Source organism: Paraburkholderia piptadeniae (assembly GCF_900007165.1).
Classification (GTDB): Bacteria; Pseudomonadota; Gammaproteobacteria; order Burkholderiales; family Burkholderiaceae; genus Paraburkholderia; species Paraburkholderia piptadeniae.
Genome location: NZ_CYGY02000067.1, coordinates 3,137 through 60,807, shown reverse-complemented (window position 1 = coordinate 60,807; position 57,671 = coordinate 3,137). Strand labels below are relative to the sequence as shown.

At 63.7% G+C, this 57,671-nt stretch carries 49 protein-coding genes (1 of these 49 cut by a window edge); 25 read left to right on the top strand and 24 right to left on the bottom strand.

All coding sequences use genetic code 11. The features are described 5' to 3' along the window. The 5 genes from BN2476_RS32090 to BN2476_RS32060 all read right to left on the bottom strand — a co-directional run. Positions 1 to 48, bottom strand: the 5' portion of a protein-coding gene (locus BN2476_RS32090) for a hypothetical protein (protein WP_087738220.1). 1,746 nt of this gene lie to the left of the window's left edge; the window shows 48 of its 1,794 coding nt (coding positions 1-48); the start codon lies at positions 46 to 48; its stop codon lies beyond the left edge, outside the window. Between the two features lie 873 nt (positions 49 to 921). After that, positions 922 to 1,635 (bottom strand): aquaporin, encoded by a 714-nt coding sequence (locus BN2476_RS32075; protein ID WP_087738217.1) that lies wholly within the window; start codon positions 1,633 to 1,635, stop codon positions 922 to 924. Continuing rightward, on the bottom strand, positions 1,632 to 2,126 hold the full coding sequence (locus tag BN2476_RS32070; RefSeq protein WP_087738216.1) for an arsenate reductase ArsC: 495 nt from the start codon (positions 2,124 to 2,126) through the stop codon (positions 1,632 to 1,634). The genes BN2476_RS32075 and BN2476_RS32070 overlap by 4 nt, the downstream gene beginning before the upstream one ends. 28 nt (positions 2,127 to 2,154) lie before the next feature. Then, entirely contained in the window at positions 2,155 to 2,646 is a 492-nt protein-coding gene (locus tag BN2476_RS32065; RefSeq protein ID WP_087738215.1) for an ArsI/CadI family heavy metal resistance metalloenzyme, read from the bottom strand. Beyond that, positions 2,643 to 2,978 (bottom strand): ArsR/SmtB family transcription factor, encoded by a 336-nt coding sequence (locus tag BN2476_RS32060; RefSeq protein ID WP_087738214.1) that lies wholly within the window; start codon positions 2,976 to 2,978, stop codon positions 2,643 to 2,645. Before BN2476_RS32060 ends, BN2476_RS32065 begins: the two co-directional genes overlap by 4 nt. A gap of 240 nt (positions 2,979 to 3,218) precedes the next feature. Here BN2476_RS32060 and BN2476_RS32055 point away from each other — a divergent pair, with 240 nt between their 5' ends. Next, positions 3,219 to 4,766, top strand: coding sequence for a methyl-accepting chemotaxis protein (locus BN2476_RS32055; RefSeq protein ID WP_087738213.1), 1,548 nt, complete (start codon positions 3,219 to 3,221; stop codon positions 4,764 to 4,766). Between the two features lie 18 nt (positions 4,767 to 4,784). On the opposite strand, the gene BN2476_RS46715 is transcribed toward BN2476_RS32055, so the two are convergent. Beyond that, positions 4,785 to 4,955, bottom strand: a complete 171-nt coding sequence (locus BN2476_RS46715; RefSeq protein ID WP_160111797.1) for a hypothetical protein — start codon at positions 4,953 to 4,955, stop codon at positions 4,785 to 4,787. Between the two features lie 201 nt (positions 4,956 to 5,156). Here BN2476_RS46715 and BN2476_RS46710 point away from each other — a divergent pair, with 201 nt between their 5' ends. Next, entirely contained in the window at positions 5,157 to 5,294 is a 138-nt protein-coding gene (locus BN2476_RS46710) for a hypothetical protein (RefSeq protein WP_160111796.1), read from the top strand. 75 nt (positions 5,295 to 5,369) lie between these two features. Then, the gene (locus BN2476_RS32045) at positions 5,370 to 6,899 is read left to right on the top strand and encodes a CYTH and CHAD domain-containing protein (protein WP_087738310.1); all 1,530 of its coding nucleotides are present in this window, start codon (positions 5,370 to 5,372) and stop codon (positions 6,897 to 6,899) included. A 75-nt stretch (positions 6,900 to 6,974) separates the two neighbouring features. Here the strand turns inward: BN2476_RS32045 and BN2476_RS46705 are convergent, their stop codons facing one another. Next, positions 6,975 to 7,643 (bottom strand): hypothetical protein, encoded by a 669-nt coding sequence (locus BN2476_RS46705; RefSeq protein ID WP_160111795.1) that lies wholly within the window; start codon positions 7,641 to 7,643, stop codon positions 6,975 to 6,977. A gap of 115 nt (positions 7,644 to 7,758) precedes the next feature. Between BN2476_RS46705 and BN2476_RS32030 the strand changes: the two genes are divergently transcribed. After that, positions 7,759 to 8,790 carry an XdhC family protein gene (locus BN2476_RS32030; protein ID WP_087738209.1) on the top strand — a complete coding sequence of 344 codons (1,032 nt, stop codon included), beginning with the start codon at positions 7,759 to 7,761 and terminating at the stop codon, positions 8,788 to 8,790. A gap of 27 nt (positions 8,791 to 8,817) precedes the next feature. Here the strand turns inward: BN2476_RS32030 and BN2476_RS32025 are convergent, their stop codons facing one another. From BN2476_RS32025 to BN2476_RS31970, 12 genes are all read right to left on the bottom strand, one after another. Further along, positions 8,818 to 9,750, bottom strand: a complete 933-nt coding sequence (locus BN2476_RS32025; protein WP_087738208.1) for a LysR family transcriptional regulator — start codon at positions 9,748 to 9,750, stop codon at positions 8,818 to 8,820. 172 nt (positions 9,751 to 9,922) lie between these two features. Then, the gene (locus BN2476_RS32020; RefSeq protein WP_087738207.1) at positions 9,923 to 11,488 is read right to left on the bottom strand and encodes a UbiD family decarboxylase; all 1,566 of its coding nucleotides are present in this window, start codon (positions 11,486 to 11,488) and stop codon (positions 9,923 to 9,925) included. Between the two features lie 43 nt (positions 11,489 to 11,531). After that, positions 11,532 to 12,257, bottom strand: a complete 726-nt coding sequence (locus BN2476_RS32015) for an enoyl-CoA hydratase/isomerase family protein (RefSeq protein WP_087738206.1) — start codon at positions 12,255 to 12,257, stop codon at positions 11,532 to 11,534. Continuing rightward, positions 12,247 to 14,598 (bottom strand): xanthine dehydrogenase family protein molybdopterin-binding subunit, encoded by a 2,352-nt coding sequence (locus tag BN2476_RS32010; protein ID WP_087738205.1) that lies wholly within the window; start codon positions 14,596 to 14,598, stop codon positions 12,247 to 12,249. Before BN2476_RS32010 ends, BN2476_RS32015 begins: the two co-directional genes overlap by 11 nt. Next, complete coding sequence (locus BN2476_RS32005) at positions 14,595 to 15,116, bottom strand: (2Fe-2S)-binding protein (protein WP_087738204.1); 522 nt, start codon at positions 15,114 to 15,116, stop codon at positions 14,595 to 14,597. The genes BN2476_RS32010 and BN2476_RS32005 overlap by 4 nt, the downstream gene beginning before the upstream one ends. 73 nt (positions 15,117 to 15,189) lie before the next feature. Beyond that, complete coding sequence (locus tag BN2476_RS32000; RefSeq protein WP_087738203.1) at positions 15,190 to 15,651, bottom strand: SRPBCC family protein; 462 nt, start codon at positions 15,649 to 15,651, stop codon at positions 15,190 to 15,192. A 26-nt stretch (positions 15,652 to 15,677) separates the two neighbouring features. Beyond that, a complete protein-coding gene (locus tag BN2476_RS31995) occupies positions 15,678 to 16,490 on the bottom strand; it encodes an FAD binding domain-containing protein (RefSeq protein ID WP_087738202.1) in 813 nt (270 codons plus the stop codon). A gap of 75 nt (positions 16,491 to 16,565) precedes the next feature. Beyond that, entirely contained in the window at positions 16,566 to 17,333 is a 768-nt protein-coding gene (locus tag BN2476_RS31990) for an alpha/beta fold hydrolase (protein ID WP_087738201.1), read from the bottom strand. Positions 17,334 to 17,336: 3 nt separating this feature from the next. Further along, on the bottom strand, positions 17,337 to 18,683 hold the full coding sequence (gene fahA, locus BN2476_RS31985) for a fumarylacetoacetase (protein ID WP_087738200.1): 1,347 nt from the start codon (positions 18,681 to 18,683) through the stop codon (positions 17,337 to 17,339). Next, the gene (locus BN2476_RS31980) at positions 18,680 to 19,222 is read right to left on the bottom strand and encodes a VOC family protein (RefSeq protein WP_438942918.1); all 543 of its coding nucleotides are present in this window, start codon (positions 19,220 to 19,222) and stop codon (positions 18,680 to 18,682) included. Before BN2476_RS31980 ends, fahA begins: the two co-directional genes overlap by 4 nt. Before the next feature lie 58 nt (positions 19,223 to 19,280). Further along, complete coding sequence (locus tag BN2476_RS31975; RefSeq protein ID WP_087738199.1) at positions 19,281 to 20,468, bottom strand: FAD-dependent monooxygenase; 1,188 nt, start codon at positions 20,466 to 20,468, stop codon at positions 19,281 to 19,283. Positions 20,469 to 20,693: 225 nt separating this feature from the next. Continuing rightward, the gene (locus BN2476_RS31970; RefSeq protein ID WP_087738198.1) at positions 20,694 to 21,272 is read right to left on the bottom strand and encodes a UbiX family flavin prenyltransferase; all 579 of its coding nucleotides are present in this window, start codon (positions 21,270 to 21,272) and stop codon (positions 20,694 to 20,696) included. A gap of 315 nt (positions 21,273 to 21,587) precedes the next feature. Here BN2476_RS31970 and BN2476_RS31965 point away from each other — a divergent pair, with 315 nt between their 5' ends. The 12 genes from BN2476_RS31965 (at position 21,588) to BN2476_RS31910 (ending at position 35,263) form a co-directional block, all read left to right on the top strand. Beyond that, positions 21,588 to 22,679 (top strand): porin, encoded by a 1,092-nt coding sequence (locus BN2476_RS31965; protein ID WP_087738197.1) that lies wholly within the window; start codon positions 21,588 to 21,590, stop codon positions 22,677 to 22,679. A 262-nt stretch (positions 22,680 to 22,941) separates the two neighbouring features. After that, entirely contained in the window at positions 22,942 to 24,336 is a 1,395-nt protein-coding gene (locus BN2476_RS31960) for an MFS transporter (RefSeq protein WP_087738196.1), read from the top strand. Between the two features lie 374 nt (positions 24,337 to 24,710). Beyond that, the gene (locus tag BN2476_RS31955; protein ID WP_087738195.1) at positions 24,711 to 25,415 is read left to right on the top strand and encodes a GntR family transcriptional regulator; all 705 of its coding nucleotides are present in this window, start codon (positions 24,711 to 24,713) and stop codon (positions 25,413 to 25,415) included. 34 nt (positions 25,416 to 25,449) lie between these two features. Then, on the top strand, positions 25,450 to 26,268 hold the full coding sequence (locus BN2476_RS31950) for an SDR family oxidoreductase (protein ID WP_087738194.1): 819 nt from the start codon (positions 25,450 to 25,452) through the stop codon (positions 26,266 to 26,268). Positions 26,269 to 26,291: 23 nt separating this feature from the next. After that, the gene (kce, locus tag BN2476_RS31945) at positions 26,292 to 27,224 is read left to right on the top strand and encodes a 3,5-dioxohexanoate:acetyl-CoA acetone transferase (RefSeq protein WP_087738193.1); all 933 of its coding nucleotides are present in this window, start codon (positions 26,292 to 26,294) and stop codon (positions 27,222 to 27,224) included. A 15-nt stretch (positions 27,225 to 27,239) separates the two neighbouring features. Beyond that, on the top strand, positions 27,240 to 28,025 hold the full coding sequence (locus BN2476_RS31940; protein WP_162849277.1) for an N-acyl homoserine lactonase family protein: 786 nt from the start codon (positions 27,240 to 27,242) through the stop codon (positions 28,023 to 28,025). Between the two features lie 27 nt (positions 28,026 to 28,052). Beyond that, positions 28,053 to 29,180 carry a sugar ABC transporter substrate-binding protein gene (locus BN2476_RS31935; RefSeq protein ID WP_087738192.1) on the top strand — a complete coding sequence of 376 codons (1,128 nt, stop codon included), beginning with the start codon at positions 28,053 to 28,055 and terminating at the stop codon, positions 29,178 to 29,180. 25 nt (positions 29,181 to 29,205) lie between these two features. Beyond that, a complete protein-coding gene (locus tag BN2476_RS31930) occupies positions 29,206 to 30,744 on the top strand; it encodes a sugar ABC transporter ATP-binding protein (RefSeq protein WP_235851050.1) in 1,539 nt (512 codons plus the stop codon). A 37-nt stretch (positions 30,745 to 30,781) separates the two neighbouring features. Continuing rightward, positions 30,782 to 32,881 carry an ABC transporter permease subunit gene (locus BN2476_RS31925; RefSeq protein WP_087738191.1) on the top strand — a complete coding sequence of 700 codons (2,100 nt, stop codon included), beginning with the start codon at positions 30,782 to 30,784 and terminating at the stop codon, positions 32,879 to 32,881. A gap of 18 nt (positions 32,882 to 32,899) precedes the next feature. Beyond that, positions 32,900 to 33,850, top strand: a complete 951-nt coding sequence (locus tag BN2476_RS31920) for a 3-hydroxyacyl-CoA dehydrogenase (protein WP_087738190.1) — start codon at positions 32,900 to 32,902, stop codon at positions 33,848 to 33,850. Between the two features lie 70 nt (positions 33,851 to 33,920). Then, the gene (locus BN2476_RS31915; RefSeq protein ID WP_087738189.1) at positions 33,921 to 34,823 is read left to right on the top strand and encodes an SMP-30/gluconolactonase/LRE family protein; all 903 of its coding nucleotides are present in this window, start codon (positions 33,921 to 33,923) and stop codon (positions 34,821 to 34,823) included. A gap of 221 nt (positions 34,824 to 35,044) precedes the next feature. Next, a complete protein-coding gene (locus tag BN2476_RS31910) occupies positions 35,045 to 35,263 on the top strand; it encodes a hypothetical protein (RefSeq protein WP_087738188.1) in 219 nt (72 codons plus the stop codon). A gap of 123 nt (positions 35,264 to 35,386) precedes the next feature. Here the strand turns inward: BN2476_RS31910 and acpA are convergent, their stop codons facing one another. Continuing rightward, positions 35,387 to 37,132, bottom strand: a complete 1,746-nt coding sequence (gene acpA / locus BN2476_RS31905; RefSeq protein ID WP_087738306.1) for an acid phosphatase — start codon at positions 37,130 to 37,132, stop codon at positions 35,387 to 35,389. 458 nt (positions 37,133 to 37,590) lie between these two features. After that, positions 37,591 to 37,794, bottom strand: a complete 204-nt coding sequence (locus BN2476_RS31900) for a DUF2970 domain-containing protein (protein ID WP_087738305.1) — start codon at positions 37,792 to 37,794, stop codon at positions 37,591 to 37,593. A gap of 335 nt (positions 37,795 to 38,129) precedes the next feature. Between BN2476_RS31900 and hcp the strand changes: the two genes are divergently transcribed. Next, on the top strand, positions 38,130 to 39,797 hold the full coding sequence (hcp, locus tag BN2476_RS31895; protein WP_087738187.1) for a hydroxylamine reductase: 1,668 nt from the start codon (positions 38,130 to 38,132) through the stop codon (positions 39,795 to 39,797). Between the two features lie 53 nt (positions 39,798 to 39,850). Beyond that, complete coding sequence (locus BN2476_RS31890) at positions 39,851 to 40,888, top strand: 2Fe-2S iron-sulfur cluster-binding protein (protein WP_087738186.1); 1,038 nt, start codon at positions 39,851 to 39,853, stop codon at positions 40,886 to 40,888. Positions 40,889 to 41,105: 217 nt separating this feature from the next. On the opposite strand, the gene BN2476_RS31885 is transcribed toward BN2476_RS31890, so the two are convergent. Both BN2476_RS31885 and BN2476_RS45845 read right to left on the bottom strand, forming a co-directional pair. Further along, positions 41,106 to 43,454 carry a PAS domain S-box protein gene (locus BN2476_RS31885; protein ID WP_087738304.1) on the bottom strand — a complete coding sequence of 783 codons (2,349 nt, stop codon included), beginning with the start codon at positions 43,452 to 43,454 and terminating at the stop codon, positions 41,106 to 41,108. Between the two features lie 71 nt (positions 43,455 to 43,525). Continuing rightward, positions 43,526 to 44,518, bottom strand: coding sequence for a hypothetical protein (locus BN2476_RS45845; RefSeq protein WP_143811092.1), 993 nt, complete (start codon positions 44,516 to 44,518; stop codon positions 43,526 to 43,528). A 307-nt stretch (positions 44,519 to 44,825) separates the two neighbouring features. On the opposite strand from BN2476_RS45845, the gene BN2476_RS31875 reads away from it, so the two are divergent. The 3 genes from BN2476_RS31875 to BN2476_RS31865 all read left to right on the top strand — a co-directional run bounded on the left by BN2476_RS31875 (position 44,826) and on the right by BN2476_RS31865 (position 51,365). Further along, positions 44,826 to 45,380 carry a hemerythrin domain-containing protein gene (locus BN2476_RS31875; RefSeq protein WP_087738184.1) on the top strand — a complete coding sequence of 185 codons (555 nt, stop codon included), beginning with the start codon at positions 44,826 to 44,828 and terminating at the stop codon, positions 45,378 to 45,380. A 566-nt stretch (positions 45,381 to 45,946) separates the two neighbouring features. Next, on the top strand, positions 45,947 to 50,119 hold the full coding sequence (locus BN2476_RS31870) for a CheR family methyltransferase (protein ID WP_087738183.1): 4,173 nt from the start codon (positions 45,947 to 45,949) through the stop codon (positions 50,117 to 50,119). A gap of 241 nt (positions 50,120 to 50,360) precedes the next feature. Beyond that, entirely contained in the window at positions 50,361 to 51,365 is a 1,005-nt protein-coding gene (locus tag BN2476_RS31865; protein ID WP_087738182.1) for a chemotaxis protein CheB, read from the top strand. 89 nt (positions 51,366 to 51,454) lie between these two features. Here BN2476_RS31865 and BN2476_RS31860 read toward each other — a convergent pair whose 3' ends face one another. Next, entirely contained in the window at positions 51,455 to 51,697 is a 243-nt protein-coding gene (locus BN2476_RS31860) for a hypothetical protein (RefSeq protein ID WP_087738181.1), read from the bottom strand. A 246-nt stretch (positions 51,698 to 51,943) separates the two neighbouring features. On the opposite strand from BN2476_RS31860, the gene BN2476_RS31855 reads away from it, so the two are divergent. From BN2476_RS31855 to BN2476_RS31835, 4 genes are all read left to right on the top strand, one after another. Further along, positions 51,944 to 52,252, top strand: a complete 309-nt coding sequence (locus BN2476_RS31855) for a DUF4148 domain-containing protein (protein ID WP_087738180.1) — start codon at positions 51,944 to 51,946, stop codon at positions 52,250 to 52,252. 665 nt (positions 52,253 to 52,917) lie between these two features. Then, a complete protein-coding gene (gene hflC / locus BN2476_RS31845; protein ID WP_235851049.1) occupies positions 52,918 to 53,949 on the top strand; it encodes a protease modulator HflC in 1,032 nt (343 codons plus the stop codon). After that, complete coding sequence (locus BN2476_RS31840) at positions 53,946 to 55,049, top strand: SPFH domain-containing protein (RefSeq protein WP_087738177.1); 1,104 nt, start codon at positions 53,946 to 53,948, stop codon at positions 55,047 to 55,049. The genes hflC and BN2476_RS31840 overlap by 4 nt, the downstream gene beginning before the upstream one ends. Further along, positions 55,046 to 57,088 carry a heavy metal translocating P-type ATPase gene (locus BN2476_RS31835; RefSeq protein ID WP_235851048.1) on the top strand — a complete coding sequence of 681 codons (2,043 nt, stop codon included), beginning with the start codon at positions 55,046 to 55,048 and terminating at the stop codon, positions 57,086 to 57,088. The genes BN2476_RS31840 and BN2476_RS31835 overlap by 4 nt, the downstream gene beginning before the upstream one ends. The last annotated feature ends 583 nt before the right edge of the window (positions 57,089 to 57,671 follow it).

Sequence of the window (57,671 nt, the reverse complement as noted above, 5' to 3'; positions counted from 1 at the left end):
GCCACCAAAGGAAGTTAGGAGTCCGAGAAATTGACGTCGTTTCATCATGGCTAACAAAGTCCTCGCCGTGAAGCTCACCGGCAGAAGTTGCGTAATTCGTCTGGGAGATGCGAGGAAAAGCGCAGATCGTCCGCTTCAGGGTTTGGAATTCCTGAAGCGCAAACGTTTGACCGACGCGGTGCGTTCCCGTGACAAGTTAAAAGAGCGCGGCAGGGGCATCCCTGTCCGCATTACCGCCTTGCAGGCAATAAGTACCTCAGTGTCCGTAAAGCAGTAAATGTCACAGACTCGATCAGCACTAAAAACAACTAATCGGTATTTAATGCCGTTCGATCAGTCCGAACAGCGCAAAGTCTACCGGGTTCTAGTGATTGTGCGTAATATCATAAGAAAAAACAAAGCAACCGCATGGATTTGTCGCATTGGAGAAGCGTTTTGCGCGATGTGCTTTCTGGTAAGAGGGTCTTTGCCGAATGATTTGGAATGCGACCCCGTAGATAAGAATCGGGCAATTTAATCGGCAGGAAGAGGGCGAATTATTACCGATTTCGGCATTGGAGGAGTAAGTATTTTTTTCAAGCCATGAGTCGCATTTGATCGCATCAGAGCAGCTTTTACCGAGGCACGATTACACGCGACACGGAATGTCCGTCGACGCTCTTCAGCGGGAAGTACATACGATGCGTTGACTGATCGACAGCCGCCACATGTGCGTTGAGTCCGATGCTGCCTTCGCCGATCTTCGACACGGTTGACGAACTTGCGGCAAACATCGACACGCAGAAGTGGCGGTGTGGCGCACGATCCATGCCACCGCCGTGATCATTGAATCAACGACGATCAATAGGGCAATGCGAAGACGACTCGTGCCGATCGGACGGATCATGAGTAACGCCCCATCGGGCCCGACAGCTATGCGCGTTAACGCATTCCGTTACGTGTGCCTGAGGACTCGATGACGTTGGGGCGCGCTGGGCGTCGGCGCAACTCGAACGTGGTGTGAAGCGCGAGACCGATCGCCGCGCCGATCAGTTCGGCGACCGCAAAGCCAGGCACGCTGGACGGTGCGATGCCCGCAAAGCTATCCGTGAACATGCGGCCGAACGCTGCGGCCGGGTTTGCAAATGACGTCGATGCTGTGAACCAGTACGCCGCGCCGATGTATGCAGCGACCATGATCGACGCGCGTCCGGCGGGTGCGCGCAGGATAACGAGCAGCAGGCCGGCCGTGGCCACGGCCTCTGCAATCCATTGGCCGGTTCCCGCGCGGATCTTGCCTGAAAACTCGACGATGGGCAGATCGAACATCGCGTGCGCAAGCCATGCGCCGAGCAATGCGCCGATCATCTGCGCAGCGATGTACGGCAGCAGTTCATGTGCAGGCAGATCACCACGCAATGCCATGACGGCGCTGACGGCGGGATTGAAATGCGCGCCGCTCAAAGGCCCGAATACTTCGATCAGCACATACAGGCCGCCCACGGTCGCCAGTGTGTTGGCGAGCAACGCGATCGCGACGTTGCCGCCCGCAAGCCGTTCGGCCATGATGCCGGAGCCGATCACCACGGCGAGCAGCAGCGCCGTGCCGATCAGCTCGGCGAGAACCTTGCGCTTGAGATCGATTACTGCCGTCATGATTCGGAAATCGCTGTGAGCGCTCTTTGTAGTTCGTCGTTGCTCATCGCTTCCAGTGGCAGTGCGAGCAATTGCAACATCCGGTATCCGATCGCCTGACGGGTGAGCTCGAACGCAATGCGCTTGCCTTCATCGCCGCCAGCCGCAACGGACGGGTCCGCATAGCCCCAGTGAACCTTGACGGGACTGCCTGGCCAGTAGGGGCACGCTTCCGCAGCCGCACTGTCGCAAACGGTAATGACGATGCGCATCGCAGGCGCATCGTCGCGCGCAAACTCGTCCCAGCTCTTGCTGCGATAGCCGCTCACGTCGATGCCCGCTTGCTTGAGCACCTCGACGGCGAACGGATTCAGCCGGCCGCCCGGTGCGCTGCCGGCGCTGAATGCGCGCACGTCCTTGCCGAGCTTCGCAGCGAGATGATTCAGCATGGCCTCGCCCAGCACGCTGCGGGCCGAGTTGTGCGTGCACAGAATCAATACGTTGGTCGTCATAGGTTGCCCATCGAATCGCGTGCAGGACTCAGCAGCACGAGGAAGACGAGGAAGACTTCACGGGAATGCCGATGGGTTTGCCCGACGACGGAGCGCAGCACGCGGTGGCCTCCGGGGCTTGCGTAGAGGACTGCGCCTTGCGCGATTCGCCGAACACGGGAATCTCGTTCAGCGTGTGATACGACTCCCATGCGATGCCCTGCGGATCGACGGTCCAATACTTGTTCGAGTTCGCGTAGCAGCAGGCCGTGCCGATCTGCTCGTCGACGGGCAATGCTGCGCCTTTCAGCCGGTCGTGCATCTCGTCCAGTTCGGCTTCGCTCTCGACCTGCACGCCCAGATGATCCAGGCCCGGCGTCGCGCCGCGCTGCGAGATGGCGAAATTCACGCGCGGATCGTCGAGCATCCACTTCGCGTAGTCGCTCTTCACGACGGTGGGCTCGGATGCGAACAACGCGGAGTAAAAGCGAACGCTTGCTGCGAGATCTTCGACGGCGACGTGAATATGAAAGCGCTTCATGATTGCTTCTTCCTGGAAGGCGAACATGCTGTCGTTGGCGTGCAGGGATTGCCGCCACAGCAGTTCTCGGTGAGATAGGCCAGCAGGCCGTTCATCGTTGCAAAGTTCGCGCAGTAATAGACAAAGCGCCCTTCTTGCCGGCTCGTGACGAGCTGCGCGTGAGCCAGCTCCTTCAGGTGAAAGGAGAGGGATGACGGTGCGACGTCGAGCAGCGCGGCGATCTGGCCCGCCGGCATGCCTTCGGGGCCCGCCTGCACGAGGGCGCGAAACACGGCAAGCCGGGACTCGTGCGCGAGTGCAGCCAAAGCGGCGACGGTCTGGTTCGTTTCCATATTTCAATGATAGTCGAAATATCGGACAAAGACCAAGGAGCGCGTGCTAAGCGCAATGGACGCTTGCGTGCGGTAATCCGCCTTATGCACCGCATCGGTGCGTGTAGTCATAAAAACTTCATTCAAGTATTCGCTTTTGGGGTCGTAAAAAAGACGCGTTCCTTCAGAAGGACTGTCTTCTCTCCGTGCCCCGCGGTCGCGCATGCATGCCTCCGCGACGCATTGCAATTCAGGTCTCCAATGCGCAAGTTAAGTATCAGAACCCGCCTGCTTCTTTTGACGGGCGCCGTTACCGTCATTGCCCTTTGCATCGGCGCGGCCGGGTGGATGGGTGTGTCGAGATCGATCGACACGCTGCGGCAGATGTATGAGGGGCGTGCCCAGGCGTTGCAGACGATATCGACCATCAACGAACTCGTCACCGAAACGGTCTTCGCAGTAAGCGACGCGATTCTTGATCCATCGGCGCAGAAAACCCGGGCGGTTGCTGCAAGCGGTGTCGCTCGCATCGAGCAGGTCGACACGCTGATGAAGCAGTATCTCGCCAACAGCGGATCGGGGGACTCGCGTGAACTCGCGACGAAATACGCTTCGAACTGGGCGAACCTGCGCGACAAGGGTCTGCGGCCAGCCGTTCAGCAACTGAGCGCAAACAGCCTGGCCGAGGCGCAGTGGGTGCAGACGCAAACCGTCGACCCGTTGTCGCGCACATTGAAGCAACAGGGCGCGGAATTGCGCAAGATCGAATTGACGGCCGCGCAATCCGAATACGAGCAGGCGACCACGGCAGGACATGTCGTCGAACTGTTCGTCATCGGTTTTATCGTCGTTGGCTTGGGCGTCGTGGCTGCGCTGTGTGCGTCGATGTCGAGAAGCCTGTTCCGCGAGTTGGGCGGCGAGCCGCAGACGGCGGCCGAAATCGCCAATCGCGTAGCGTCGGGCGATCTCTCCGTCGAGGTGCCCGTGAAACCTGGCGACACGCACAGCGTATTGTTCGCGATGAAGACGATGCGCGAACGTCTGGCGTCGATGATCGGCGAGATCCGCCACTCGACGGATACGATCGCGGAAGCGAGCGCATCCATCGCGGGCGGCACGGGTACGCTTGCGACCAGCGCGGAGGAACACGCGGCGAGCATCCAGCAGACTTCGGCGAGCATGCAGCAACTTGCGTCGATGGTCAGAGCCAACGCGGAACATGCCGCCGAGGCACGCACGCTGGCGGGCATCGCGTCGGGAAAGGCCGGCGACGGGGACCGCGCCGCGAAGGACGCCGGCGCGCGGATGCGCGCACTCGCGGAACAGTCGGGCCGCGTGCGCGACATCACGTCGGTGATCGAAGGCATTGCATTCCAGACGAACCTGCTGGCCCTCAACGCCGCCGTCGAAGCCGCGCGCGCGGGCAATCAGGGGCGTGGCTTCGCCGTCGTCGCACAGGAGGTCCGCGCGCTGGCCGAACGAAGCTCGAAAGCGGCAAAGGAAATCGGTGCGCTGATCAAGGAGATGACGGCCGAAGTGGATCACAGCGGCGTTGCAGTCGAAGCAGCCGGGGCCACGATCGTCGATTTGCTGGCCGCCGTTCGCGGCGTGGCGGATCTGGTCGACTCGATCGCAGAAGCGTCGCGCGAGCAGAGCAACGGCATCGAACAGGTCAACGCAGCCGTTCTCGTGATGGACCGCGTGACGCAGCAGAACACCGCTTTCGTGCAGGACGGCGCGCAGGCGTCGGGCGATTTGCGCGTGCAGGCGGAATCCTTGCGGTCGGCTGTGCGGGCCTTTCAGCTTTAACCCGAAATCTTCTCTTTGCTACGCGAGCCCCGGCCGCTGAATGCTGCCGGCGGCTTTGCGCTTTTGGGCTTCGGCTTTCCTGCAAACGTCGAGCAACAACCATCGGGCGACCGTCTCGGGACGGTCCATGCCGTAGCGCGCCGAACGGATTTCCCGGCCGAAATAGACGATAACGCTGCCGTCCAGCACGCGATATGAGCCGGTATAAGTATTGCTGTCGATGGCGACTGTAAACGGTCGCCTTTCTTCGTATAGAGATACAACCACGCTTATAAAAGTGGTCCGCAAAACAAAAATCTAAATGGACGAATATCGTGAGTCAATCCAATGTACTTTTTGATGCAGTTTTATTTGGCGATTGGATGGTTCTCATATCAGCGGAGGCTAAAGATGGCTATCGACATTCGCGCGTATCTGTCACCGACATTTGTTCTATTGGCTCTTGACCGGGACGAAGAAAAAGCTTCAACGTGGAGTTGCAACTCTTTCCAGGCGCGCATCGCGCTGGCCGGCGAGCCGCATGCATGAAGTGCACTTGCGCATGACCCGCAATCCGGCGGATTCGGTGTAGCCTGATAGTCCCGGGCGCAAATGGGAGCCGGTATGGAACAGGAGCTAAAGCTGCGGGTCCGCATCGAAGATCTCGACACATTGCGTCACGCGCCTTTGTTGGCGCGATCGAAAAGCGCGGCCGAGACTTCCCGGCTGCTGACGAGCACCTATTTCGACACGCCCGGGCTTGCCTTCCACGGATGCGGGGCTTCGCTGCGCGTGCGTGCCGTCGGCGACGAGAGACTCCAGACATTGAAGCTCGAAGGATCGGTGCAGGCGGGCCTCTTCGAAAGAGACGAGTTCGAGATGCCCGTCGATGGCGATACGCCCGACCTGAAGCTGCTGCATGACCCGATACCCGAAGAAAGCGACTGCGGAAAGCTGATCCGCGACGCGTCCACCGCGGCTCAGTTAAAGCCCGTATTTGTCACGCGTATCGATCGATCGGTTTTCTCGCTGCGCTTGCCGTCCGGGGACGAAATCGAGGTTGCACTCGACGAAGGCACGGTCGAAGCCGATTCGGGCTCGGTGCCGCTCGTGGCGCTGGAGCTTGAGTTGAAACAGGGGCAGCCGGAGAGCCTGTACGGCGTCGCGCTGGAATTGCTCGACACCGTGCCGTTGCGCATCGACCGCTTCAGCAAGGCCGACCTCGGCTACGCGCTGCTCATTGCGGAGCACCGCGCGGCCGTCAAGGCGCAACCCGTGCATCTGCACAAAAGCGGTTCGGTCGAAGAAGCGTTCTGCAACATCGTGCGCAACTGTCTCGCTCAGGTTCATGCGAACGAGCGCGGCGTCGTGTCCGGCCACGATCCGTCGAGCGTTCACCAGATGCGCGTGGGGCTTCGTCGTTTGCGCTCGGCGTTCGATCTGTTTGCGGCAGCCATTCCCGCCTATGCCGGTCTCGACGACGAGTTGCGCTGGATCGCATCGGAGCTGGGCGCCGCGCGCGACTGGGAAGTGCTCGCGGGATCGACGCTCGAACATTCAGGCGCGAGCGGCAATCCCGAAGAGCTGCTGCCCGTGCGCGACGCATGCATGAAGATCGCCACCAACAACCGGCAGCGCGCGGCCGAGGCCGTCGAGTCGGTTCGCTACACGCGGCTCGCTCTGCAACTCGCGCTATGGTTGGGCCGGAAGGGATGGCGAGGCGAAATGTCCGACGAGCAGCGTGAAGCGATCAGCCAGCCCGCGAGGCTATTCGCCGTCGATGTGCTGCGTCGCCGGCACAGGAAGCTGATCAGGCGCGGCAAGGGGCTCGCCGATATCGACGATCGCCTTCGTCACCGCGCACGCATCGCAGCGAAGAAAGTCCGATATGCGACCGAGTTCTTCGCGTCGCTTTGTCCCAGGCGCGTCGTGCAACACTACGTCGGCGCACTGGCGGAGCTACAGGACGATCTCGGCTGGCGCAACGATGCCGTCGTCGCCGATCAGCTTCTGAAGTCGCTGCCGCGAACGTCGCCCGAGACGGCTGCGGGCGCGGCCTTTGCACGGGGCTTTCTCGCGTCACGCGTCGCCGCCGATCATCGGACATTGAAGAAGCTCTGGAAACGCTTCAGACGTCTCTCGCCGCCGCACTAACCCGAGCACATCGTTATTACATGTGCGGCGGTCAGGTGCGCGAAACGCGGCGCGCCTGACGGGATGCTTTCCACCTCAGGTGGCGGCTTCCGGCCGAAACGCGTGATGCGGGATGTCGTGCGCAACGATCGGCTCGCGTGTGACAGTGCTTTCGCTTTGGCGATCCGTCGATGGGGAAGATGCTTCTGGCTCCGACGCGGCGAGCGGGTCCAGAATGCTCGATGCGTGATGCAGGCAGACCCACTCCAAATGGTCAGGCGTTTGCGGATCGAATTCGCACATCCAGTTTGTCCCGCAGACGCAGCACCGGTAGTGCTGCACGAGCACGGGCTTGCGACCGAGCGGACGCAGCTTTTTCGGCTTGTGCAATGCCCGCAACCCGTCGTGTGGCACGGTTGCATCGCTGCAGTGCATCCGGTCGCAGGCTTCGCAGGACATTTCAGTCGGGCTCAGCGAAAGAGAACTAACTATAGCAGCGTAAACAGCCGTGTGCGCAACCAGTACGAGCCGATAAATACTGTATAAGCAGTGCATAAATACCGGATCGACGGCACGGTACTCCGCGACATGCAACCCGCGCATTGGAGCTACCCCTCCTTTCCCACGGCGAACCTTCAGGCCCTCGACGCGGAGAGCGAATTGCAGAAGCAGCGGATCGAATCGCTGGCGTTCACGAGAGACAGCGTCGAAGTCCACTATCAAGCCGAAAAGATAAGACACGGGACAACGAATACCCGTCGCCATCACTCGACTCACTCTTCAGCAATTTCGATCGCTTGATCGATATTCACCGATTCACGCTGCCGATTCCGGCAATTAGACTGTCTGCGGGATGAGTTGCAGTAATCGGATATCGAAAGTGGACAGTGTCAATCTCGAAGTGTTGAAGTCCAGTGCGCGCTGGCTCGACCGGGGACATCGCGCGCTTCTCGTGACGGTGGTGAAGACGTGGGGCTCGTCGCCGCGACCCGAGGGCGCGATGCTCGTGGTGCGCGACGATGGCGCGGCGGTCGGCTCGGTATCGGGCGGCTGTATCGAAGACGATCTGATCGATCGCGTGCGTCAGCGCGGCATCGAGCAGACAAAACCCGAGGCGGTGAAATACGGCATCACTGCTGAAGAAGCGCATCGTTTCGGTTTGCCGTGCGGCGGCACGATTCAACTCGTGCTGGAACCGCTGACGAAAGCGAGCGGTATCGCCGAACTATGCGAAGCCGTCGAAGCGGGCCGCCTCGTTGCGCGCACGCTCGATATGGAAACGGGCGTCGCGAGCCTCACGCCCGCGCAGGCCACCGATGGCGTCGACTTCGACGAAAAGCGTCTGCTGACGATACACGGCCCGCGTTACCGGATGCTCGTGATCGGCGCGGGGCAACTGTCGCGCTATCTGTGCAATATCGCGGTGGGGCTCGACTATCAGGTGACGGTGTGCGATCCGCGCGAAGAATATACGGATGAATGGGACGTGCCGGGCACGAAGGTGGTCCGCGCGATGCCCGACGACACGGTGCTCGACATGAAGCTCGACGAGCGCTGCGCGGTGATTGCACTCACGCACGATCCGAAGCTCGACGATCTCGCGTTGATGGAGGCACTGAAAACACCCGCGTTTTACATCGGCGCTTTGGGCTCGCGGCGCAATAACGCGGCGCGGCGTGAACGGCTGAAAGAGTTCGATCTCACTGAAACCGAACTCGCGCGGCTGCATGGGCCTGTCGGGATTTATATCGGCAGCAGGACGCCGCCTGAAATCGCCGTGTCGATTCTTGCCGAAGTGACGGCCGTGAAGAACAGAGTCGTCATGCCGCCGTCGTTGCAGGTCGGCGCTGCAAAGACAGCGCACGGCATGGTGTCGTCTTTCGTCGATTCCGAACTCGCATGCTTCGCGTAGCACAGGCACCTGCAACGCCCACGACGATTACTTCACATTGGCCGCCGTATCGAAGGGACTCAACTGCGCGGCCTCGGCGAACATTTGCGTGAACTGGTCGAGTGCGGCGAGCGTATCGCGGCCGCTGCGCGTGATCCTGTAAAACGAAAACTCCACCTCGGGGCGAATCACGTCGATCCGCACCTGATAGTGGCGGCAGATGTGCTCGCAGAACGACGGCATGATCGCGACGCCGAGCCCTTCATGCGCCATCGCAATCGCCGTCTGCAAATGCCCGACGACTGTGCGCCTTCCCGTCGTCACTTCTTCCTTCGACAGCGACGCCTCGATCAATCGCTGCAACGGGTTGTCCTTTGGCAGCGTGATCATCGGCAGCCCTTCGAGCGCGCGCCACTGCACGCCGTCGCGCAGCACCTTGCCGATGCCGTGCGTGCCATCCATCGTCGACGACACGACGACGAGCCGCGTCGGAAAGATCGGCACGCGATCGATACCGGAAAGCTGCGAGAAGAAAACGCCGAACGCCGCATCCAGATCGCCTTCTTCGACCATCTTCAGCAACTCGCTCGGCGGACGATCGACCAGTTCGATCTGCGCTTGCGGACTGGTCTCGGCAAAGCGCGCGAGCACTTGCGGCATCAGGCTCGCGGCGATCATCGGGGTGCAGCCCAGCAGCAGCGAGGCCTTCTTTTGCCGGCCCAGCTCGTTCAGCTCGATCACGGATTTCTCGAGCGTCTCGACGATCTTCATCGCCGTCGGATAGAACAGGCGGCCCGCTTCTGTCAGCGCGACGGTGCGTGTCGTGCGCTCGAACAGACGGCAATTGAGCTGTGTCTCGAGCTCGCGAATGATCGCGCTCAGCGCCGCCTGACTCAGATGCATGCTCTGCGCCGTCTTCGTAAAGCTCGATGCGTTCGCGACGCCAAGAAAGACTTTGAGTTGTTTGAGGGACAGGTTCATCGACGGCGATCCTCGAAGGCGGGGCAGGGTAGGGCTGCCCGGATTCTATCGCCGTGCAGGCGTGTCCGCGACCGGGACAAGCCCGATCGCGGATACCATGCCGCCATACGCGGCGGCCGCGCATGCCGCGCAAACGTTGCGCCAGCGCGTGAGGTGATGCCGAAAGTGCGCTTTAAGCGAATGCGTAGCGGCCTTCGCTGTCGCGGACGATCGCGCGCCTCGCGCCCGTATCTTCGAGCCAGCGCACGATCTCTCGGCCGTCGCGCGTGCCTGTCGCCGACATCAGGTCGGTGAAGCGCTTCGGACCGTGCTCCAATGCGGCTTCGAGCGAGTCGAAACGCGCGCCCGTGAGCGCGGGCGGCGTCGGCACGCGATGTTCGAGATCGCGCTCTTCGCCCGGACGCAGCAGCGGCAGCGTCAGATCGAAGCCGACCTTTGCCGTCACCGTTGCGCCGCCCAGCGACGGATCGAGCGGCATCGCGCGCATGCCGGTGTGCATCACGAGATCGCGGTCGGCCTGGAAGCGCGTGGCGAGTGCCCAGTCCATCTGCTCGTCGGAGAAGATGTCGATATCGGGGTCGACGACGAATACATGCTTGACGTTCGCGAGCGACGCGAACACGGCCGCGATCGCATTGCGCGCCTCGCCCGGCACGCGTTGTTGCATCGCGACGCGCACGTTGAACATGCCGCCCGTCGCGGGGCTCGCATAGACACCCCTGATTTCGCGCACGGCGGTTTCGAGCGCGCGCCAGACGGTTACTTCCGTGCGCAACGCGGCCAGTTGCGCGGTATCGGTGCGCGCCATCGTGCGGCCGCCGATCGTGCACGTCTGAAACACCGCGTCCTTGCGATGCGTGATGGCCGTCAGATGAAACACCGGGTTCGTCTTGATGCCGCCGTAATAGCCGAGGAATTCGCCGTAAGGCCCTTCCGGTTCTGCGTGGCCGCGTTCGTCGAGATAGCCTTCGAGGATGAATTCGGCGTCGGCGGGCACGAGCAGATCGTTGGTCACGCATTTGACGACGCCCATCGAAGCACCGCGCAGCGCCGCGACGAGTTCGAGCTCGTCGGCGGGAATGCGCATCGTCGCGCCGACGTGATCGATGGGATGCGTGCCGACGGCGAACGCGATCGGCAGCCGCTCGCCGCGCTTCGCATGCGCAATCGCGATCGCGCGCAGATCGGAGGGCGCGACGAGATCGATGCCCGCCGTGCGACGGCCACGCAACATCAGACGGCGAATGCCCACATTGGTCCAGCCGGTGTCGGGATCGACGGCGAAGTCGATCGACGCGGAGATGTATGGCGCGCCGTCCAGATCGTGCTGCAGATGCACGGGCAGCGCGGTGAAATCGCAGTCGTCGCCCGTCAGCACGACCTGTTGCACAGGCGCTTCTTCGCGGCGCACTTCGACGAGCTTGCCCTTCGTGCGCAGACGTTCGCGCACGACTTCGAGCAGTTGTCCCGGCGTCGTGTCGAACGCTTTGGCAAGGCGCGAACGGCTAGCCGCGACGCTGCCCGCGAGCGATATCGTGCCGCCCGACGGCTGCCGGAACCACACCGCGCGCGGATTGCCTTCCATGATGCCGGCGACGTTGGCGAGATCGACGGGCTCATCGCGCCGTTCGAGTTCCGTTTCGTCGAGCGAAGCGAGGAAGCGGCGCAGCCGGAAGCGTTCGAGGTCAGGCAGTTCCGCGCCTTGCGCGGTCGAAGGGATGGCGGTCTTGGGTCTCAATGTAGTGGTCCTTATGCTGAGGGCGGCACGCTGTGCGCAGTCGTTAGAAACGTGCCGACAGCGCGGTGGCGGCAAGATGCGCGGCTAAGCCGCTCGCGCCAGTTGCGGGCATCTCGGGCGCGAGATGCAGGAACTGCTTGACCGCGCGCAGCGTGACGGCGCTGCAACCGAGCAGCGTTTCGGTGAGCGCATCGGCTTCGTCGTCGAGCGACGCGGCGGGCACGACGCGGCTCACGAGCCCCGCGACGTGCGCTTCTTGCGCGGACAGCCGCACGCGGCTCAGCACCATGTGCGCAACCGTCTTTACGGGAACGCGTCCGATCAGCGCGGACATCACGAGCGTCGGCGGAATGTCGCGTTCCATTTCGGGGATCTGGAAGATCGCGTCGTCGGCGGCGAGCGCGACATCGCACACGCCCGCGAGCGCGCAGCCCACACCGATCGCTTCGCCGCGCACCACGGAAAGCACAGGCACGCGCACGGCCTTCAATGCGTCGTAGAGCGCGAGCGGCGGCGCGGCGACCACGCGCCGCAGCGTTTCCGCCGACGGCTTCGCGCCCGCGGGCGGCATCGGCGACTGGCGTCCCTTGCAGAAGTCCTTGCCGCTGCTGAGGATGCGCACGAGCTTCGTGTCGTCGTCGAGCGTGCTGACGGCGGCGATGATCGCATCGCTCATCGGCTGGTCGATCAGGTTGCCGTTCTCGGGCCGGTCGAGCACGACTTCGAGCAGCGCGCCCTTGCGGCGGATAGCGACGGATTCAGTTGACATGTGCGCCTCCTTGCGCGCGATGAATGTATTCCCAGACGACCTTCGGCGTGGCAGGCATTGCGAGTTCATCGTTGCCGTAGGCCTTGAGCGCGTCGGCCAGCGCGTTGAAGATCGTGGCCGTCGCGGGCGTGATGCCGCTCTCGCCGCCGCCTTTCACGCGCAGCGGATTGCCGTGCGTCGGGTCTTCTGTCAGCTCGACATTGAGCGGCGGGATCACGCCGGCGCGCGGCATGCCGTAGTCCATGTACGAGCCCGTCAGCACCTGCCCCGTGTCGCGGTCCATATAGAAGCCTTCGGACAGCGCCTGGCCGATGCCCTGCGCGAGACCGCCATGCACCTGGCCTTCGACGATCAGCGGATTGATCGGCTGTCCGACATCGTCGACGGATGTGTAGTTCACGAGCTGCACGACGCCCGTATCGGGGTCCACTTCGAGTTCGCAAATCGCGGCGCCCGTCGGATGCGCGGGCACGCGCGTGTTGACTTCGGCGTGCGCGTAGAGCTTCTTCGTCGACGGGTCGCCGGGCAAGCCGTCCTTCGACACATAGTGCGCGACTTCCGCGAGGCCGATGCGCTGGCCGGAGGAAGGCGTGGTGAACCATGCATCCGCGAACTCGACCTGGGCCGGCTCCACGCCGAAGAGGCCGGCCGCCACCTGCTTGCCGATCGCGATGATCTGCTGCGCGGTATCGACGAGCAGCATGCCGCCCAGACGCATCGTGCGGTCCGAGTGGCTGCCGCCGCCGACGCTCACAAACGCGGTGTCGCCCGTGCGCAGCTTCACGGCTTCCATCGGCACGCCGAGGTGATGCGCGATGACCTGCGCGAACGTGGTCTCGTGGCCCTGGCCCGTCGACTGCGTGCCGGACACGATATCGACGCTGCCATCCGCGCGCACCGTCAGTTCGATCCGCTCGCGCGGCGCGCCGACGGGCGACTCGATATAGTTCGCAAGCCCGATGCCGCGCAGCCGTCCGTTCGCGAGCGATTGCGCGCGGCGTTGCTCGAAGCTGTCCCACTGCGCGAGCGTCAGCGCGCGCGCCATGTTGCGCGCGAAGTCGCCGCTGTCGTACGTGAGACCCATCGGGCTGCGGTACGGCAGCTTGTCGTGCGGCACGAGATTGCGGCGGCGGATTTCCGCGCGGTCGATGCCCAGTTCGCCTGCGGCGAGATCGAGCATCCGTTCGATCACATGCGTCGCTTCGGGCCGGCCCGCGCCGCGATAAGGCGCCGTCGGCACCGTGTTGGTCAGGACCGCGCTCACGTGCACGGCGGCCGCGGGCACGTCGTAGACGGACGTCATGATGCGCGTGCCGTTCGACATCGGCACATACGAGACCGTGTGCGCGCCGACATTGCCGATCCACTCGTTGTCGATCGCGAGAATGCGGCCGTCGTTCGAAAAGCCGATTGCAGAGCGGATGATCGCGTCGCGCCCCTGATAGTCGGAGAGGAACGCTTCGCTGCGATCGCTCGTCCACTTCACGGGACGCCCCACGCGGCGCGCGGCCCATACGACGGCCAACTGCTCGACGTAGATGAAAGAACGCGGCCCGAAGCCGCCGCCCGTGTCGGGACACACGGCGCGCATCCGCGCAGGCGGCACCTTCAGCGCGGAGGCGAGGCACAGTTGCTGGCGCACCGCGCCCTGGCTGCCGGAGATGAGCGTATAGACATCGGTGGCCGCGTCATGCATGCCGATCGCGCCGCGCGGCTCCATCTGGCAGTTGACGAGCCGGCTGTGATGAAACTCGCGGCGCACGACATGATCCGCTTGCGCGAGTATCTTGCGCGCCGCTTCGCGGTCGCCGATTTGCGTCTGGAAGCACAGGTTGCCGTGCGCGCTCTCCCACAGTTGCGGCGCATCCGCTTGCATCGCATCGGCGGCATTGACGACGGCGTCGAGCACGTCGTAATCGACTTCGATCAGCTCCGTGGCATTGCGGGCCTGCAACGGCGTTTCGGCGATCACCATCGCAATCGCTTCGCCGACGTAGCGCACGCGGTCGATGGGCAGCGGCACGTGAAGCTGGTTGAAGATCGAACCCGTCAGCGACGTGAGGAAAGCCTTCTTCGTCGCGTCGACGGCATCGACGGGATTCGGCACATGGTCGACGCCCTGAAAGCCGTCGTCGAGATAGTCCTGGCCGACCAGCACGGCGATCACGCCCGGCGCTTCCTTCGCCGCGCCGATGTCGATCGAGCGCAGCGCGGCGTGCGCATGGGGCGAGCGCAGAAACGCCGCGTGCAATTGGCCGTCGACGTGAATGTCGTCGGTGTACTGGCCGTTGCCGGTGACGAAGCGCTCGTCTTCGACGCGAGGTATCGGTTTGCCGATCATGACGCGTGTTCCTCCGTCTTCGCGAACGGCGCATCGGGGTACATCTCGCGCGCGGCGTGGCGAACGGCTTCGATGATGTTCACATAGCCCGTGCAGCGGCAGATGTTGCCCTCCAGCGCGTGACTGATGCTCGCCGTATCGAGCGCAGGCTCCTCGCGCAGATAGAACGCGCTCGCCATGATCATGCCCGGCGTGCAGAAGCCGCACTGCAAGCCGTGGCATTGGACGAACGCGTTCTGCACGGGATGCAGCTTGCCGCTGCATGTCGCGCTGCATTGTTCGCTGAGGCCTTCGATCGTGACCACCTGTCCGCCGCTCGCCTGGGCGGCGAGCACGGTGCAGGACTTGACGGCGTTGCCGTCGAGATGGACCGTGCATGCGCCGCACTGGCTCGTATCGCAACCGACGTGCGTGCCCGTGAGCCGCAAGTGCTCGCGCAGAAATTCGACGAGCAGTGTGTTGTCGGGCACGTCGCGCGTGACGTCCGTGCCGTTCACCTGCAATTGGACTTCAACCATGATTCACCTGTATGTCCCGTTCGTGCGTTCGTGCGTTCGTGCGTTCGTGCGTTCGCGCGTTCGCGCGGCACGTTCATTCCGCGGCGGCTTCGCTGGCGGCGCTCAGCGTTGCGTTGAAGCGCTTGAAGAACTCGGCGGCGAGCTTGTTCGCCACCGACGTCACGAGCCGCGAGCCGATCTGCGCGAGCTTGCCGCCGACCTGTGCTTCGGCGACGTAGGTGAGCAGCGTGCCGTCCTCGGCATCGGCGAGCGTGACGGTGGCCGTCATCTTGCCGAAGCCCGCAATGCCGCCTTCGCCCTGGCCGACGAGCCGGTAGCCGTTCGGCGCGTCGCGGTCGGACAGTTCGAGCGTGCCTTTGAAGCGCGCCTTCACGGGGCCGACGGATGCGACCACGACGGCCTTGTACTGGTCTTCGTTTTCAGCCGTAAAAGCTTCGCAGCCGGGAATGCATTCCTGCAGTACCGCCGCGTCGTTGAGTCCTTGCCATACCTGTTCGCGCGATGCCGCGATGGTTTGCGATCCGGTGAATTCCATCCTGTTCTCCTGATTGAGCGGCGTCGTTACGACGCGAGCAGCGCCTGCAGTGCGCGGCGGGTATAGGTTTCGATCAGATGCGCGCGGTACGATGCCGACGCGTTGTCGTCGTCGGGCAGCGTTGCGCGGTCGATCGAGATCGACGCGAGCGCGGCCTCCGACAGATCCTCCCGCAACGCGGCCTCCGCATCGAGCCAGCGGAACACCGATGCGCCCGCGCCCGTCACTGCGACGCGGATCGCGTCGTCGTACTGCGCGATGAACACGCCCGCGACCGCATAGCCCGTTGCGGGATGCCGGTACTTCGCATAGGCGGCGCGGCGAGGAATGGCGAATTCGATCGCGGTGACGAGCTCGGCCGGTTCAAGCGCGGTCTCGAATGTGTCGATGAAAAACTCGTCGGCGGGAATGCGGCGCTGCGACGACGTGATGACATGCGCGTTCAGCGCAAGCACGGCGCAAGGGTAGTCCGCGGCGGGGTCGTTGTTGGCGACCGAGCCGCCCATCGTGCCGCGATTGCGCACCTGCGGATCGGCGATCAGGCTCGCCAGATGAGCGAGCGCGGGAATCGCTTCGCGCACGACTGGGGATGCGGCCACTTCCGCGTGTTTCATCAGCGCGCCGATGTGCAGCGTTTGCAGCGTGTCGCCCTGCACGTCGATGCCGCGCAGTTCGTCTAGCCGCGTCAGATCGATCAGATGCGACGGCGCCGCGAGGCGCTGCTTGAGCGTCGGAATCAGCGTCATGCCGCCCGACAGCGGCCGCGCTTCGTCATGCTCGCGCAGCCAGTCGACCGCTTCGGCAAGCGACGCTGCGCGCAGATAGGTAGTCTCGTACATGTTGTCTCCTGCAGCATGCGCGTCGTCGTCGCGCGCATGCCTGACATCCGTATTGACGGCTTCGCCGTGTGCCTCTTACGGCTCCGAGAGCCAGTTTTCCAGTGCCGTGGCGAACGCCACGGGCACCTCGAACATCGCGTAGTGTCCCGCGTTGCGCAACGTTTCCAGTGTGGCGTTCGGATACCACGTGAACCACGTGCGCGTCATCAGGTCGGCGGTGATGGTCGGATCGTGTTCGCCGACGAACAGCTTCACGGGCGTCGCATTCCCTTCGACCTGTGCGGCGAAATCGCCCGTCGCCCATTGCGGCAGATACGCGGCAAACGCTTCGCGCCGCGATTCGCGCAGCGAAAGTTGCGCGAGCTGCGTACTCCATCGCGCGGCGAGCCGGCTACCCGTCGAAAAGTGAATGATGCCAGCGCGTTTCGCGACATCGTCGATTGCAGCGGAGAACATCGCGACGCGCGTCTCGTCCATTCGCGAGCCGCACGCGGGCACGGCGGATATGCCCACCATCTTCACGATGCGCGCGGGCGCGGCGACGAGCACGCGCTGCATCGCCATGCCGCCCATCGAATGGCCAACGAGGCTGAAGCGCGGCCAGTCGAGATGATCCGCGAGCGCCAGCACATCGCTCGCCACTTCGTCGAATGTGAACTCGCCGTCGAGATCGCGCGAAAGCCCATAGCCGCGATAGTCGAAGAACACATAGCTGAAGCGTTCGGGATCGAGTGCGGACGTGAGCGCGTCCCAGTCGGCCGAGCTGCCGAACCAGCCGTTCAGCGCAATCACCTTGTGCGGGCCGTCGCCGAACTGCCGGAAGCCGTTGAACGTCGTCGTCATGATTCAATGCTCCTCACGCGATGCGTCGAACGGATACGGCAGCGCGGGGGCGATGCGTCCGCGGCATTCGCCGAAGCCGATCGACACCGCGCCCGGCGCGCTGGCGCGCGCGCTCAACACGATCTCGTCGCCGTCGTGCAGTTCGATGCGCGTCTCGCCGTTCGCAAGCAGCAGCGGCTTCTTGCCCGCCTCGCTGAGTTCCGTCAGGCACGCGCGCGATTCGTCGCTTGGGCCCGAAATCGTGCCGCTGCCAAGCAGATCGCCTGTGCGCAGGTTGCAGCCGTTGCTCGTGTGATGCGCGACCATCTGCGCAAACGTCCAGTACAGATTGTCGAGATGCGTGTGCGTGATCTGCGCGGGCGGCAGCCGGTCGCTGCGCATCGCGGCCGTCGACAGATGCGCGAACAGTTCCAGATGCAGGCCGCCGTTGCGCTGATCGCTTGCGCCATACAGATGCGGCAGGATCGCGGGATCGCTGGCCGCGCGTTGTGGCGCGGCCTTGCGGAACGGCGCGAGCGCCTCTTCGGTGACGATCCACGGCGATACGCTCGAGTGGAAGCTTTTACCGAGGAACGGCCCGAGCACCTGTTCGAACCATTGAATGCTTTTCGCCGACCAGTCGTTGAGCAGGCAATAGCCGAACACGTGCTCGCGCGCGCTGTCGATCGAAATGGCGCGCGTCAGTTCATTGCCTTGGCCGATGACGGCCGCGAGTTCGAGTTCGAAGTCGAGCATCGGCGCGGGACCGAAGCGCACGTTGCCGTTCGCATCGCGATACTGGCCATAGGGACGCCGCACGTCGCCACCGCTCACGCGCAGCGACGACGCGCGGCCATGATAGGCAATAGGCAGCGACTTGAATGCGGCGGGCAGCGGATCGGCGAGACCTTTGTAGCGGCCGTGACGCTCGGTGTGATGCAGAGACGTCAGAAAGTCCGTGTAGTCGCCGATCGTCCAGGGCAGCGTCAACTCGACATTCGTCATGAGCGGCAGCACGGCATCGATCGACGATGCGAGCCGCGAGCGCGCGGGCACATCGTGTTTCAGCAGATTCGACAGCGCGGCGCGCAATGCGCTCACGTGGCGAGCGTCGTGCGCCATCAGCGCATTCAGCGTGCTATCGCAAGCCGATGAGCACGCAAGCGCCGCGTCGCCATCGAGCAATGCGATGTCGTGCAGCGCGCGCAGATCGACGATCCGATCGCCGATTGCCACACCGATGCGGGTTTCGCCATCGCGCACGAATGCGCCGAACGGCAGGTTCTGTATGGGGAAATCCGTGTCGCCGGTATTCGCCGACTCAATCCAGCTTCGCCGCGCCGGATCGTGCGTGACATTCAGTGCACTCATGCGGGGCGTGTCTCCGATACTGCTTTGCTTTTCTGCGCGGTCCATGCATCGAGCGCGGGCCGAGCACGCATTTTATAGCCTTCGAGTTCTTCGACGGGCGCAACGGGCACCGTCAGTTCGACGCGTAATCCGTTGGGATCGAAGAAATAGATCGAGCGCACGAAGTGGTGGTCGGTCACGCCGAGCACCTCGATGCCGTTCTCGATCAGCCGCGCTTTCATCGATTCGAGCTGCCCGAGCGTATCGAGCCGCAGCGCGATGTGATTGACCCACGGCGGCGTATTCGGCGAAGGCAATGCGGCCTCGTCGTCGCCGAGATCGAAGAACGCGATGTTCGATCCGTCGGCCATTTCGAAGAACACGTGCACGTAGGGGCAGTATTCGCCCGTGCTCGGCACGCGGTCGAGACGGATCACATGGACGAGCGGCAGGCCGAGAATGTCTTCGTAGAAGTGGCGCGTTTCTTCGGCATCGCGGCAGCGCCACGCGAAGTGATGCAAGCCGAGCACGGGAGCCGGACGGTTAGGGTCGATGGACACGGAGTCTCCTTGTGATGCTGGTTCTTACGGGCAGTCGTGGAATGCGGCGCTCGCCGCATCAGACTTCGACCGCATCGACGTTGTATTCGAAGAGCCAGTTGTAGCGCTCCTTCACGCGCTCTTCGCTCCATTCGCGATCGACGTAGGCGGCCGCGCCTTCCGCATGCGCCAGCTGCGGATTGTGAAAGCGCGTCGCGTTCGCTGCCGAGCCGCGCACCACGCGCGCGGTGCGATCGAGCCGCAGCGCTTCGTAGCGTTGCAGTGCCTGAGGGATGTCGTCCGCGTATCGTTCGAGGCAGCGCGCGAGCAGATAGCCGTCTTCGATCGCCATGCCCGCGCCTTGCGCGAGGAACGGCAGCGTCGGATGGCAGGCGTCGCCGAGCAGCGTCGCGTGGCCCTGGCTCCAGCGTGCCATCGGTTCGCGCACCATCAGCGCCCACTTGTACGGAATGTCGATGGCCGAGATCAGCGTGCGCACGTCTTCGTGCCAGCCTTCGAAATCGGCGAGGCATTCTTCGAGTGTGCCGCGCTCGGACCACGATTCGACTTGCCAGCCGGACTTCTCGATTGCGCCGACGAAGTTGATCAGACGCGCATCGCGCAGCGGATAGTGAATCACATGCGCGCCCGGACCGACCCAGTTCGCGCCATACGGCGAGCGCAGATGCTCGGGCAGCTTCGCCGCGTCGATCACGCCGCGCCACGCCATTACGCCGGAAAATATGGGCTCGTCGGGACCGAAAAGCGCACGGCGCACGCGCGAATGCACGCCGTCCGCGCCGATCAGCAGATCGCCTTCGCAGGTCTCGCCGCTCACCGCCTGCACGACGACCTTGCCGTTCTCCTGCGAGAAGCTTTCCACCTTGTGATTGAGCCGGATGGCGTCGGGCTTCATCGCGCGCACGACATCGGCGAGCGCCTGGTGCAGATCGGCGCGATGCAGTGTGAAGTACGGATAGCCGTAGGCTTCGCGCGATTGCACGCCGAGGTCGAACAGACGCCAGCTCTGGCCGCTGTTCCAGAGCCGCACGCATTTGCCGAGCGGCTCGCATGCGAGACCTTCGAGCGCATCGCCGACGCCGAGCTGGTACAGCACGCGCGTCGCGTTCGGACTCAGCTGCACGCCCGCGCCGATTTCCTTCAGCGCCTGCGCCTGCTCGAAAACCGTGACATTGAAACCTTTCTTCAACAACGCGGCGGCGGCCGTCAATCCGCCGATACCGGCGCCTGCAATAACTATCTTCATTCGACGATTCGACCTCTTTCGTGATGAGCGCTTTTATCGATATTGGCTATCAATCAATCGATAATTCTTGTCAGTGATAAACCCGGTGAAATCGGGATTCACTTTAAATCAGCGGATCACGCGAAAGAAGCAAATTAATCCGAATGAGTTATCAATGAAATTTGATAATTCGCGGACGCCTGGGATAAACCCTTTATCGGCAGAACAATAAAGACAATTGCACGCTTACATACCCCAGCGCTGCACCGTCGCGGCATCGAGTCCGTACAGATCGAGCACGCGGCCGAGCGTGTGATCGACCATGTCGGTCAGCGATTCGGGGTTCGCGTAGAAGGCGGGCACGGGCGGATAGACGATTGCGCCCGCTTCCGTCACGGCCGTCATGCTGCGCAAGTGGCCGAGGTGCAAAGGGGTTTCGCGCACCATCAGCACGAGGCGGCGGCGCTCCTTCAGCGTGACGTCGGCGGCGCGCGACAGCAGGCCGCCCGTCATGCCCGTCGCGATCTCCGACAAGGTCTTGATCGAGCACGGCGCGACGATCATGCCCATCACAGGGAACGAGCCGCTCGAAATGGACGCGCCGATGTCGGTGTTCGAGTGGCAGACGCTCGCCATCGCGCGCACGTCGGCGACGTTGTAGTCCGACTCGTGCGCAAGCGTGACCTGCGCGGAGCGGCTCATCACGAGGTGTGTCTCGATCTCCAGCTTGCGCAGCAATTGCAGCAGCCGCACGCCGTAGATGACGCCGGATGCGCCGCTGATGCCCACTACCATGCGCCGCGGCGGCATGCCTCTCATATCCATAAGACTCTCCCGAATGCCAATCCCTGTTCGCGTGACGCGGCGGATGTTAGCACCCGGTTTCTGCTAAAAGAAGCTTGAAACGCGATTAAATGCCCGGCCCTGGTGTTTTTCCCGATCATTTAAAGGCTTTGTTCGTTTTGTTCGATTGGTTGATAAATAATTCGCGATTCAAAGCTGTAAATCGGTTAGCTACACTCTCGCCAACATATGACAGGCCACCGGCATCCGCACGACGGGTTCGCACAGGCAAGATGCCATATGGGGATCAGCCGGCATGCGGCCGGCTGGCGAAAAAAAAGACATTGGAGACACTGGTTGAAAACGACGAGTCTGCTGTTAGGCGGCTGTGCGTTCGCGTTGTGTTGTCCCGCGTTCGCGCAGTCATCGGTGACGCTCTACGGGAGCATCGACGTGGGTGTCGATTTCGTTTCGAACTCGCGTGGGGCGCATCTGTATCAGGAGTCGGCGGGCAAGCGCACGCCGGACCGTTTCGGCTTTCTGATCAAGGAGGATATCGGCGGCGGCAATACGGTCTTCGCGCGGCTCGAATCGGGCTTCCTGACCAACACGGGCGCGCAGATCAATCCGGCGAGCTTCTTCAATCGCGATGCGTATGTGGGCATCACTAACGACCGGTTCGGCTCGCTGAGCCTTGGCCATATTCCCGACTACGTGTACGAGTACGTGGGCGGGCTGAACAACTCGGTGCCCGGCATCTCGTCGTTCTATACGGTCGGCAATCTGGACGGACTGGCCAACACGCGCGCGCTCGACAATTCGGTGAAGTACGAGACGATCGATTACCGCGGCTTCCAGGCGGGCGTGATGAACAGCTTCGGCAACCAGACGAACTTCAGCGAGGGGCGTCAGTACAGCATCGGCGCGCGCTACCAGAACGGCATCGTGAAACTGGGCGCGGCGTACACGATGTCCCACGACCGCACGGCGGATCTCTTCGGCATCTTCGGCGTGACATCGGTGCTCGGCCAGACGTTGAAGCAGGGCACGCAGTTCAACGCAGAGCGGTACAGCACGATTGCCGTCGGCGGTTCCGTGGCTGTCGGCGATTTCATCCCGCACGCAACTTTTACCGATGTGAAGCTCGAAGATCCGCAGGGCTCGGTGACGGAACGTAACTACCAGGTCGGCGTGAACATCGATCTGAGCGGTGGCAAGCGCTTCTATGTGCTCGGTATCTCGTACAACCGTTCGATGTTCGAAGGGCTGACCTACAACCAGTACAACCTGTTTCTGACGCACTACCTGTCCAAGCGCACGCAGATCTACGCGGGCGTCGGCTTGCAGCGCGCGTCGGGCACGGGCGCGAAGGCCGAGCAGTTCGGCTATCAGCCGTCGAGTTCGAGTGCGCAGACGGTCGGACGCATCGGTATCAATCAGATGTTTTGACGCGGCACGCTCGGGGGCGATATGGCGTGAGCGCGGCGATGTAGATGTCGATGAAGGAACGGCATCGGGCGGGAAAAGGCAATGGGGCAACGAGGTACGGCTTTTTTCACGTTTTTCGATCTGATCATCGAGAATTTTTGATTCTGTCGTCTGCTGGCGGGCCTGTATATTGAGGCTCCCGGCGGCGGCGCCAAAGGGAAGCAGCAGGGGCGGCGACGCGACGCAAACGCGCCGCTGCCCGATCAGGCACATTGGGACGCACATGCAAGCAGACCGCACTTTCAACATATCGACACTGATAGAAGAGCAAAAAACAGGACGTTTCGCGATCGGCCTGCTGTTCTGGTGTTTCCTGATCATGCTGATGGACGGCTACGACCAGACGGCCGTCTCGTTTGCCGCGCCCGCCATCATCAAGGAATGGCACGTCGCGCGCGGCGGCTTCGGCCCCGTCTTCGGCGCGGGGCTGTTCGGCACGCTGATCGGCTCTTTCATCTTCGGCTATCTCGGCGACCGCTTCGGCCGCAAGCGGGCCATCGTGTCGGGCAGCCTGTTTTTCGCCCTGCTGACGCTGGCATCCGTATGGGCCACGTCTCTTCACGAACTGATGCTGCTGCGTTTCATCGCCGGTCTCGGGATGGGCGGCGTCGTGCCCAACTCGGTTGCGCTCGTTGCCGAATACGCGCCGAAGCGTTTGCGCGCGACGTGGGTCACGTTGATGTTCTCCGGCTTCTCGATCGGCGCGGGCTCGGGTGGTCTCGTGTCTTCCGCGCTGATTCATCGCTACGGCTGGCCCGTGATGTTCGTCGTCGGCGGCGTCGGCTCGCTTGCCGTCGCGCTGCTCCTGATCGTGACGCTGCCCGAATCGGCGAAGCTGCTGGTCGTGCGTCAGCGCAGCGTCGAAACGGTGCGCAAGCTGATTGCGCGTCTGCGTCCCGAGATCGCGCTGCCTGCCGACGCGCAGTTCGTGCCCGGCGAAGTGCAGGAAAAGAAGCGCTTCGTGCTCAAGCTGATTTTCTCCGACGGCCTGCGCGCGATCACGCCGCTGCTGTGGATCGTCTTCATCGTCAATTCGATGGCGCTGTACTTTCTGCAGAACTGGCTGCCGATCCTGATGGAAGGCGTCGGCATTAATCCGCAAAGCGCGGGCATCATCACGACGATGTTCTCGGTGGGCGGCGTGCTCGGCGGACTGATCCTGTGCCGCTTCGTCGATCGTCATGGCGTGCTGGCCATCATCTCGCTGCCTGCAATCGGTTGTCCCGTCGTCGCTTTCCTCGGACACGGCATGTCCGAGGCGTGGCTGATGTTCGCCGTGTTCGCGACCGGCTTCTGCGTGGTCGGCGCGCAGTACGGGCTGTATGCGGTCGCGGGCATGATCTATCCGACCGCGTTCCGCTCGGCGGGCGTGGGCAGCGCGATTTCGGTCGGCAAGATCGGCTCGGTGTCGGGCCCCGTGATCGGCGGCATTCTGCTGTCGATGCATCTGCCGTTCGCGCAGATGTTCTATGCGGCGTCAGCGCTGTTCCTCATCGCGACGATCTTTTCGACGGTACTTGCCGTGCTGTACAAGGCGCGCTTCGGCGAGAAGCACGAGAAGCACGACAAGGAAGACGCGCCCATCAAGGAAATGCGTTCGGCACTGGGCGATTCGTGATCGCTGGCTCTGCGCATCGCTTGCGCGGTTTCAAACAACGTACTCGTTAACAAACCATCGACGGGCAGGTGAAGCGGGTGCTTCTTCTGATTTCTCGCGGATCGACAATTCAACGTCGCCGGCCCGCGCGTGTTTATAGATAGCCTTATCGCAACAGCCGCGTGCGCACCTTTCCCTCAACGCCAGCTTCATCAAGCGCGGTCATCCCATCGCGAACTCATGCCGCCGAAAGCGAACGGGCCGCACATCCCTCCGCGATCGTTTGAGTATTAACCCTGGTCAAGCATGGCTTGACTCATCCATCCTCGCGACGCACACTGTTTTCAACGCAACTGTGATCACAGGTCACAGATCGCAAAACAGGAGACACCTGAATGGCGACACGCTCACCCCGTGGCGAGCTGCCCGAGCTCGAACTCGTCGCTCGCGAGACGATGGCAGGCCGCGTCTACGCGCAGTTGCGCGAGGCGATCATGATCGGCCGGTTCGCACCCGGACAGCTGCTGAGTCTGCGCAGCGTCGCGGAGGCGGTCGGCTCGTCGACGATGCCCGTGCGCGCCGCGCTCACGCGCCTGCAAGCCGAAGGCGCGTTGATCGATGGTCCGGCCCGCGCGTTGATGGTCCCGCCGATGACGCTCGAGCTGCTCGACGAACTGCGCGACGTGCGCATCGCGCTCGAGGGCTGTGTCGCGAAGCGCGCGGCATCCCGGATGACGCAGGCGCATCTGTCCGAGTTGCAAGCGATCTACGACGCGATGGACGCGAACGTCGAAGCAGGCGATGTCGCCGCCTACCTGCGCAGCAACTTCCAGTTTCACATCGCCATTTACACGCACGGCGCGAGCGATCTCACGCTCGCCACGATCCAGAACCTCTGGTTGCGCATCGGGCCGTTCCTCAATCTCGTCGCCCCTGACATTCCACACATGCGCCGTTCGATGGACGCGCACCGCAAGATCGTCGAAGCGCTGTGGCGCGGCGACGGCGAAGGCGCGCGCGCTGGCATCGCGCAAGACATCGGCGAGGCGGCGGCAGACCTCGCCGAGCGATTGCAGGGCAGGGAAGCGGCCAGCGCCTGACACGCCTCACCGCATCACAACAACGGAGACAAGCATGACGGTTACACAGATGTTGCAACCGCGCGCGGGCTTGCGCGTGCTCGTCACAGGCGGCGCATCGGGGATAGGGCTCGTGATCGCCCGCGCGTTCGCAGATGCCGACGCGCGCGTGCACGTATGCGACGCGAGCCGCGACACCATCGATGCGCTCGCGACGGCCGAAGCCAATCGTGGCACAAGCGGCGGCGCAGGCGCGATCACGGCGACGCTCGCCGACGTGTCCGATCGCGATGCCGTCGAGCGTGTGTTCGCCGACGTCAAGGCGCAACTCGGCGGCCTCGACGTTCTGGTGAACAACGCGGGCATCGCCGGACCGACGGGCGGCGTCGATCAGATCGATCCCGACGAGTGGGACAACACGATCGACGTGAACCTCAACGCGCAGTTCTACTTCGCGCGCCGCGCAGTGCCGCTGCTGCGCGATGCGCCGGATGGCGGCGCGATCATCGCGCTGTCGTCGGTGGCGGGGCGCCTCGGTTACGCGTACCGCACGCCCTATTCGGCGACCAAATGGGCCATCGTCGGCCTGACGAAAAGTCTCGCGATCGAACTCGGGCCAGCGGGCATACGCGTCAATACGATTCAGCCCGGCATCGTCAAGGGACCGCGCATCGAGCGCGTGATCGCCGCGCGCGCGCAGCAACTCGGCCTCTCGTACGAAGAGATGGAAAAGCAGTACCTCGAAAAGGTTTCATTGCGGCGCATGACGACGCCCGAAGAAGTGGCGGCCACTGCGCTCTTTCTATGCTCACCTGGCGGCAGCGGCATCTCGGGACAGGCGATCTCCGTGTGCGGCAACGTCGAAGTGCTCTGACGTCAACCAGCAACGAGGAAAACATGGCAAGCAAACGCAAGGTCATCATCACCTGCGCGCCGACGGGCGCGATTCACACACCGTCGATGTCTCCGTATCTGCCCGTGACGCCGCAACAGATCGGCGACGCCGCGCTCGCGGCCGCGAAAGAGGGCGCGGCGATCCTGCATCTGCATGCGCGCGACCCGAACGACGGGCGGCCGACGCAGGACCCGGCCGTGTTCCAGCAGTTCCTGCCGCGCATCAAGGCCGAAACCGATGCGGTGATCAACATCACGAGCGGCGGCAGTCCGCACATGACGGTCGCCGAACGGCTCAAGCCCGCGCATCACTTCAAGCCGGAAGTGGCATCGCTGAACATGGGCTCGATGAACTTCGGCCTCTATCCGATGCTCGAGCGCTTCAAGGAATTCAAGCACGACTGGGAGCGCCAGCATCTGGAGAACAGCCGCGACCTGATCTTCAAGAACACGTTCGCCGACATCGAATACATCCTCACGTCGTGCGGCGCGAACGGCACGCGTTTCGAGTACGAGTGCTACGACATCTCGCATCTGTACAACCTCGCGCATTTCGTCGATCGCGGACTCGCGAAGCCGCCCTTCTTCGTGCAGAGCGTGTTCGGTCTGCTGGGCGGCATCGGCGCGCATCCGGAAGACCTGATGCACATGCGCCGCACGGCCGACCGCCTGTTCGGCGGCGACTACGTGTGGTCGATTCTCGGCGCGGGCCGCAATCAGATTCCGCTTGGCTCGATGGGCGTCGCGCAGGGTTCGAACGTGCGCGTCGGACTCGAAGACTCGCTGTGGATCGAGCCGGGCAAGCTCGCCGAATCGAGCGCGGACCAGGTGCGCAAGATCAGGCTGGTGATCGAAGGGCTCTCGCTCGACATCGCGACGCCCGCCGAAGCACGCGCGATGCTGGGCCTCAAAGGCGCGAACGAAACCAACTTCTGACGCGCGGAGGCCATCATGAGCAGCGCATCTGCGCCACGTCTGAAGGTCGTGGCAATGCCGACGGGCTGGCTGACAGTCGACCGCTCGTCACAAGTTCACGGGCGCTATTTCGGGCAGTCGATCCGCGTGCCCGTGTGGTCGACGGCGATCGTCGGCGCGCAAAAGAAGATTGTCGTGGATACAGGCATTCATGATCCGGCGTGGGTCTCGAACTTCGTGTGCCCGTGCGAACAGGCGCCCGAAGAGCGGCTCGAGCGCGCGCTGAAGGAGTATGTCGGCTGGAGCGCGGACGACGTCGACATCGTGATCAACACGCATCTGCACTATGACCACTCGGGCGGCAACACGCTCTTTCGCAACGCGAAGTTCGTGATCCAGGCAGCCGAATGGGAATACGCGGGCCATCCGCTGCCGACGCAGGCGACGTACTACCAGGAGTTCCTGATCGGCCGCGAGCCGCTTGCATGGTTTCGCTGGCAGTTTGTCCACGGCATCACGGATATCGTGCCCGGCGTGCGCGTCGTGCCGACACCGGGGCATACGCCTGGTCATCAGTCGGTTGCCGTCGATACGGAAGACGGCGTCGTGCTGATCGCGGGCGATTGCGCGAACTGCATGGAGAACATCGTCGATCTGGTGCCTGTCGGCATCGTCCACGAAACGCAGGCGGAATTCGCGTCGCTCAGGCGCATTCGCCAGATCGCGGACTTCGTCATCCCCGGACACGATCCCAACATCGTGCCCGGTTCGGCAGGCATCGTCCTGCCGCGTGAATCACGTTTGCCGCACGTCCAACCCTGAAAAACAAAGACGGTACTGGAGGAAGACATGACAGCAGTGACTCGCATCATCCGCCGCGCGGGGCAGGCGGCGCTCGCAGCGGTGCTCGCCGGCGGACTCGCTTTTTCCGGCAATGCCGTTGCCGCCGGCAAGTACAAGATCTTTCTGTCGATGAGCTATGTCGGCAACGACTGGCAGACGGAAGCCGCGAACATGGTCAAGGCGATGGCCGAAACGCCGGCGCTGAAGGACAAGGTCGATCTCGAAGTACAGGTAGCGGGCACCGACGCGCAGAAGCAGATCCAGCAGATCAACTCGATGGTGCAGGCGGGTGCGAAGGCCATCGTCATCTATCCGATCTCGCCGACGGCGCTCAACCGCGCGATCCGCAACGCGTGCTCGAAGGGCGTGGTCGTCGCGGCGTACGACGGCGAAGTCACCGAGCCGTGCGCGCACAACGTGACGATCGACCAGAAGCAGGCGGGCACCGTCACGGCCGAATGGCTCGCGAAGACCATCAACGGCAAGGGCAATATCGTGCTGATCAACGGCGTGCCGGGCACGTCGGTCGACCGCGCGCGCACCGAAGCCGCGAAAGCCGTGTTCGCGAAGTATCCCGGCATTCACATCGTCGCGGAAGGCACGGGCATGTGGAGCCAGGCGACGGCGCGCACCGAGCTGTCGAAGATTCTCGCGACCAACAGCTGGGACAAGATCGACGGCCTGTGGATGCAGGTCGGCTGCTTCACGGCCGCGTCGATGCAGCTCGAAGCGGGCATCGCCGACGACAAGATCAAGCCATGCGCGGGCGAATCGTCGAACGGACACCGCGTGCAGATGCTGCCGCCCGGCACCGTGAAAGGCGAGGGCACGTATCGCTCGATCGGCTACCGCTCGATTTCGTATGGCGCGCCGCCTTACTCCGGTGCGATGGCGCTGAAGCTCGCGGTGGCGAAGCTCGACGGCAAGGACTTTCCGCAACGCGTGACGCTCAAGCTGCCGCTCGCCGAGAGCTCGCAGTCGAAGCTGTGCAAGACCGGTTCGATCGACGAGCTGAAGGCGGGCTGCACCGGGTTCCCGCAAGACAAGGTGCCGCCGGGCTGGTTCGCGGACATCTATTCGGACGAGACGCGCGAGGTCGGTTTCAATGCGGCGCTGAGCGGCAAGCAGGACTGAAGCTCGCCGCAACGGAGGTGTTCCGATGGTAAGCATGAGCATGCAGACGGGTGCGGCGGAAGGTGATCTCGCGATCGATCTCGCCGGCATCGTCAAGCGCTTCGGCGCAACCGTCGCGCTCGACGGCGCATCGTTTCGCGTCAGGCGCGGCGCGGTTCAGGCGCTGCTCGGCGAGAACGGCGCGGGCAAGTCGACCACCGTCAAGCTGCTGTCCGGCCTGATGCGGCCGGACGCGGGCAGCATGCGCGTGATGGGGCAAGAGGTATCGATGCACGGTCCGAAAGACGCGCATCGCGCCGGCGTGCAGACCGCGTTCCAGGAGATGACGCTGGTGCGCGATCTGACCGTCGCGCAGAACCTGTTGATGGCCTACGAGCCGACGGGCTGGTTCGGCCGGATCAAACGGCACGACGCGCTGCGCAAGGCGGCCGATTGGCTGGAGCGGCTCGAGCTCGGCGACATTCGCCCGGGCGCGTACATCCGCGATCTGTCGCTGCCCGTGCGGCAGAAGATCGAGATCGCGAAGGCGATCGCGCGCGAGCCGCAAGTGCTGCTGCTCGACGAGCCGACCTCGGCGCTGTCGGGCCGCGACGTCGCGTGGCTCGCACGGCGCATCGACGAACTGAAGGCACGCGGCGTGACCTTCGTGTTCATCTCGCACCGGATGCAGGAAGTGCGCGAGTTCTGCGACAGCCTGACCGTGTATCGCAACGGCAAGGACGTCGGGGCATTCGATGCCGCCGACATCACCGACGACGAAGTGATCCGGCTCGTGATCGGCCGCTCGATGGACGCGAAGTATCCGCCGAAGGTGACGGCACCCGCGAAGATCGCGACACCCGCGATCGAGGCGCGCGGCATTAGCGTCGACGGCATGGTGAACGACTTCGACCTGACGTTGCGCGCGGGCGAGGTGCATGGCATCGCGGCGCTGCAAGGCATGGGGCAGCGCGAACTGTTCGAGGCGCTCTTTGGCGCGACGTATATCGACGCGGGCGAAATCCTCATCGACGGCAAGCCCGTCACGCTGACCTCGACGGCCGATTCGCTGAAGGCGGGCGTATCGACCGCGCTGCTGCCCGAGGATCGCAAGACGGAAGGGCTGTTCCTGCGTCTGCCGGGCGGCGAGAACATTTCGCTGCCGATGATCCGGCGCTATACGCGCTTCGGACTGATCGACCGCAAGCGCGAGCAGGCCGCGATCCGCCGCTCGCTCGAACAGATGGAAGTCAACCCGCGCGCGCTGTACAAGCCCTGTCTGTCGTTCTCGGGCGGCAACCAGCAGAAGATCGCGATGGCGAAATGGCTGCTCACGCAAAGCCGCGTCTGGCTGATGTTCGACCCGACGCGCGGCATCGACGTCGGCACCAAGCATCAGATCTTCGTGTTGATGCGCGCGTTCGCGGCGGCGGGCGGCTCGGTGCTGTTCTATTCGACGGACGTGCCCGAGCTCGTCAACGTGTGCGACCGCGTGACGGTGGTCTATCGCGGCCGGCACGCCGGCGAACTCGAAGGCGACGCGCTCACCGAAGAGAACGTGATGCGCAGGATGCTGTCGAGCTGAGACCGGCCCCGATCCATCGTTCTACGAGAGGGATTTCATGAACAATGCAATTGCGTCTCACGAAAGCGAGATCGCGCGGCCGGGCGCGCACGTCGGCTTCGGCGCGCGCATCGATCACCATCGCGGCCTGATCATCGCGATCGGCGCGCTCGCGGCGATGATGATCGCGTGGGTCGCGCTGTCGGCGACCCCCGTCGGCCTCTACGACATCGGCTCCGTGATTTCGAGCAGCACGACGCTCGCGCTCGCCGCGATCGGCCAGACGATCGTCGTGCTGAGTGGCGGCTTCGACCTGTCGGCATCGGCGGTCGTATCGCTTGCGAACGTGCTTGCCGTGCGCTTCGTGCAGGGCACGCCGATCGAGCAGTGGGCGGGCGTCGCGTTGATACTCGCGATAGGCGGCGGCATCGGCCTTGTGAATGGCGCGCTGATCGCGTGGTTCCGGCTGCAATCGATCGTCGTCACGCTGGCGACGATGTTCATGGTGCAAGGCATGACGCTGCTGATCCAGAACAAGCCGGGCGGCAGCATCGGCGACCAGTTCGCGGGCGCGCTCACGGCCGATCTGATTCCCGACAAGCTGCCGATGTCGGCGGGCGTGCTGATCGCGGCACTCGTCGTTTGGGCTTTCTTGCGGCGCACGCGGCTCGGTGTGGGCATCTACGCGCTCGGCAGCGAGCCGGACAGCGCGTACGCGAACGGCCTGCCCGTCACGCGCTATCGGATTGCCACGTACGCGATCGCGGGCATGTTCTACGCGGCGGCGGGCCTATACGTGTCGGCGCAGACGGGCTCCGCCGATCCTCTCGTCGGCAGGCCGCTGCTGCTGTCGATGTTCACGGCCGTCGTGCTCGGCGGCACGCGGCTCGGCGGCGGACGCGGCGGTTGCGTGGGCACCGTGTTTGCCGCGATGACGCTGATGATCACCGTCAACATTTTGCTCGTGCTCAACGTGTCCGCGTTCTTCACGACGATCGCCGAGGCCGTGATCCTGATCCTCGCCGTGCTCGGCTCGTCGATCGGCAAGCAGTCCGCAGCGCACGAAAGCGCGCGTTACCTGATGCAATGCCTGAAGGCGTTGCGAACGCATAGCCGCGCGCAGGACGAGCGGCACGCGCGGCGCGTCGATTTCGCCGTCGCGGACTTTCGCGCGGTCGAGAACACGGAACTCACAGGCCGCTTTTTCGCCGACTGGATCGAACGCAATCGCGAGTGGGCGCGCTACGTCGTGCCTGCGTATCTGCTATTCGTCGCGGTGATCGTGTTGACGGGCTTCGTCTACGGTCCGGGCGTGCTGGCGAGCGCGAACTTCTATAGCAGTCTGCTCACGCTGACGCTCTTTCTCGCGATCCTCGGCCTGGGTCAGGGCGCGGTGATCCTGACGGGCGGTCTCGATCTGTCGATGCCGTGGCTCATCACGCTGTCGGGCGTGCTGCTCACGGGTCTTACGCACGGCGTCAACGACGCGGCCTGGTGGGCCGTGCCCGTCGTGCTGGGCGCGGGGCTAGTCGTCGGCATCTTCAACGGCGCGGGCGTGGTCGTGCTCGGGCTGCCGCCGATCGTCGTCACGCTCGCGGCGAACGGACTGCTGCAAGGGCTGACGCTGATCTATTGCAACGGCTCGCCGCAGGGCTGGGCGCCTTCCGCGCTCAGCGCGTTCACGAATGGCCGCGTGGGCTGGCTGTCGCTCGCGGCGTGGTGCGTGCCCGTGTTTCTCGCGTTCGCACTGCTGCTGTTGCATCGCACGGCATTTGGGCGGCGCGTGTATGCCGTCGGCAATTCGCCCGTCGCGGCGAAGCTGTCGGGCGTGCGCGTCGGTCCGACGCTGATTGCCGTCTACTGTCTGTCGGGCGTGTGCTCGGCGCTCGTCGGCCTGCTGCTCGCGGGCTTCAGCAGCCAGGCGTTTCTCGGCATGGGCGACCCGTATCTGCTGCCGTCGATTGCCGTGGTCGTCGTGGGCGGCGCGCTGATCACGGGCGGACGCGGCCACTATCTCGGCGTGTTCGGCGGCGCGCTGCTGCTGACCGCGCTAGGCACGCTGCTCGCGGGCACGACGGTGCCGCCCGCGGTGCGCGACATCATCAACGGACTCGTCGTGCTGGCCGCTGTCATCACGCTGCGCGACAAGAAAGCCTGATCAAACGGAGGAAGCACAATGGCGCAGCGACTGGTTGCAGTGATCGGTTCGGGCCGCATCGGCCGCGCATGGGCGATCGTATTCGCGCGCGCGGGTTTTCGCGTGAATCTGCATGACGCGGCGCCCGCGATGCTCGAAGGCGCCGTGCCAGCGATTCGCGACAGCGTGCGCGACCTGGCGTCGTTCGGGCTCGTCGATGAACCGGTGGATCGCATCGTCGAGCGGATAGCCGTTTTCGCGCAGCTCGCCGACGCGGTGCGCGACGCCGGGCTCGTGCAGGAAAACATCGCGGAAGTGGTCGACGACAAGCGCGCGTTGTTCGCAGAGCTGGACCACATGACGCGTCCCGATGCGCTGCTCGCGAGTTCGACGTCGGGCCTGCCTGCATCGACGTTTACCGAAGGGCTCGCGGGCCGCGCGCGCTGTCTCGTTGCGCATCCCGTGAATCCGCCTTCGCTCGTGCCGCTCGTCGAGTTGTGCGGCGCGCCGTGGACGGCGCCCGACACGCTCGCGCGCGCCCGCGCGATCTACGAGGAAGCGGGCCAGAAGCCCGTCGTCGTGAACCGCGAGATACCGGGCTTTTTGCTGAACCGTCTGCAAGGCGCGTTGCTCGACGAAGCGTTGAGCCTCTTCGAACAAGGCTATGCCGATGCGGCGGATCTCGACACGGTGATGCGCGACGGGCTCGGCCTGCGCTGGTCGTTCATGGGTCCGTTCGAGACGATCGATCTGAATGCGCCCGGCGGCGTGACCGATTACGCGCATCGCTACGGCGGCACGTACCGTTCGATCGCGGCGACGCGCGTGCCGTTCGAATGGCACGCCGATGTCGTCGCGGCGCTCGATGCGCAGCGTCGCGAGGTGCTGCCGCGCGATCAGATCGAGGCGCGCAGCGCATGGCGCGACCGGCGGTTGATGGCGCTGCTCGCGCATCGGCGCGCGCTCGCGGCGAAATCCGACGACGAATGACGCTGTGCTACGTGCGATGCGTCGCGGACGGCATCGCGGATACATCACGCAAACGAATCGGGAGACGACGATGGTCGAGACAAGCTTGCTGGTCGATGCGAACAATCACCTCGGCGAAGGGCCGCTGTGGGACGTGCGCGAAGAGCGCCTCTACTGGATCGACAGCACGGCGGCGGAAATCTACAGTTGCCGCGCGGACGGCTCGGACGTGAAGCGCTATTTCGTGCCGCGCCATATCGGATCGATGGCGTTGCGCGAGCAGGGCGGCGCGGTCGTCGCGCTCGCGAACGGGCTTCACTTCTATGATTTCGATGCACAGACCGTCGAGCCGATCGGCGATCCCGAAAGCGACGATCCCGAGACGCGCTTCAACGACGGCAAGGTCGATCGCAAAGGGCGGTTTATAGCGGGCACGATGGCGTACGACTTCGACCGCTACGACGCGGACCGGGGCCAGCGCCCGACGCGCAGCGGCGGACTGTACCGGCTTGACACGAACCGCGCGATCACGCGTCTGGACAGCGGCATCAGCTGTTCGAACGGGCCCTGCTGGAGCCCGGACAACCGCACGCTTTACTTCACCGACACGTACGAGAAGCTGATGTACGCGTACGACTACGACATCGAAACGGGAAGCGTGTCGAATCGGCGGGTGTTCGCATCGGCGCGCAACATGGCGGGGACGTTCGACGGCGCGACTGTGGATGAGGAGGGTTATATCTGGTCGGCGCTCGTGTTCGGCGGTCGCATTCTGCGTTTCGCACCGGACGGCAGACTCGACCGCACCGTGCCGTTCCCCGTGCGCAACCTGACGAGCGTGATGTTCGGCGGGCCGAAGCTCGACGTCCTCTACGTGACGACGATGGGCCGTCCGATGTGGGGCATTCCGCAGAAGGAGCGCGACAAGGGCGGCCTCTTCGCGGTCCGGGGACTTGGCGTACGCGGCTTGCCGGAACCGCGGTTTGCGGGGTAGCGGCTGGCGAAAGAAGTGCGTCTGTGAGGCGCGGCGGCGTTGTCAGTGCGAAGGCTCGCCATGCGCTGCGAGATTCAACACGCGATCATTGCCGTGACCACGCGGCAACACCTGTTGTAACGCTTTTTTGACGGGCGTAGGCTTGAAGTACGTCAGACGTGAACACGTCGACGCACATAACAGGCATGGCCAATCGGGAACGTTTCAACGGGGAAGGGGCGATGAAGAAATCTCATACATTGCCGACGCATAGCGCTGGGCCAATCTGGGGCCTGATTTTCGGGGCCGTCATGACGACGATCGCGGTTGCTCTATGGATGTACGCGAAGACGCACGCCGGTTCGAATCATCTGGACGAATCGCTGGCCGTGGGCGCTGCGCTTGTCGGCGTGTTCGTCGCTGTGTGCGCCGCCCGGGAAATCCGTCATCACAAGCATTGAAGAATAGCGGGCGATGATCTCGCGCCACGCGTTGTTGCAACGCGTGGCTGCTCATGATGTTTGCCTGCCGTCTGCCTGGTGTTCGCCGGGGGCCACAGGCGCCCCCCGGCGCAGACGCTCTCGTTATGCGGACAGATCCAGCGCGTTGGTCAAATCGCCCATGACGGGCTGACCGCGCGACTGCATCGCGACGTCGCGCGTGCGAAAGCCGTCGAGTGGCTCGAGTTCGAATACGCGCGTGATCAGCCGCAGGATCGATGCGGTGTCGTACACGGTGTGATCGACATAGCCCTTCTTCGCGAACGGCGAGACCACGAGTGTCGGCACGCGTGTGCCCGGACCCCAGCGGTCGCCTTTCGGCGGAGCGACGTGATCCCACCATCCGCCGTTTTCGTCGACGGTCACGATCACCACCATGTTTTCCCATTGCGGGCTCGCGCGCAGCGCTTTCACCGCGTGCACGACATGACGATCGCCCGATGCGACGTCCGCGTAACCCGCGTGCATGTTCAGATTGCCCTGCGGCTTGTAGAACGTGACGGCGGGTAGCAGGCCCGCACGCGCGTCGGCGAGGAAGCGATTGGTGCTCTCGTCGTCGCCGAGGCCGCCGTCGCGCAGATGCTTCGCGCGCGCAGCGGTGCCCGGTCCCAGATTCGCGAAGTAGTTGAACGGCTGATGGTGATACTGGAAGTTGGGAATCACCGGCGTGCCGTCGTTCGTGTTCTTGCCGTGCATGTCGAGCGTCTGCTGGAACGCGCCCGCGTACCACGCCCAGTCGATGCCACGTTTGTCGAGCTTGTCGCCGATGTGCTCGTGCGTCTGCGGCGGCAGGGCCATCGCATTGCTGTCCTGCGTCAGATCGACGACGCCGTTCGCGCCGACCTTGTACGGCGTGGGCGCGAAGGGCGGCATCATCGTGTTGACGGCATAGCTGATCGCGCGTCCGTCAGCGAGCGTTTCCGGCGGCGTCAGCGCGCTCGGGCCGAACTTCGGGACGCCGTCCATCGCGCTGTTCGGCGACGCGGGGAGTGGTATCAGATTCGGGTCGTCGGGGCGTCCGCTGACCGTCTGCGCAATCTGCGCCTTCGCGATGCTCTGCTGCGGATTCGGATACACGGGAGGTGTCGCCGCGACCAGATACTGATGGTTCAGGAACGAGCCGCCAAACGCGCCCTGAAAGTAGTTGTCGCACAGCACGTATTCGCTGGCCAGATCCCACAGGCGCAGGTCGTAGCTCGAGTTCGCGTAGTGACCCATCGTGAAGCCACCCGAGTCCGCCCACGCGGCGAACATATCGTTCTTGCCGCCGTTGATCTGCATCTGGTTCTGATAGAACACGTGCCACAGATCATGCGTGACCAGCGATAGCGGCAGGTGCTCGCCGTGCGGACCTTTGAGCGCAAACGGCGCGTTCGGCAGATCGGTCTGATATTGCTCGCCCGCCTTGTATGGGACGCCGTCCGCGATCTGATCCTTCAGCAGCCAGCCGCCCGGCACTTTCGGCAGGCGAGGCAGTACGGTCTTGCCGTCGCGGTCGCGTTGCACGCAGTCTTCCGGCTTCACTGCGGAGAGCGGCCGTTCGACGCCCGGGAAATTGCCGAACAGGTTGTTGAAGCTACGGTTCTCCGCATAGACCACGACGACCGTCTTGACCTTCGATCGCAGCGCGCGGTCGAACTGCGGTCCAGCCGCGACGCCCGTAACGGAGGCTTCGCGCGACGACGGCAATGCGCAGCCGGCCAGTCCGCCGCCCATCGCCACAGCGGCGACTCCGCCGAGGAAGTGGCGGCGGCTGGGGCGTTGCGGCGTCTGCGCGGGATCGGCGTCTTCATTCACGGGCTGAGAAGAGGGCGGTTCGGTGCGTTTCATCTGGATGTCCAAGGATGAGGGAAGCGATCGAAGAGGCTTGCGCGAAGCATAGCGTATGGCGGCTATGCGCGGGCGGCCGCAACAGGCCGCGCAGTCGGGGCAATATCTTTGCGTACCTGTCGTGACATTTGCGTGACAGAGAATGTTGCTCGATGGCAGCCCGCCGTCACGCGGCGGATTCGGCGTCGATCAGTGTTCTCGTTGCCTCGAAGCCAGTCTGTGCGTTATGCGCCGCCGGTTGAGATGCGCGAGGAAAGTCGCTCGGCGAGAGACGAGACGACGGCTCGTTGCGAGGTCGTCGTTCGGTGGTGGGGCGTTAGGTCTAACGTGCTCTTCGAGAAGGAAGGCTGGATGTCCAGTCGCTTCTCGAAGGCAATCTGCATCGTGCAGATTCGTGCGCCGTGAAATGAGTGCGACGCGACGCGCTATTTTCGTTTCGATCGTGCCTGCCGCAAAGATCAGAAGCCTTGAAGCGTGTGTGTCGCGTGTGCGACGAGGTGTACGACCGCGAAGATCGTGCCGCCGATACATGCCGCGAGGGCAATTGCAACGAACGGAAGCAAGACGATATTCACGTTAGCAAAATCGGCTTCGTGCGAAGCGCTTTTGCGCACGCCGAAAAAGCTCCATAAAACGATTCGAATGAGCTTGAGGATTTCCATGGCTCCCTCCATCAGGGTCAACTAAGAGTACGGCTCATGATCTGCCTTCGACAGAAGCGAAGGAAGGAGCAGTTGACGCAATTCCGATAGAAGCAGAACGCATCACCCATTCATCGCATGTCCAGCCTCGTTTAACCGGGTGCGACAAATGTTCGCAATAAGGCTTTTAAAGGCGCAATGAAGCGATCTCGCCTGCATTCGCTGATCCAGATCATGATCAATAAGCCTTCGTATCTTGATAATAAAAACATACTTATGTGATGCATCTTAGTGCGATGCGATAGCACGCCTTATCAACGCCTGAATATCAACACCTGAACGAGAACGGAGAAACTGTGTTTTGCTACCAATGTGAACAAACGGACCGCACGGGTGCCCAGCCCGGTTGTGCATCGTCAAAGGGCAATTGCGGCAAGGACGCGACGACGGCTGACCTGCAGGATCTGCTGGTGCATGCAGTCAAGGGCCTTGCGCAATACAACACGCTTGCGCGAACGATGGGACATGCAGATCGCGAAGCCGACCGCTTCGTTCTCTACGCGATGTTCACGACGCTGACCAACGTCAACTTCAATGCGAGCCGCTTCGTCGCGCTGCTGAAGGAAGCGGCCCAGCTTCGCGACCGGGTCCGGTCGGCCTATGAAGGCGCGGCGAAGGCCGCAGGCGAAGTCGTCCAGACGCCTGCCTGCCCGGCCGCATGGCAACCGGCTGGCGATCTCGCCGGTCTGCTTGCTCAGGCGCAGACGGTCGGCATCAATGCGGGCATCGAGACTGTGGGCGCGGATGTCATCGGGCTTCGTGCGCTGGTGATCTATGGTCTCAAGGGCGTGTGCGCCTACGCTCATCACGCGCAGATGCTGGGCAAGGAGAGCGACGAAGTCTACGCGGGCGTCGAAGCGGCGCTCGTTTTCCTCGCCACCGAGCCGAGCGACGTCGAGGCGTTGCTCGCGCAAGCGCTCAATCTCGGCAGCCTGAATCTCAAGGTGATGGAGCTGCTCGACGACGCCAACACGAGCCGCTTCGGCGCGCAACAGCCGACCGCCGTGCGTGTCACTCCCGTGGCGGGCAAGGCCATTCTCGTGTCGGGACATGACTTCGGCGATCTGCAGGCGCTCCTCGAACAGACGGAGGGCTCGGGCGTCCAGATCTATACGCACGGCGAAATGCTGCCGGCCCACGCGTATCCGAAGCTCAAGGCGTACCCGCACCTCGCCGGCAACTATGGCGGCGCGTGGCAGGACCAGCAGTCGGACTTCGCGAATTTCCCCGGCCCGATTCTGATGACGTCCAATTGCCTCATCGAACCTCGGCCGCAATATCGCCAGCGTATTTTCACCACGGGACCGGTGGGTTGGCCGGGCGTGCGGCATCTGGAGCATCACGACTTTTCGGTGCTGATCCAGGCTGCGAAGGCGCTGCCGGGGTTCCAGGAAACCGCTCCCGAAAAGACCATCACCGTGGGCTTCGGACGTCATGCTGTCCTCGGTGTCGCCGACAAGGTGATCGACGCGGTGAAAGCGGGCGCGATCCAGCATTTCTTCCTGATCGGCGGCTGCGACGGCGCCGCGCCCGGCCGCAACTACTACACGCAGTTTGCCGAGCAGGCGCCGAGCGACACGGTCGTGATGACGCTGGGTTGCAACAAGTATCGCTTCAACCAGCACGAATTCGGCGACATCGGCGGCATTCCGCGTCTGCTCGATCTCGGGCAGTGCAACGACGCGTATTCGGCGATCCGCATCGCAGTGGCGCTTGCCGATGCGTTCGAGTGCGGCGTCAACGATCTGCCGCTGTCGCTGATCGTGTCGTGGTTCGAGCAGAAGGCGGCCGCCGTGCTGTTGACGCTGCTCGCGCTGGGCATCAGGAACATTCGCCTCGGACCGACGCTGCCGGCCTTCCTGACGCCGAACATCCTCACGATCCTGGTCGAGCAGTTCGGCATTCAGCCGATCGGCGATGCCAGCTCGGATCTCGCCGCCGCGCTTGCCCGCAAGGCAGCCTGAGTCCCATACGCCAGGCGTCGTGAGGCGCCTGGCTTTTCTTTGCGCAGAATTTCATGACATTCCAAATCCAGCTCACGACACGCGATGAGCAGCAGCTGAGTTTCGACTGCGCGCCCGATCAGGATCTGCTCACGGCCGCGGCGGCAGCCAATATCATGCTGCCCTCGCAATGCAGGAAGGGCAGTTGCGGTGCGTGCCACGCGTCCGTCACGCATGGCGATTATCAGATGGGCGAACACAACGCCGATGCGCTTTCGGCGGGTCAATCGACTGCGATCCTGATGTGCAGAACCACGCCGTGCAGCGATCTGCGTATCAACGTTCCCTACGATCACACGAAAGTGCTGCGTCACGCGGTGCCGAGTCGTTCGACGACGATCGTGGGCCTCGAAACGATCGCGCAGAACACGGTGCGGCTGGAACTGGCGATCTCTCCCGACGCCGAGGGCGGCAGTGCCGCCGAGTTCGAACCCGGGCAGTTCATGGAAATCGAAATTCCGGGCAGCGACGAGCGGCGCCCGTATTCGCTCGCGAATACAAGCAACTGGGAAGGGCGGCTCGAATTTCTGATCCGATTGCAGCCGAACGGCCGCTTCGCGACTTATCTGCGCGAGCGCGCCGAGGTCGGTCAGCAGCTCATGGTTCGCGGTCCGATGGGCGGCTTCGGCATTCGCGAGGGCAGCTTTCGCCCGCGCTGGTTCGTCGCGGGAGGCACGGGCGTGGCGCCGATGTTGTCGATGCTGCGCCGCATGGCCGACTTTCAGGAAATGCAGGATGCGCGGCTCTTTTTCGGCGTGAATCAGGAAAACGAACTGTTTCTGAAAGACGAGATGGAAGCGCTGAAGGCGCAACTGCCTCAACTCGAAGTCGATCTGTGCGTCTGGAAGCCTGAACAGGGCTGGGATGGCTTCAGCGGCACTCCGGCCGATGCGCTGTCTGCTGCGTTGGCGAACACGGCGTGTCAGCCGGATATCTACGTTTGCGGACCAGCCGCGCTGATTCGTGCCGCCGAACGGATTGCAATCGATTCGGGCTTGCCGCCCGATCAATTCGAAAGCGAGCGGTTTGTTTCCAGTGCCGGCGCGGTGTGATCGACTCGCTGCAAATTACCTGCTGATCGCCGCCTGCATCACAGTCACCCTTGCCTCGCGACACACCGGCGCTCTTCGACGGCTTTCCTGAAACGCCGTCGCATGACCATGCCGTCTCTGTCGAATTGCTGCGCGAGCGAATCGATCTCCGTAGTCGTATAGCGCTCATGCGATGTCTCCTGCGAGGTCATGCCGACGCAACAGGCCAGTCCGCGCGTCAGTCGCGAAAGCCCTGCAATACGGCGCCGAGTTCTTCGAGCGTGAATGGCTTGCGCAGCGCCGCCCAGCGAAACGGCAGCGGCGGCACAGCCGGCATCTCGTAGCCCGACGAAAACACCAGACGGATCGACGGCTGAATCGCGGCCGCCTGTCTGGCAAGCTCGACGCCATCGATGCCAGGCATCCTGAGATCCGTGATCATCACGTCGAACGGCTCTTCGCGCAGCCAGCCGAGGGCTTCTTCAGGCGACGTGGTGAATCTCGGCGCGTGGCCAAGCAAGCGGATCAGTTCGTTGATCGCTTCCGACAGATTCCCGTCGTCGTCGACAAGCAGGATGCGCAGCGTTCGCGTACCGTCCGCCCGTTCAATGGCGGAGGCATCAGCGGCGAGCACATCTTTCCCGCTGTCGAGCATCTGCCTGACCTTGTGGGCGAGCTGCTCGCGGCTATAGGGCTTGCTGAGCAGTTCGACGCCCGGGTCGAGCCTGCCGCCGTGGACGATCGCGTTGTGCGTATAACCCGATGTGAACAGCACCTTCAGACGCGGCAGCAGCGTGACGGCCTGGGCCGCCATGTCGGTGCTTCGAACGGGCCCGGGCATCACGACGTCGGAAAACAGCAGATCGACTTCCACGCCGCTTCGCAGCACGGTCAGCGCCTGTTGCGCATCGTCGGCCTTCAGCACGTTGTAGCCGAGTTCGGAAAGCGTGTCGATTGCGGTCGTCTGTACCTTCTGATCGTCCTCGACGACGAGAATGGTCTCCGTTCCTCCCCTCACGGGAGCGCGCATCCGCGGGGGCGGCTCGATGGCCGGCTTCGCCGAGCGGGGCAGATAGATCTTGACGGTCGTGCCGTGGTCGAGCTCGCTATAGATCTTGATATGGCCGCCGCTCTGCTTCACGAAGCCATAAGCCATGCTGAGCCCGAGACCCGTACCCTGGCCTTCGGGCTTCGTGGTGAAGAACGGATCGAATGCGCGCTCGACGACGTCTTGCGGCATGCCCGTTCCCGTATCCGTGACGGCCAGCAGCACGTACTGTCCGGCGGCGACATCGGGCACGGTCGCGATGTATTCGTCGTCGAGCATGGCGTTCGACAACTCCATCGTCAGCTTGCCGCCGTCGGGCATCGCGTCTCGCGCATTGATCGCGAGATTGAGAACCACGTTCTCCAGCTGATGAATGTCTACCAGCGTGTTCCACAATCCGCCCGCGACAACCGTCTCCACACGTATCGTTTCACCGAGCGCGCGCCGAAGCAGATCGTCCATGCCGCGAAGGGCGGCCGCCAGATTGATCACCACGGGCTGCAACGGTTGCTGGCGGCCGAACGCAAGCAGTTGCGACGCGAGCTTCGACCCACGGTCGACCGCGTCGATGGCCTTGTTGACCCGCTCGCGCGTCCATGGATCGCGGTGGTGCCGGCTGTCGAGCAGTTCGAGATTGCCGCGCAATATCTGCAGCAGGTTGTTGAAGTCGTGAGCCACGCCGCCCGTCAGCTTGCCCACGGCTTCCATCTTCTGGGCCCGAAACAATGCCGTGCGGGTCTCTTCGAGTTGCCGGGCTGCGTCCGTGCGTTCGGTGATGTCCCGCGTGATCTTCGCGAAACCGACGAGCGCGCCATCCTCGCCCTTGATCGCATCGATCACGACGTGGGCCCAGAAGCGCCGGCCGTCCTTGCGCACGCGCCATCCCTCGGACTCGAAGCGTCCTTCTTCTGCGGCGATCGACAGCCCGCGTTCCGGCAGTCCGGCTGCCGTATCTTCGGGCGTATAGAAGCGGGAGAAGTTCGAGCCGACGACTTCTTCGGCGCTGAAGCCCTTGATTCGCCTCGCGCCGGCGTTCCAGTTCGTGATCGTGCCGTCGGGCGACAGCATGAAGATCGCGTAGTCCGTGACGCCGTTGACGAGCATCCGGAAGCGCTGCTCGCTTTCGACGACGGCCTCGTAAGCGATTCTCTTGTCCGTCATGTCGCGCACGATTTTGGCAAAGCCGGCAATGCGACCCTCTTGGTCTTTCAATGCCGTGATCACGACGCTGGCCCAGAAGCGCGAGCCGTCTCGCCGGACGCGCCAGCCTTCGGAGTCGGAACGTCCCGTGCGCCGTGCCGTTTCGAGGGCGGCCGCGGCGGCGCCTCGAGCACGAGCTTCCGGCGTATGGAACATGTCGAAATGCCGGCCAATGACCTCCTCGCTCACGAAGCCGTGAATCTGCTCGCCGCCGACGTTCCACGTCCTGATCCTGCCATCGCGTGACAGCCCGATCACTGCATAGTCGCGAACGGAGCTGACCCATCGCCGGCACCAGTCTTCCGGGAGGGAAAGGTCGCCCTGGTCGTCGTCTTGCATCGTCGTCTCCCCATTCTTCCGCTGGTTCATCTCAAGCGTCGCCAATGGCCAATTGAACCGTCCAGCACGTTTCATGCCTGGGCTTCGTCGATCGAAACTTCAGCTTGTTGCTCTGGAGACGGTCTTGTTGGCTCGAAGCTGCCTATCGTATCGGAGATGGCGCGTGCAGCGAAACGCGGCGCTGGCCCGCCGACGATGCCTGTGACGGCATCGTCGTGAACCGTTGCGTCGGCGGATTTTTGCATTAGGATACGGATTGAGCATTGGCCTCGTTTTCGCTCACGAGGCCGCGCGGTAAGGCATTCGCCGGCTCGCGACAGGAATCCGTAATCTGTCTGGCTAGTCGGTGCGGGGTTGTCGTCTGTTTCGCCATGCAGGCGATTCTTGCCCGGCATGCGTTCGCAAACCGCCGATCCATGCCTGACCGATAGCTCGCGACGCAAAAGACTCTGAACAACGAAGTCGTTTCGTTTCGGCGACCCATGGATGCTGCGAACGCGGATGGCGATGCAGTCCACAAACAATATGACGTAGCGCTCGCGCGTCTGGAGCAGGCTTTCCTGCGAGTGCAGCGCGCGGCCAGTTGCTATCCGTCCGATTCGCTTGCGGTTTTCGAGGCCCGGCAGGCGTATGAGCGGGCGAGACTCGTCTGGCTGTCGGCCGAACTGGCTTTGCGCGGCGATGCGCTCCTGAAAGCCTCGCGTTCGCGCGTGCCCCGCAGCAACGTCCTGGTCGTGGGGCGCTCCGATCAGGTCGTGCGATCCCTCGTCGTGCTTCTGAAAACCCAAGGTTACGCGGCGGCCGTGGGGTGCAGCGTCGCGGAGCTTTACGGGGCGCTGCGCGAGTCGGTCCATACGGTGGTTCTCGTGAGCGTCGATTGCGCGATGGCTCGGGACCGGGCACTTCTCGACGTAATCCGCCATGCGGTTTCGCCGCTGCCCTTCGTCGCGCTGATACGCGGCGGCTTGGCGAATTTGCAGCCCGTCGCGTTCGACCGCGTGGTGAGCGACCCATCGGATATCGGTCAGATAACGGGCGCACTCGATCAGGTCACAGCCATCCACGTCGCCGTAGTCCCTCCTCTCCCGATCGCGCCGCAAGGTGACGCAGGACTGGCGGTCGCGCAGGAGTGAACGCCTCCAGAAGCGGTGCGACTGGCTTCATCATCGGCTCCTTGTGTCCGGCTGGTCGTCGGTGAAATCGCGCTTGCGCCGTTCCAGCCGCCCGCGCTCAATCCGTTCAGCCTCACTGTCGTTACCGTGTCCGCGAGGAACGCTCATTGCTGATTCGACGCAAGCACATCACGCGTCGCAGCGGCCCATGTCGTGTCGCTGCAATTCCCCACAGCAAAGACACTTCATGGAGCCAGTCATGAATGAGGCCGCACACAAACCCGCTGTTGCGCCGGCGGCGCGCAACTCCGGAGCGGACGCAATCGAATTGCTGACGAGCGATCATCGCGCCGTCGAGAAGCTATTCGATGCATTCGAAAAAACAGGCGACGACGATCTCGAAGCGAAGGGCGCGCTCGCGCAGCGCGCATGCGAAGAGCTGACCGTGCACTCGATCATCGAGGAAGAGATTCTGTACCCCGCTGCGCACAAGGCGCTCGGCAAGCACGACGCGATCGACCTGAACGAAGCCTTTGTCGAGCACTATCTCGTGAAGACGCTCGTCGAGAAGTTCGAATCGCTGAAGCCCGGAGACAAAGGCTTCGACGCGTCGTTCAAGGTGATGTCGGATCTCGTTCGGCACCACATCGAGGAAGAGGAGTCGGAGCTGTTTCCAGAATTGCGTCGGCGTGGAATCAACCTCGTCGCACTCGGCGACAAGCTCGGCGCGCGCAAGGCACAGCTCGTGAAGAAGCTCGAACGAGCGGGCAGCAAGCTCGTCGGTGACAGGTCGCTGTCGTTTGGCCCGGCGTGAGCTTCGCGCATGTAGTCAAACGCCGCCGCGCGTGGCATCTGCGCGCGCCGATGCCACACGTCTACCTGATGAGCAGACCCTCAGACATGCTCACGCATGCGACGCCCGCGCACGGTGATTGCCGCTGAACTGCTTGACCGTCCCGCGTGCGACGACCGTCGCGAGCGAGGCCGTTGCGACGGCCGGATAGCGGTGTTGGCGGCGTTGCTCGCCGCGCTGTCCACCCAACTTCTTGCTGCGCTGCAACCACTCCCGCATCCCCGCGCTTTCAGCTCGTCGATACGACGGGCACGCGTTCCCGCTGCCGGTCCCCGCCTTTCCCTCTTAAGCTGACCGCGAGCGCATTGCACTTTGCGCGCGCCGATCGATTTGATCGACAATGATCGATGGCCCCCACAAGAAATTTGTTATAAAGGCTCCGATTGCACCGGCCGTTCGGCTCACGGCTCGCCCGCCGCCTTCCCGAATGGACGCGCATTTCCCAACATCCATCGGCGCGCTTGCGAACTGCCCGTCAGCGACTGAACCGGGCACGCGCGGAATCCGAGTAAAGGGTAGGTTTCAGTATGAGCAAAAGCACATCGCAAAGCCCGGAAGGGAGCGGCTCCGGCACGGCCTCGCACAGCACGCTGCCGTTTCCTGTCGTGGGGATAGGTGCGTCTGCGGGCGGCGTGCAGGCATTGATCCGGTTCTTCGAAAATGCGCCTGCCACGATGGATATGGCGTTCGTGATCATCCTGCATCTGTCGCCGGAGCACGCGAGTCACGCCGACGAGATCCTGCAGCGGGCGACGCGCATGCCCGTCACGCAGGTCACGAGCACGACGGCCATCGAGAAGAATCACGTCTATGTGATCGCGCCCGGCAAGCAGCTATGGCTGTCAGAGGGGTATCTGCGCGTCGGCGAACGCGAAAAGCGCAGCCACGCAACGGTGACGATCGACGAGTTCTTCCGCACGCTCGCGGATGCGCACGACATGCACGCCGTCGGCATCGTGCTGTCGGGTACGGGCTCGGACGGCGCCGCCGGACTGAGCCGCGTGAAGGGAAGCGGCGGCGTGACGATCGCACAGGAGCCGAACGACGCCGAATACCCCGAAATGCCGAACCATGCGATCACGACGGGCCAGGTCGACATCGTGCTGCCCGTCGCCGAGATGCCGCAGCGGCTGCTCGAACTGTGGAACAACGCGCAGAAAATCCGCTTGCCGTTGCCCGACAACGCCGAGCTCGCGGCCGAGCAACCCGACGACCAGCCGCGCGCCGGAACCGAGCGCGCGCTGCAGGACATCCTGATGCATTTGCGCGTGCGCACGGGCCACGATTTCCGGCACTACAAGCGCGCGACGGTGCTGCGACGCATCGAGCGGCGCATGCAGGTCAACGGCGTGCGCGACCTCGAAGCGTATCGCACGTTCCTGCGCAACACGCCCGAGGAAACGACGGCATTGCTCGCGGACATGCTGATCGGCGTGACGCAGTTCTTCCGCGATCGCGAAGCATTCGACGCATTGCAGCGCGTGGTGATGCCGTCGCTGTTCCGCTCGGCGACGAGCGAAGCCCAGGTGCGCGTCTGGGCGGCCGGCTGCTCGACGGGCGAGGAAGCGTATTCGATTGCGATCCTGCTCGCGCAGGCGCGCGAAGCGGCGGGCTCGGCGGCCGCGATGCAGGTGTTCGCCACCGACATCGACGATTCCGCGATCGTGCGCGCGCGCTCGGGCTCGTATCCGAGCACCATTGCGAGCGACGTGCCGCCCGAGCTCCTGCGGCGCTATTTCACGCAGGACGGCGCGCGCTATCTGATCGTGAAGACGGTGCGCGAACGCATTCTGTTCGCCGCGCACAGCCTGTTGCGCGATCCGCCGTTCTCGCATCTCGACCTGATTTCGTGCCGCAACGTGCTCATCTATCTGGACCGCGCGGTGCAGCGGCAGATTCTGGAGCTGTTTCACTTTGCGCTGCGCCCGGACGGCTATCTGTTTCTCGGCACGGCGGAGTCGGCCGATGCCGCCGACGACCTTTTCGCCATCGTCGACAAGAAGAACCGCATCTACCGCGCGAAGCCGATCGTCAATCGCGTGAAGCCGGCCGTCGGCTTTCCGTCGCTGTCCGCGACGACTTTGACATCGCATGAAGAAGCGCCCGCAATCGGCGCATCGCCGGCGCCGCCGAGCGCGCCCGAGCGCCGCGGCTTCTCGTTCTCGGCGCTGCATCAGCGGGTGCTCGAAGAGTATGCGCCGCCCAGCGTGATCGTCGATCGCGACTCGACCATCGTGCATCTGTCCGACAACGTCGGGCGGTTCCTGCGGCATGCGGGCGGCGAGCCGTCGACGAACATCATGACCGTCGTCGTGCCCGAGCTTCGGCTCGACTTGCGCACGACGCTCTTTCGCGCGCTGCAAACGGGCGCGAGCGTCGAGGCGCGGCGCGTCAGGATGATGCGCGACGGCCGCCCGTCGTGGATCAACATGACCGTGCGGCCGTTCCGTGATCCGGGCCTGAACGCGGACTTCTTCCTCGTGCTGTTCGATGAAGTGCAGGAGCGGATGACGGACGAAGGCGAGTCGGAGGGCGAAGGCCAGGACCCCGTGCTCGTGCAGCTCGAACAGGAGTTGCAGCACAGCCGCGAGCAGCTGGCGACGACTATCGAGCAGTATGAAACCTCCGTCGAGGAGCTGAAGGCGTCGAACGAAGAGCTCCAGGCGATCAACGAAGAACTGCGTTCGGCGACGGAAGAACTCGAAAGCAGCAAGGAGGAATTGCAGTCGGTCAACGAAGAGCTGACGACCGTCAACGCGGAGTTGCAGTCGCGCGTCGAGGACACCGCGAAGGCCAATGACGACTTGCAGAACATCATCGTCTCGACCGACATCGCGACCGTGTTCGTCGACAAGAAGATTCAGGTGAAACGCTTCACGCCGAGCGCGACTCGCATCTTCAAGCTGATCGACTCGGACATCGGGCGGTCGCTGTTCGACATCACGCATTCGCTCCAGCATCCGACGCTCGCCGAAGACGTCAAGGAAGCATTCGAGAGCCTGAAGCTCATCGAGCGCGAAGTGCAAAGCCAGGACGGCAAATGGTATCTCATGCGTCTGCTGCCTTACCGCACGGCGGACGACCGGATCGACGGCGCGGTGCTGACGCTGATCGACATCACGAAGCGGCACGCGGCGGAAGAGCAGGCGCGCATCGGCGAACAACGGCTGCGGCTCGTCGCGCAGTCGACCAACGACTACGCGATCATCGTTCAGGACCCGTCGGGACGCATCGTGAGCTGGAACGCGGGCGCCGAACGGATCTTCGGCTACAGCGAGGCCGAAGTGCTGGGCAAGAACATCGAACTGCTCTATCAGCCCAACGATCGCGCGGCAAACGTGCCCGCGCACGAGCGCGAAACAGCCGCGAAAGAAGGGCGCGCCGACGACGAGTGCTGGCATCTGACGAAGGATCATCGCAGGGTCTATTGCAGCGGCGTCGTCACGCCGATCCGCGACGCGTCGTTCACCGGCTTTGCGAAGATCGCGCGCGATGTCACCGAGCGCAAGGAGCGCGAGGACGCGCAAGAGGCCGCGCTCGCGAGGGAGCGCACCGAGCGTCAGAAAGAGTCGCTGTCGAATCAGCTCAAGGACGATTTCATCGCCGTGCTGTCGCACGAGCTGAAACATCCGCTGAACCTGATCGGCGTGAAGGCGGAGATGCTGCCGCGCCTGCCCGAGACGCGCGGCATCGAAGCCGTGCGCGAGACGGCGGACGCGATTCGCCGCGCGATGCGCAGCCAGGCGCAGATCATCGACGATCTGCTCGACTTCTCGCGCGTGAACACCGGCAAGCTCACGCTCGATCTCGGGCACGTCGATCTGGCCGCCACGGTGAACGGCATCGTGCAGTCGTGCGAGGCGGACGCGGCTGAGCGTGGCGTCGTCGTGTCCGCGACGGGCGTCGAGCAGCCCGCGATGGTGCTCGCCGATCCCGTCCGGTGCGAGCAGATCATATGGAACCTCGTCTCCAATGCGCTGAAGTTTTCGCGCGCCGGCGGCCGGATCGATCTGCGCCTGACGCGCGAAGAAGGCATGATGCGCGTCGATGTGGCCGATACGGGCGAAGGCATCGAACCGTCGGAGCTGTCCTCCGTCTTCGACATGTTCCGCCAGGGCGCGCGCAGCCGCATGCGTGGTGGTCTCGGCATCGGCCTTGCGCTCGTCCGGCAGCTCGTCGACATGCATGGCGGACGCGTCGCCGCGCACTCGGACGGCCCCGGGCGCGGCACGACGATGAGCGTCTGGCTTCCGGCGATGGACGAGGCCCATGCGCCATCGCGCGACGACGCGTCGCTGAAATACGCGATTGCGGGCGCGCGCGTGCTGATCGTCGAGGACGACGCGGACTTCGTGTCGTCGTTGACGGCGTTGCTGGAGCTGGAAAAAGCATCGGTGACGGCCGTGCCGGGCGAAGCGCAGGCATGGGACGCACTCGCAGACCGGCCCGTCGACATCCTGATCGTCGACGTGCGCGCGTCGGCCGGCGACGCGCACGCTCTGGTGCGCAAGATCAAGGCCGACCCGCAACGCGCGCGCATCGGGACGGTCGCGATTGTCGGACTCAACCGTGAAGCGGACAGGCAGGCGGCCATCGACGCGGGCTTCGACGCGCTGGTCGGCAAGCCGATCGACTTCGAGGAACTGCTGCAAAAACTGCATGCATTGCTGACATCCACGGCCCCGGCAGCGGGCTCGTGATAGCGCAATAGCGGCGGGGGGCAGGCTGCGCGTGCATCGCGTCTACGAGAACGAATCGGAAGCGCAGCGCCGCCCGTCATTCCCTGGCGACCGATGGGCTCGCCTTTGTCCACTGCGGCCCGCGCGATGACGCAACGCGTGGGCCTGGCTTCCGCCGACGCGCGAAGCCGTTCCTCGCGACGTTGCACACGATTCTTCGCGCACAGGCTCGATTTATGCTGGTTCATACCGAGGAGGGTCTATGAATCGGCGAGATATCGTAGTCATCGGCGGATCGCGTGGCGCGTTTGCGGTGCTCAGGACGCTGGTTTCCAGGTTGCCCAGGGATTTGCCGGCCGCAGTGTGCATCGTCTTGCATATCGGCCGGCACGAAAGCGTGTTGCCCGAGTTGCTGTCGAAGTGGGGGCCGTTGCCCGCACGTCATCCCGTCGCGGGTGAGCCGATCGTCAAGGGCACTGTCTTTGTCGCGCCGCCTGGCCGGCACATGGTGCTGTCGAACGGGTCATTGGGGCTCAACGAAGGAGCGGCTGAAAACTTCGCGCGGCCGGCGGCCGATCCGCTGTTCCGCTCGGCTGCCGTGCACTATGGTCGACGCGTGGTGGGCGTCGTGCTGAGCGGCGACCTGGACGACGGCGCAGCGGGGCTCGCGACCGTCCGCGCGCACGGCGGCTTTTGCATCGTTCAGGACCCGGTCGATTGCGAGGCGGCGTCGATGCCGCGCTCGGCGATGAAATCGGCTGGCGCGGACAGCGTCACGACGGTCGACGATCTCGCGCGCAACATCATGGCCGCGATCGAGGGCGCGGCGCTCCGTCAGCAGGAGGAACCAGCGATGAGCAGCGAGCAGCAGCTTGATCTCGAGGCCCGCCTGGCGCAACAGGGCATCGTTACGCCAGAGGAACTCGATCGCATCGGGGTGCGTTCGTCGTTGACGTGCCCGGACTGCGGCGGCGCGTTATGGCGGGTCGGCGACGACCGGCCTCTGCGCTACCGCTGCCATACGGGGCACGCATTCAACGCACTGTCGCTCGCCGATGGGTACTCGAAGGAATCGGAGAACGCGATACGGGCCGCGATACGCGCGGTGCACGAGCGCGTAATCTTTGCAAGAGAGCGGCAAAGGTCGGCCGAGCGCACGGGCGACGCCGCGCAGATCGGCATCGAGCAGGCGCGCATCGAAGAGGGCGAAAGGCTCATTCGCATGCTGCGCAATGCCGTGAGCGAAGAGTTGTCGCACGATCTGTAGATTGCCGCGTGGCTCAAGGACCGCGCGCGCATTGCCCGATACCCATCGTTGCTTCGCGTGGAATCGCATGGGAAGTGGCCGCGCTTGCATCACCCGCGTTTCACGTAGTGGTCCGACACGATGTTGCGTCGATGAATCCATGCAATCGCGAGTTCCATCGCCTGGTCCCGCGCTTCCTGGTATTCGGCGAAATCACCTTCGACGCCGAGCGTCCGCGTCTCGCCCTCGCGGTCCATGACGATGGCTGCGGCCGTATAGCGACCGCCTTCCGCGGCCGTTACGATCGGCCGGATCATGCAACCACGGTACTCCGTAACGTCTTCCGTTTGCATGTTGCCTCCCGGTAGCCAATGAAGCGCCGTCGCTGCATTGCGCGGCTGTCGAATCAGACAACGCATTTGCAGACAGCGCGTATTGTCGGGCGCAAGTCTCGCGCCCGATGGGTTAACCCGCCCGCAACAACAATCCTTTCCTCGTAACCGTCTTAATCTTAAGCGGCTACATACCTAGACTTGTCGTCACTGATTACGAACAGGGCTGTTCGTAAAGGACCAAAGCAAAGTCTGGAGGTAGTAGCCATGAAGTCCCTGATTCAAGCCGTTGTCGTTGCCGCTGCTCTTGCCGCTCCCGTTGCCGTGTTCGCGCAGTCGAACCAGCCGGTCACGCGTGCACAGGTGCGTGCCGAGTTGATCCAGCTCGAGAAGGCAGGCTACAACCCTTCTCATGGCGAAGATCCGAATTACCCCGCCGATATCCAGGCTGCCGAAGCCAAAGTGGCCGCGCAGAATGCCGCGACGGGTGTCGGCGGCGTGACGGGCGGCTCGTCGGCTTCGGGCCGCCCGGCTGTGTCGCAAGCCGACTGGAACGCGATGTACAACCGTCCTTGAACAGGGGCTCGCAAAAGCGTTCGACTGGACACTGATCGCATCCTGTCGTCGCTGCATCATCGCTGCTTTCTGAACGCGCGGCCCGTCCGCGCGGCATCGTTTGGAAACGGGCTCGCCATAACGTGAGAACACGATAGCGGGCCTGTCATGTCGAATACCTCCGCCGTCGGGCTCCCTCGATGGCTTCGCACAGACCTTCGTGGTCTGTGCGCTTTTTGAAGCACACGCATGGCGGTTTTGTTCGCCGCGACGTGTAGCGCTCTCCTTCGATCGGCCTGCGCATGCACATGCGGCCCGTGTCGTCGAACTGTCCCTCACTTGATCCGTCGAGCACAAAGTCCAACATCCAACGCCAGTTCACGCGACGTTGCTTTCTATTTGTTGGCCTTCCGTTTGTACGCACAAGTAAACTCGCTATTGCCAGCATTTGTACGAGGTCTCAGGGTGCACGTGCGATCGCTGCGGACGGCGCATGACCCCGGATGACACCGACTGGGAGTGGCATGAGCGGGTTTCGATCGCCTACCACGGGGGATTCCATTCCATTTTCGGCGATGGCTGGGCGATCCGTATCGACCTGTGCCAGCACTGCGTGCGGGATAACCCCATCGCTCATCGATCATTGAGCAATTGTGAGTCTGCTTCATTCACACGCTCATGCTCATGTGCACCATGAAGATCATGGACATGACCAGCATGCGCACGGCGGCCCAGCGCCTGAGGGCCGCGGTTTCCGCCTGCGCGTGCTGGTCGCGTCGCTGTGCGTGATCGTTGCGATCACCGTGGCGAGCTTTATCCAGGTGCGCGCCGGCGAGGCGGCAGTGGTCACGCGTTTTGGAGAGCCCATGCGCGTGCTGCTCGAGCCCGGCCTCGCATGGCGCCTGCCTGCGCCGATTGAAGCGGCGGTGCCCGTGGACCTGCGCTTGCACACGACGTCGAGCGGCCTGCAGGACGTCGGCACGCGCGACGGTCTGCGGATCATCGTTCAAGCGTATGTCGCGTGGCGCGTGGCAGACGACCCGAACGACGTCAGACGCTTCGTGCGCGCCGTGCGCAACCAGCCGGACGAAGCCGCGCGGCAAATCCGCTCGCTTCTCGGGTCCGCGTTGCAGACGACGTCCGCCGTCTTCGATCTCGCATCGCTTGTGAATACCGATCCGAAGCAGGTGCGGATCTCGGCATTCGAAGACGCATTGCGCAACCAGATCGATGCGCAGCTGTATTCCGCGTACGGCGTGCACGTCATCCAGGTCGGCCTCGAGAAATTGTCGCTGCCGGCCGTCACGCTGGCGGCAACCGTCGAGCGAATGAGCGCCGAGCGAGAAACAGTGGCCGCACAGCGCACGGCGGACGGCAACCGCGAGGCGGCGCAGATTCGCTCGGACGCGGATCGCGACGCGCGCATCACGATTTCGGACGCGAACGTCAAGGCCGCCGGGATCGAAGCGCAGTCGCGCAAGGATGCGGCCGCGATCTACGGCCAGAGCTATGCGGGCAATCCCCAGCTGTACACGATGTTGCGCTCGCTCGATACGCTGGACTCGGTCGTCAACGCCAATACGAACCTGATCCTGCGCGCCGATGCGGCGCCGTTCCGGGTGCTCGTGCAGGGCCCGGCCGGCATCGGGCTGGGGCAAGCAGGGGAGGCAGCGCCATCGGGAGCATCCGCGTCGAACAAAGGCAGGCCTGCACGATGAGGACCGCCTCCGGCACGCGACAGCTCGGGCCCGGTGGCGAGGCCGTGCGTCTTTCGTTCTGGTCTATCACCGTCGTGGCGGCGCTGGCCGCATGCGCCTGGGCAGGGTCGAACATCCGGCGCATACCGGCGGATAACCGCGCAGTCGTCACGCGCTTTGGCGCATTTGTTCGCACACAGGACGCCGGACTGCTGATTGCATGGCCGCGCCCGTTCGAATCCGTGGTGCTCGTGCCGGGTAGCGCACGCGTGCTCGAGCGGCACATTCAGTCGCTCGAACGCGATCCTCGCGCGCGAGCAGGTGATTCGCACATGACCGATGCGGAGCCACCCGAGCAGGCAGAGATCTCGAGTCCGGACGATCAACCGGGCCGCTCGTCACTCCCAGACGCGCTGGCGGGCTCCGGCTATGTGCTGACGGGCGACAACGGTGCCGTTCAGCTCGACGCGACGCTGTATTACCGCGTGTCTGATCCGTATGCGTATGTGCTGCAGAAGGACCGGCTCGATGCGGCGCTCGAGAGGATCGTGTCGGCGTCGGCAGTTGAAGTGGCGGCGAACCGGGATCTCGATGCGATCCTGGTGGCGCGGCCCGAGCAACAGTCGGCGGACCAGCAGATGGCCGCGAAACGCGAGCAACTACGGGGCGATCTCGCACAGGTCATCGAACAGCATTTGCAGCAGTTGGAGTCCGCGCACGCAGGACTCGGCATTGAAGTTGCACGTGTCGACGTGCGGGGTGCGTTCCCGGCGTCCGCGGTGAATGCGTTCAACTCGGTGCTGACATCGCTTCAGGTGGCCGAGCGCAATATCGCAGAGGCACGCACGGACGCTGAGAGACGCCGCCAGGACGCGCAGCAGGATGCCGACCGGATCGTCCAGAACGCGCAAGCGAGCGCCGCCGAACGCGTCGCTACGGCGCAGACCAAAACCACGGCGATCCGGGAACTCGAGGCGCCGTTGCGCGAGAACATCGATCCGGGCCTGCTCGCGCGCGTGTATCGAGACCGCGTCCAGCAAATCCTGTCGAAGGTCGCGCGCGTGACAACGATCGATCCTCACAACACATCCAATCTGATTCTGCCGGGGAACGCGAGGTGAGTGCATGCGTCGAGAAAACTGCGCGTAAGGCCGTGGCGGGGGATACGGGCGGGGCAGGCGAGCCGCCTGAAGGACCAGTCATTGCGCTGCTGTCCGCATCCGAGCAGCGGGCCGTCACACGGCAAATCGCGCCGGCGCTGCTGGCGGGCGGCCTGCTCGTGTTGTCGTTCGCGTGGCGGTACTTCGCGACGGGAGGAGAGACGCTTGCGCAGGTACTGGCGGGGCTCGCGTCGCTCGTTGTTGCCGGGCCGGTGTTCGCGGGAGCATGGCAAAGCCTCAGGACGCCCAGCCTGCACGGCGTGACCGATCGGTTGATCGCACTTGCGATGCTGGCCGCCTGGGCGCTCGGCGACATGGAGACCGCGGCGCTGCTGCCGATCGTGATGACGTTTGGGCACGCGCTCGAAGAGCGGAGCGTGCTCGGCTCACAGGAGGCGATCCGCGCGCTCGGCAGGCTCACGTCGGGCAACGTGAGGCGCGTCACCGCGGCTGGCGCGATCGAGGAAGTGCCGTACGAAGCGGTGCGTGCGGGCGATCTCGTCGAAGTCGTGGCCGGCGCGCGGATTCCCGCTGACGGGATCGTCCGGCTCGGTCAGTCCAGCGTCGACAATGGGCCCATCACCGGCGAGTCCGTGCCCATCGACCTGGAGGAGGGAGCCGCCGTATTCGGCGGCGCGATGAATCTCGACGGCCCGCTTCGCATTGAAGTCACGCACGCAGGCAAGCAGTCGACGCTCGGCAAGATCATCGAACTCATGCAGCGAGCAGAGCAGGCGAAGCCGCCGATCACGCAAGCGCTTGAACGTTACATGGGCGCCTATCTGGCGCTCGTGCTGCTGATTGCGTCGATCGTGTGGTTCGCGTGGGCGAACGCTTCGGCGATGCTGGCCGTCATCGTAGCCGCGTGTCCGTGCGCACTGGTGCTCGCCGCACCTTCGACCGCCATCGCCGGGATCGCGGTCGGCGCGCGGCATGGCATCCTGTTCAGGAGCGCTGCGTTTCTCGACAAGATTGCTGAAATCGACTCGCTCGTGATCGACAAGACGGGCACGCTGACTTATGGCGAACTGCGCGTCCAAAACGTGTTCCTTGAGCGCGGCACCGACATGGCGCAGGTCCTCGAGCTTGCGGCGCGACTCGGCGAGGGTAGTGCGCATCCCGTGAGCCGTGCCCTCGTGCGCCATGCGATGGGCGCCGGACGCGCGGGATGCGCGAGCACACCGTTCGGGCATACGCGGGAACTGCGCGGACTGGGCGTGGTGGCTGATACGCCGGGAGGTGTCGCGGTGCTTGGACGTCACGGGTTGCTCGCACAGCACGTGCGCGCGTTACCGATGCCGCCCGACTCGATCGACGGGCCCTGTGTCGGTCTGGCGCTCGAAGGCAGATTGCTCGCATGGTTCGGCTTTGCCGACGGGCTGCGTGCCGAGGCGCGCGGCGCGCTGTCGGAATTGCGTGATCTGGGTCTGGTGCGGCAAACGCTTCTGACCGGCGATCGCGAACGGGTAGCGCGCAAGCTCGCGGCGGAAGCCGGAATCGATACCGTCGTCGCGCAGGCTTTGCCCCATGACAAGCTCGATTACGTGATGGGCGAAATCGAAGCGGGCCACCATCCATTGATGGTCGGAGATGGCTTGAACGATGTGCTCGCGATCAAGGCGGGTTCAACCAGCATCGCGATGGGCGAGCGGGGCATCGACATTGCGGTGGCATCGGCAGACGTCGTGCTGCTCGGCGATGACCTGCGGCGCATCGGCACGTGCGTCCGGCTTGGGCGACAGTGCCGTCGTACCGCGACCGTCAACGCGGCGATCGGTCTCGCGTGGACCGTCGGCGTGATTGCGTTCGCCGCAATGGGTGTGCTGGGTGCCGTCTGGGTCGCGCTCTTGCACAACCTCGGCACATTCATCGTGATTGCTAACGCTGGCCGACTCCTGCGTATCGATGAGCTCGGCGGCGCGGCCGATCGCGCTGACGATGAAAGCATCAACCGGATGGGGGCGACCGAAATGCCGACTCAAGATGAGATCGGCGGTTAGGCTTTGAAACGGCATCTGGCCGCCTTGCTCGCTAGCGCTGCGTTACGGGCTTTGACATTGCTCGCCCTTCACGAGTCAGTTCTTGCGGTTCATGCGTTGCGCGAATGCGCGTATGGCGAGTGTAGGTACGCGTGAATCATGGATTGCAAAGTACGACACCTTTTTCATTCTCAACAAGGCTACCTTCAGGGGACCGCGCCAAAGCGGGGCTCTACACCGCGATATGGGGAGCACTCCATTGTTGGCTGCGAGAGCAGCCACCGGCTGAATCGGCACCGACGACTTGCCTTCCGCCTAGAGGGGAATGAACGCTGAGCCTTGGAAACGGCCGCCGTGGCAACGCCAGTATGTGAGGCCGGGGAGGGTCGTTCTGCGTCACGCATACAAGCGAGGCATCGCTGGGTAGCTGGACCTGTTCAAAACCCCCATGTAAGTCTCTGATTCTATTAGGAGGTGGCGCTCGTTTTTGCACCCAGAAACGGGCTCCTTGGTGCACGTATCGTATTGATATCTTTGGGTTTTTTGGTATTTTCGGGGCTGTGTCACTTCGCTAAGGTGTTTAACGCCTGATACCGGCCGACCG

Excerpts from the sequence above, each read along its gene's own strand:
- BN2476_RS32075 (WP_087738217.1), bottom strand. The coding sequence starts at position 1,635 with ATGACGGCAGTAATCGATCTCAAGCGCAAGGTTCTCGCCGAGCTGATC.
- BN2476_RS32070 (WP_087738216.1), bottom strand. The coding sequence starts at position 2,126 with ATGACGACCAACGTATTGATTCTGTGCACGCACAACTCGGCCCGCAGC.
- BN2476_RS32065 (WP_087738215.1), bottom strand. The coding sequence starts at position 2,646 with ATGAAGCGCTTTCATATTCACGTCGCCGTCGAAGATCTCGCAGCAAGC.
- BN2476_RS32060 (WP_087738214.1), bottom strand. The coding sequence starts at position 2,978 with ATGGAAACGAACCAGACCGTCGCCGCTTTGGCTGCACTCGCGCACGAG.
- BN2476_RS32055 (WP_087738213.1), top strand. The coding sequence starts at position 3,219 with ATGCGCAAGTTAAGTATCAGAACCCGCCTGCTTCTTTTGACGGGCGCC.
- BN2476_RS46710 (WP_160111796.1), top strand. The coding sequence starts at position 5,157 with ATGGCTATCGACATTCGCGCGTATCTGTCACCGACATTTGTTCTATTG.
- BN2476_RS32045 (WP_087738310.1), top strand. The coding sequence starts at position 5,370 with ATGGAACAGGAGCTAAAGCTGCGGGTCCGCATCGAAGATCTCGACACA.
- BN2476_RS46705 (WP_160111795.1), bottom strand. The coding sequence starts at position 7,643 with ATGGCGACGGGTATTCGTTGTCCCGTGTCTTATCTTTTCGGCTTGATA.
- BN2476_RS32025 (WP_087738208.1), bottom strand. The coding sequence starts at position 9,750 with ATGAACCTGTCCCTCAAACAACTCAAAGTCTTTCTTGGCGTCGCGAAC.
- BN2476_RS32015 (WP_087738206.1), bottom strand. The coding sequence starts at position 12,257 with ATGTCAACTGAATCCGTCGCTATCCGCCGCAAGGGCGCGCTGCTCGAA.
- BN2476_RS32010 (WP_087738205.1), bottom strand. The coding sequence starts at position 14,598 with ATGATCGGCAAACCGATACCTCGCGTCGAAGACGAGCGCTTCGTCACC.
- BN2476_RS32005 (WP_087738204.1), bottom strand. The coding sequence starts at position 15,116 with ATGGTTGAAGTCCAATTGCAGGTGAACGGCACGGACGTCACGCGCGAC.
- BN2476_RS32000 (WP_087738203.1), bottom strand. The coding sequence starts at position 15,651 with ATGGAATTCACCGGATCGCAAACCATCGCGGCATCGCGCGAACAGGTA.
- BN2476_RS31995 (WP_087738202.1), bottom strand. The coding sequence starts at position 16,490 with ATGTACGAGACTACCTATCTGCGCGCAGCGTCGCTTGCCGAAGCGGTC.
- BN2476_RS31990 (WP_087738201.1), bottom strand. The coding sequence starts at position 17,333 with ATGACGACGACGTTCAACGGCTTCCGGCAGTTCGGCGACGGCCCGCAC.
- fahA (WP_087738200.1), bottom strand. The coding sequence starts at position 18,683 with ATGAGTGCACTGAATGTCACGCACGATCCGGCGCGGCGAAGCTGGATT.
- BN2476_RS31975 (WP_087738199.1), bottom strand. The coding sequence starts at position 20,468 with ATGAAGATAGTTATTGCAGGCGCCGGTATCGGCGGATTGACGGCCGCC.
- BN2476_RS31970 (WP_087738198.1), bottom strand. The coding sequence starts at position 21,272 with ATGGATATGAGAGGCATGCCGCCGCGGCGCATGGTAGTGGGCATCAGC.
- BN2476_RS31960 (WP_087738196.1), top strand. The coding sequence starts at position 22,942 with ATGCAAGCAGACCGCACTTTCAACATATCGACACTGATAGAAGAGCAA.
- BN2476_RS31955 (WP_087738195.1), top strand. The coding sequence starts at position 24,711 with ATGGCGACACGCTCACCCCGTGGCGAGCTGCCCGAGCTCGAACTCGTC.
- BN2476_RS31950 (WP_087738194.1), top strand. The coding sequence starts at position 25,450 with ATGACGGTTACACAGATGTTGCAACCGCGCGCGGGCTTGCGCGTGCTC.
- kce (WP_087738193.1), top strand. The coding sequence starts at position 26,292 with ATGGCAAGCAAACGCAAGGTCATCATCACCTGCGCGCCGACGGGCGCG.
- BN2476_RS31940 (WP_162849277.1), top strand. The coding sequence starts at position 27,240 with ATGAGCAGCGCATCTGCGCCACGTCTGAAGGTCGTGGCAATGCCGACG.
- BN2476_RS31935 (WP_087738192.1), top strand. The coding sequence starts at position 28,053 with ATGACAGCAGTGACTCGCATCATCCGCCGCGCGGGGCAGGCGGCGCTC.
- BN2476_RS31930 (WP_235851050.1), top strand. The coding sequence starts at position 29,206 with ATGGTAAGCATGAGCATGCAGACGGGTGCGGCGGAAGGTGATCTCGCG.
- BN2476_RS31925 (WP_087738191.1), top strand. The coding sequence starts at position 30,782 with ATGAACAATGCAATTGCGTCTCACGAAAGCGAGATCGCGCGGCCGGGC.
- BN2476_RS31920 (WP_087738190.1), top strand. The coding sequence starts at position 32,900 with ATGGCGCAGCGACTGGTTGCAGTGATCGGTTCGGGCCGCATCGGCCGC.
- BN2476_RS31915 (WP_087738189.1), top strand. The coding sequence starts at position 33,921 with ATGGTCGAGACAAGCTTGCTGGTCGATGCGAACAATCACCTCGGCGAA.
- BN2476_RS31910 (WP_087738188.1), top strand. The coding sequence starts at position 35,045 with ATGAAGAAATCTCATACATTGCCGACGCATAGCGCTGGGCCAATCTGG.
- acpA (WP_087738306.1), bottom strand. The coding sequence starts at position 37,132 with ATGAAACGCACCGAACCGCCCTCTTCTCAGCCCGTGAATGAAGACGCC.
- BN2476_RS31900 (WP_087738305.1), bottom strand. The coding sequence starts at position 37,794 with ATGGAAATCCTCAAGCTCATTCGAATCGTTTTATGGAGCTTTTTCGGC.
- BN2476_RS31890 (WP_087738186.1), top strand. The coding sequence starts at position 39,851 with ATGACATTCCAAATCCAGCTCACGACACGCGATGAGCAGCAGCTGAGT.
- BN2476_RS31885 (WP_087738304.1), bottom strand. The coding sequence starts at position 43,454 with ATGCAAGACGACGACCAGGGCGACCTTTCCCTCCCGGAAGACTGGTGC.
- BN2476_RS31875 (WP_087738184.1), top strand. The coding sequence starts at position 44,826 with ATGAATGAGGCCGCACACAAACCCGCTGTTGCGCCGGCGGCGCGCAAC.
- BN2476_RS31870 (WP_087738183.1), top strand. The coding sequence starts at position 45,947 with ATGAGCAAAAGCACATCGCAAAGCCCGGAAGGGAGCGGCTCCGGCACG.
- BN2476_RS31865 (WP_087738182.1), top strand. The coding sequence starts at position 50,361 with ATGAATCGGCGAGATATCGTAGTCATCGGCGGATCGCGTGGCGCGTTT.
- BN2476_RS31860 (WP_087738181.1), bottom strand. The coding sequence starts at position 51,697 with ATGCAAACGGAAGACGTTACGGAGTACCGTGGTTGCATGATCCGGCCG.
- BN2476_RS31855 (WP_087738180.1), top strand. The coding sequence starts at position 51,944 with ATGAAGTCCCTGATTCAAGCCGTTGTCGTTGCCGCTGCTCTTGCCGCT.
- BN2476_RS31840 (WP_087738177.1), top strand. The coding sequence starts at position 53,946 with ATGAGGACCGCCTCCGGCACGCGACAGCTCGGGCCCGGTGGCGAGGCC.